Source organism: Candidatus Erwinia haradaeae (assembly GCF_900698935.1).
GTDB lineage: Bacteria > Pseudomonadota > Gammaproteobacteria > Enterobacterales > Enterobacteriaceae > Erwinia_E > Erwinia_E haradaeae_D.
The window spans coordinates 1-57,671 of sequence record NZ_LR217716.1; the positions used below are offsets into that span (position 1 = coordinate 1).

General features: G+C 30.7%; 20 protein-coding genes and 1 pseudogene (1 of these 21 running past the window's edge). 7 read left to right on the forward strand and 14 right to left on the reverse strand.

The annotated features are described in order from the left end of the window. Positions 1-2,572: 2,572 nt before the first annotated feature. Positions 2,573-3,865: an adenosylmethionine--8-amino-7-oxononanoate transaminase gene (gene bioA, locus ERCIKOCA2762_RS03380; RefSeq protein WP_157988818.1), complete on the forward strand. Its 1,293-nt coding sequence runs from the start codon at positions 2,573-2,575 to the stop codon at positions 3,863-3,865. 74 nt (positions 3,866-3,939) lie between these two features. Continuing rightward, positions 3,940-5,124 (forward strand): NupC/NupG family nucleoside CNT transporter, encoded by a 1,185-nt coding sequence (locus ERCIKOCA2762_RS03385; protein ID WP_157988819.1) that lies wholly within the window; start codon positions 3,940-3,942, stop codon positions 5,122-5,124. Positions 5,125-6,652: 1,528 nt separating this feature from the next. Here ERCIKOCA2762_RS03385 and ERCIKOCA2762_RS03530 read toward each other — a convergent pair. The 5 genes and pseudogenes from ERCIKOCA2762_RS03530 to thiE all read right to left on the reverse strand — a co-directional run bounded on the left by ERCIKOCA2762_RS03530 (position 6,653) and on the right by thiE (position 14,664). Beyond that, positions 6,653-6,781 (reverse strand): hypothetical protein, encoded by a 129-nt coding sequence (locus ERCIKOCA2762_RS03530; RefSeq protein ID WP_269472446.1) that lies wholly within the window; start codon positions 6,779-6,781, stop codon positions 6,653-6,655. A 2,067-nt stretch (positions 6,782-8,848) separates the two neighbouring features. Further along, positions 8,849-8,995, reverse strand: coding sequence for a hypothetical protein (locus tag ERCIKOCA2762_RS03575; protein ID WP_157988838.1), 147 nt, complete (start codon positions 8,993-8,995; stop codon positions 8,849-8,851). 49 nt (positions 8,996-9,044) lie between these two features. Continuing rightward, positions 9,045-9,341 (reverse strand): annotated as a pseudogene (locus tag ERCIKOCA2762_RS03580) (hypothetical protein); the annotation flags it as partial. Positions 9,342-9,844: 503 nt separating this feature from the next. After that, positions 9,845-10,075 carry a hypothetical protein gene (locus ERCIKOCA2762_RS03400; RefSeq protein WP_157988821.1) on the reverse strand — a complete coding sequence of 77 codons (231 nt, stop codon included), beginning with the start codon at positions 10,073-10,075 and terminating at the stop codon, positions 9,845-9,847. Between the two features lie 3,941 nt (positions 10,076-14,016). Next, positions 14,017-14,664 carry a thiamine phosphate synthase gene (thiE, locus tag ERCIKOCA2762_RS03405; protein ID WP_157988822.1) on the reverse strand — a complete coding sequence of 216 codons (648 nt, stop codon included), beginning with the start codon at positions 14,662-14,664 and terminating at the stop codon, positions 14,017-14,019. A 1,195-nt stretch (positions 14,665-15,859) separates the two neighbouring features. Between thiE and ERCIKOCA2762_RS03410 the strand changes: the two genes are divergently transcribed. Further along, on the forward strand, positions 15,860-16,414 hold the full coding sequence (locus ERCIKOCA2762_RS03410) for a phospholipase D family nuclease (RefSeq protein WP_157988823.1): 555 nt from the start codon (positions 15,860-15,862) through the stop codon (positions 16,412-16,414). Positions 16,415-18,364: 1,950 nt separating this feature from the next. Here the strand turns inward: ERCIKOCA2762_RS03410 and ERCIKOCA2762_RS03415 are convergent. Next, positions 18,365-18,862 carry an Hsp20 family protein gene (locus ERCIKOCA2762_RS03415; RefSeq protein WP_157988824.1) on the reverse strand — a complete coding sequence of 166 codons (498 nt, stop codon included), beginning with the start codon at positions 18,860-18,862 and terminating at the stop codon, positions 18,365-18,367. A gap of 2,279 nt (positions 18,863-21,141) precedes the next feature. On the opposite strand from ERCIKOCA2762_RS03415, the gene ERCIKOCA2762_RS03420 reads away from it, so the two are divergent. Then, entirely contained in the window at positions 21,142-21,312 is a 171-nt protein-coding gene (locus tag ERCIKOCA2762_RS03420; protein WP_157988825.1) for a hypothetical protein, read from the forward strand. Between the two features lie 3,844 nt (positions 21,313-25,156). On the opposite strand, the gene ERCIKOCA2762_RS03425 is transcribed toward ERCIKOCA2762_RS03420, so the two are convergent. Both ERCIKOCA2762_RS03425 and thiC read right to left on the reverse strand, forming a co-directional pair. Further along, positions 25,157-25,297 (reverse strand): hypothetical protein, encoded by a 141-nt coding sequence (locus ERCIKOCA2762_RS03425; RefSeq protein WP_157988826.1) that lies wholly within the window; start codon positions 25,295-25,297, stop codon positions 25,157-25,159. 2,405 nt (positions 25,298-27,702) lie between these two features. Continuing rightward, positions 27,703-29,505 (reverse strand): phosphomethylpyrimidine synthase ThiC, encoded by a 1,803-nt coding sequence (gene thiC / locus ERCIKOCA2762_RS03430; protein WP_157988827.1) that lies wholly within the window; start codon positions 29,503-29,505, stop codon positions 27,703-27,705. Positions 29,506-31,956: 2,451 nt separating this feature from the next. On the opposite strand from thiC, the gene ERCIKOCA2762_RS03535 reads away from it, so the two are divergent. The 3 genes from ERCIKOCA2762_RS03535 (at position 31,957) to gpmA (ending at position 38,418) form a co-directional block, all read left to right on the forward strand. Continuing rightward, positions 31,957-32,085 (forward strand): RepA family replication protein, encoded by a 129-nt coding sequence (locus ERCIKOCA2762_RS03535; protein WP_157988828.1) that lies wholly within the window; start codon positions 31,957-31,959, stop codon positions 32,083-32,085. Positions 32,086-32,239: 154 nt separating this feature from the next. Next, positions 32,240-32,407 (forward strand): RepA family replication protein, encoded by a 168-nt coding sequence (locus ERCIKOCA2762_RS03540; RefSeq protein WP_269472447.1) that lies wholly within the window; start codon positions 32,240-32,242, stop codon positions 32,405-32,407. Positions 32,408-37,698: 5,291 nt separating this feature from the next. Then, a complete protein-coding gene (gene gpmA / locus ERCIKOCA2762_RS03455) occupies positions 37,699-38,418 on the forward strand; it encodes a 2,3-diphosphoglycerate-dependent phosphoglycerate mutase (RefSeq protein ID WP_157988829.1) in 720 nt (239 codons plus the stop codon). Positions 38,419-44,348: 5,930 nt separating this feature from the next. Here the strand turns inward: gpmA and thiD are convergent. From thiD to ERCIKOCA2762_RS03485, 6 genes are all read right to left on the reverse strand, one after another. Further along, positions 44,349-45,155, reverse strand: a complete 807-nt coding sequence (gene thiD / locus ERCIKOCA2762_RS03460) for a bifunctional hydroxymethylpyrimidine kinase/phosphomethylpyrimidine kinase (protein WP_157988830.1) — start codon at positions 45,153-45,155, stop codon at positions 44,349-44,351. Positions 45,156-46,025: 870 nt separating this feature from the next. Beyond that, positions 46,026-47,153, reverse strand: a complete 1,128-nt coding sequence (thiH, locus tag ERCIKOCA2762_RS03465) for a 2-iminoacetate synthase ThiH (protein WP_157988831.1) — start codon at positions 47,151-47,153, stop codon at positions 46,026-46,028. Next, positions 47,150-47,941: a thiazole synthase gene (locus ERCIKOCA2762_RS03470; RefSeq protein ID WP_157988832.1), complete on the reverse strand. Its 792-nt coding sequence runs from the start codon at positions 47,939-47,941 to the stop codon at positions 47,150-47,152. The genes thiH and ERCIKOCA2762_RS03470 overlap by 4 nt, the downstream gene beginning before the upstream one ends. A 3-nt stretch (positions 47,942-47,944) precedes the next feature. Continuing rightward, positions 47,945-48,148: a sulfur carrier protein ThiS gene (gene thiS / locus ERCIKOCA2762_RS03475; protein ID WP_157988841.1), complete on the reverse strand. Its 204-nt coding sequence runs from the start codon at positions 48,146-48,148 to the stop codon at positions 47,945-47,947. Next, positions 48,144-48,947, reverse strand: a complete 804-nt coding sequence (locus tag ERCIKOCA2762_RS03480) for a HesA/MoeB/ThiF family protein (protein ID WP_157988833.1) — start codon at positions 48,945-48,947, stop codon at positions 48,144-48,146. Before ERCIKOCA2762_RS03480 ends, thiS begins: the two co-directional genes overlap by 5 nt. 8,641 nt (positions 48,948-57,588) lie before the next feature. Next, positions 57,589-57,671: the 3' portion of an Hsp20 family protein gene (locus tag ERCIKOCA2762_RS03485; protein WP_157988834.1), read on the reverse strand. The gene runs 412 nt beyond the window's last position; the window shows 83 of its 495 coding nt (coding positions 413-495); the start codon falls outside the window, past its right edge; its stop codon occupies positions 57,589-57,591.

The window sequence follows — 57,671 nt, forward strand, 5'->3', positions numbered from 1 at the left end:
TTAATATTATAATAATTCTAGATATATAATTCTAAATAAAGTAATTTTGTTAAAAAAGATACCATCAAATCTAGATGGAAAATTTATACTATCATTGCCATACTAGAAGTAAATAAAAGATAATTATATTCATAAAAATATTTTCAATATTACTGTAAAAAAATATAAGTAATATTACTACTAATTATGTAATTGAGAAAATTAAAAATGATGATATAATATCATATAAAACTAAAGATATTTTTTTAAAAATATGATATTTTATAAAGCATATCTATCACTAGATAGTTTTATATTTAATTTCTCTGAAAATATATTTAGTTTATTTTTGATTAGATGATTTAGTTATTATTAAAAATAAAGGTGCAATATAAAATCAGTGGTTACTCATAAAATCAATAAAGCGTCTTAAACCTATAGCCTATATTAATAATAACCGTCATGGTGAATATTGTCACAATAAAATTGTTTAAAATAAACAATCAGTATATGATTGATAATAGATGCAAAAAATAATATTTTAATATTATCTACTATAACCATTCAGTATTGAAAGAAAGAAAACAAAGTATCATAAATACTATGAAATTATTGCATACACTAATTTTATTACCTTCAATTATCCTATTGACTAGTTAAAAATGATATTTTTTACTGAATCTGATATGGTATATTATTATATATCTAACAAGATACTCTATAGATTAAATCTATACGGATTTCCTTTACTAAAATCAACACAATAAATAAATTATCAGCTGTAGAAATCGCTGATACTCTAAATAGTATCTATCTATAATTCAATTTATCATGTAATAAATATGACTAATAAGATATTTTGTTGTATGATTGAGGGGTTGAGATATGCACCCTCTATACGATACAAATCAAATCTAAGCTAGATATAGATCTTGTTTTCATGGACATCTCTATTTCGAGATCACAAATTTGACTGACTTACTTAAATCTATACAAGAACTTGCTAAACATATACGCATATCTGCAGAAGGAGGATTTAAACCGTAATCCATCAGTAATCTATGTATAAAAAGAAAATATTAATTACCATCTTCTACATAGTGCGCCAGGTGACACGTACTGATAATTGTATCATTCAAGATAATCGTGGAAAATTACAACATCAAAACCTACAGATCTAGAAAATATGACATATATGACATAAGAGATTATAATTTTAAATTAGGTGTAACATTAAACCACGAGAACCTAATAGCAATTATTGTAAACTAGAAAGAAAGTAATTAATATACTTAATCAACCAAGTTGCTAGATCACGAACTCAAAATCATCTCGTATCAGTATTTTTATACTATTCATTGAGCAGTAGAGGGCTAAAATTTCAGTTATAAAACAGGAAAGAGTGTCAATATTTTGTATAGAGCCAGATAGAGATATAATTAAGCTTTCAATCTCTAAAACTATTCATATCTTAATATGGAGATATGAGAATATCTCTCTTGAATGGCATGATAAAGACAAATTGTACATTCTGACTGATGTAGCAAATAATTAATATGTATCTAATAATAGTAGAATAATAGCAATTATATTTGAATATATAATATTCAGTAAGAAGGTATAGAGCTTCTCTTAAGATTAAAAATTAGATCAATCATACTATGTTTTTAAATTTTCTAGTATTGAAAAATAGGCTGCCTTTACAGAATTGTTCCGTATGTTTTGACCACATGTCTCTAGGCTTTATTTTTCATAAAAGTGCAGAAAATGTTTGTGTATCACACACCATTACATGCATAGTATATTACCAGTAAATTATGCTTATATATTGCTAATTATATCATTATAACTACCTTGCCTATCTAGCTGGTTAAATCATTCTCTCTGCTGATTATATCTTACTTATTTTTATTTATTTGAACCAACATTTAGCTACAGGAATTTATGCAAAATGTCTATTGCTAAACTAGTGAAGATAAAAGATAGTGTATCTGATCTCTTTCATAGTTTAGTAACAAAATATACTCTTTGATCATTCAACACGTTGTAGGTCCAATTTCCTTCACATGCTTTATTATTGCTTTTAACAGAAATATCTCACAATGTATATGGATTTTTCTCAAAAGCTTCTATGTAAAACCATGTTAAACTGGTGTCGTATTCTGCCTAGAAGTATCAAAAACTGATTGTAGATACACGAGTCGCTTATTTTCTATTCCTATGCTATAAAATGTGCACTGATAAGATGTGTAGTATAGATAGAATTTCCTGTCTTCCAACTAAAATTCTGTTGTCAATGAAAAGCAATATACTCATATTACATTTTTACTAGGTTCACAATATGGATAATCTGTTTTCTGAGCTTTAAAGAAGGAGTAAGCTACAATAAATATAATTCAATCATGCTGTGTTTTTCTTCATTTTCTAGAATGGAGAGATTTTCATAATACTTGTTTACATAGTATTTTAAAAAAATAGATATGTATAAGTATTGATTTTTACAGTTACACTTTTTGCAATATATTTCAATTTCATTTAACAGAGCATTATTCGATACAGGTTTGGTAAATCTTATATGTTAAAGAATACTTTCATGCAAAATGATGATTTGGATTTTGATAAACGGCATATATGGCATCCGTATACATCAATGACTCATCCATTGCCAACTTATCCAGTGGTTTCTGCTGATGGATACGAGTTAACTCTTAGAGATGGTCGTCGATTAATAGATGGCATGTCTTCTTGGTGGGCAGCGATACATGGTTACAATCATCCAATGATTAACCAAGCTATGAACGCTCAAATAAGCCGCATGTCACACGTAATGTTCGGTGGTATTATTCATCCGCCTGCAGTGGAATTATGTCGTAGATTAGTAAGCACTACGCCAGCTGGTTTAGAGTGTGTGTTTCTAGCAGATTCTGGTTCAGTTGCGGTAGAAATAGCAATTAAAATGGCACTACAATATTGGCAAGCAAGAGGGAATCCCCGTTACGAAATATTAGCTTTACGTCAAGGATATCACGGAGATACCTATGGGGCAATGGCAGTTGGTGACCCTGAAAACTCTATGCATAGTATTTATAGAAATTATCTGCCGTCTAATCGATTTCTCAACGCTCCTACGCGTCGTTTTGAAGAAAATTGGGAAAAAGGTGATGAGACGTCGTTTTTTCAATTTTTTTCTGAGCATCACATAAATATAGCAGCAGTAATTTTAGAACCAATTGTGCAAGGTGTTGGCGGAATGCGATTTTATCATCCCGAGTATCTGCGTTTAATACGGATGTTATGTGACGAATATGAGATATTATTCATTGCAGATGAAATAGCAACTGGTTTTGGACGTACTGGAAAATGGTTAGCATGTAATCATGCGAACATCACTCCAGATATACTTTGTCTTGGAAAAGCGTTAACAGGCGGTATGATGACTCTCTCCGCTACGCTAACCTTTCGTCATATAGCAGACATGATTAGTAATAGCAAAGCGGGTTGTTTTATGCATGGACCAACATTCATGGCTAATCCATTAGCTTGTGCAGCCGCTAACGCTAGTTTGTCATTACTAGAGAATAATAGTTGGTGTCAGTGTGTAGAAAAAATTTCCACACATCTTAATTCCGGATTAAGACCCTTGGTTTCTCATCCTAAAGTTCGAGATGTGCGGGTACTAGGTGCTATTGGAGTAGTAGAAATAGTGCAGCCAGTAAATGTATCACAGATACAACATTGGTTTGTTAAGCACGGTGTCTGGATTCGTCCTTTTAGGAATCTCATTTACTTGATACCACCATACATTATTTCTGAAGAAGCGCTGATGACATTAATAGATGTTGTTTCTACTTCTCTAGATCAGCCAGAGAATTTTATCTCCTCCTGATTTTTTGTTTGTAGTGCATCTATCAAAGAGATAGCAGATATCACAAACATACCCCTTGATGGTAGAATATATATATGTCCCAAATTCTACATTTTTCATTAGGACTTATTATGATTATCGTACTAGCTTTGTTGGTCGGTCGTAATCATAAAGCAATCCGCATCCCCTATATTATCCATTTACTAGTGATTGAAGTAATGCTTGCATGCTTCTTTCTGCATTCAGAAACTGGGTTACATGTGATTACAGGATTTTCGGTATTTTTTGAACAATTACTAAAATATGCGGCACATGGCACTAATTTTGTCTTTGGGAATATGAGTGACAAAGGTCTGGCATTTTTTTGGCTAAACATCTTATGTCCTATTGTATTTATCTCAGCATTGATAGGTATTTTGCAACATTTTTATATTTTACCATTTATTATTCGTTTAATCGGAACTGTCTTATCGAAGATTAATGGAATGGGTAAATTAGAATCTTTTAATGCAGTAAGTTCGCTAATGCTTGGACAATCAGAAAATTTTATTATTTATAAGGATATTCTAAGTCAAATTCCAGAATGGAGACTATATACGATGGCGGTCACGGCCATGTCTACAGTATCTATGTCCATAGTTGGTGCTTATATGACGTTATTACAGCCAAAATATGTAGTGACAGCATTAATACTCAATATTTTTAGTACTTTTGTTGTTTTATCTTTGATGAATCCATACCATGTGGATAATAAAGACGATCTCAACTTAAAAAGTGATTATAGCAGAGTAAGTTTTTTTGAAATGCTTAGCGAATACATTCTAACTGGATTCAAGGTAATTGTAATCGTTGCTGCTATGCTCATTGGTTTTATTGCGTTAATTTCTGGCATTAATGCTTTATTTGAGAGTATTTTTGGTATTAGTTTTCAAGGTATTTTAGGCTATATATTTTTCCCACTGGCGTGGGTAATTGGTATACCGAGTCATGAGGCTTTGCAGGTAGGCAGCATCATGGCAACCAAACTAGTATCTAATGAATTTGTCGCAATGATTGATTTACAAAAAATTTGCAGCACACTATCAACTCGTTCTGAAGGAATATTATCAGTTTTTTTAGTATCATTTGCTAATTTTTCATCTATTGGGATTGTTACAGGTTCTATTAAGGGGTTGAACGAACAGCAAGGTAATGTCGTTTCTCGCTTTGGTTTAAAGCTTTTATATAGTTCAACACTAGTCAGTCTATTATCGGCTACTATAGCTGGATTAACTTTATAACAATTAGCAGAGGCATCAAGATGTATAGTCATATATACTATGATTGTACATTCAATATTTATTGATATCACTCAATTTTTGAAACTATGTTTTTATAGTGTGTTATATCGTTAATAGTTAATAATTTAGTAATTGCACTTGTAGTATATAGTTGTTAGTTATGCTCTGAGTTATAGTCATGAAGCACACATTACAGTATGAGTATCATGTGATTCATATGAACTTTAAGAATGTGGTTGCTTATATAGTTAAAGAGAATCAGATATGTGCATGCTTGCCAATTAACTTTCTATTAACGGGTGTAAGCGTTCTAGATATATATCTGAAGAAGAAAAGACAATGAATATTTAACATTCCTTGATAATTGTCAATAAAAGAATCGTCTATGATAGATCTTCTATTCTGTAGTAAGAGAAGCTTGAATGTGTAATTGGAGGATGTTTATATCATATATATTAGTTATCTGTGCGTTTATCAAAACGCTTTACTGTATACCAAGAACCTTATTTCTTAGCTACTGTAGTAGAAGCTAAGCAGGAAAGATTGTACAACTCTAACAAACTAAGATACTAGAATGGAGCTTACAAAAACACAATTTCTATTTTTTATATTACAAGAGATAATGATTATTATCTGTGCTGTCTTTTCTTCTGTATCAGGCATCCTAGAAAGATAAATTAGTTCATTGTGTGTATTTACAATGCTTTGATTATTTAGTGTGGTGTTTTTCATAGCACATCATTCAAGAAAAACACAGCTGATCGTGTCAACAAGTTAAATCTTTCTGTTATATTCTCTCGGTTGTATATGGCATGCAGTTTTTTATGTTTTCTGTTCTCTATGATGCATAGCGGTGAATTGCAGTAAAATTGAAAACAGGAGAAATAGTTGAAGAATTAGAGAAGTGTACACTTTGGAGGCCCCATCATATTTCTATAAAAAATAGTTATAAAGCAACCTTCTTATGTAGTTTAAAAAGATAACAGAGTTATACTTTATAAGTACATGAAATTATATCTAAAACGTAGAGGGGCCCAAAGATGTTGTAGCATCCCTTGCTTCATTTAAGCAGATGATTATATCCCCTATGGCATAGCGCATGCAATATTTATTAGTATCTTTATTGTGTACCTAGTAAATGGTATAAGATTGTCATAATCTTCTGGTGTTATATTAACAAGTAACCATTAATATTGTGATTTTAAAGCTCACGAGGCAAAAAATCCGCAGTGATGGAGTTAGGGTGAAAAATGATACACAACATGTTGTAATCTACACTAATTGTAACATATAGCCTGTTAATTATGTTGTTATAAATAGGGTATGACATCACTACCGTTTATAAAATGGTGAACAAGTCCCATGCTTTTGCCAACAGATAAATTACTTTTATCACTTAGTACTTGATATAATCATTTTTTGAGAAAATTTTAATGTTTGCGATCAATCTTCATCATACAGACGTTACGCGGCTAAAACAGCCGAGGGGGGGCATTCTAGCACCGTAAATACGAAGAGTTTTTTAATCTTATAGCAGAATAAAGTCATTTTTGGTTAAGAGAAACAGCCAGTCAGAACTCAATAATCCAGATGCGCGACCTTCTTGCCTCACAATCGCCTTACAGCCTAAGTCTAGGATTTTGCCTGTTTCTGGCATATTTTGACTGCATTTTGTGCTATGTTACAACCAAGCAGTACCGCAACTTCCTACAAGTTAGGAGCGAGTATGAACACTCATGATAATAACAATATCTCCCTCCTGAAGACTGTTGCATCTTTATCCAATCATCTATTCTATTTTGAGTTATCATCACCGGATCAAGAACTATCCAAGGAATAGCATATTCTATTATTGTGTCTTACACAACAAACCCATCATAAGAAAAAAAATAGCAAATATAATGTAGCATTTACTACATCTATGAGTATAAAAATATTATTGAATTCGTATACTAAACTCCAATAGATAAGATCCATAACTATTATATAGGCGACAAAACACATAGTAGGATAAACATCAATAATATCACACCAAGAGGGTCTTGGTTTGTGTTTTATACCATAAAAATAGTCTAAGAATAGATCTAAAGTACTATACTAAATGCTTGGAGCGAGTCATTCGTACCATGTGTGGATAGGGAGCACCTGCAATATACTGTGGAGGTTGAATAATTTACTTGTATTTTCAGGGCTAAAAATTAAAATAACTAAATCGGCTTTTATAACCACATATGATGTAAAAGATTGCATCATATTTATGACATTTTCACTAAAGTACTTTTTTTATCGCTCTGTTTATAAAAAAAGTGTCTACGAAATTAAATTTTACATGTAATTTATGTATCATGTATTTTGCAAAAATATCTAAAGTGATGCGTGTGATAATGATATTGTTCATCATGCTATTAACTGACATATAATTAATCAGAAAGTAGAGAAGTTAGGTTACTGAATTTTTTTCAAGGATGTAGTGTTTACTATCAATTTTCCACTTATCGCATAGAGCACGTCTAATATACAAATCTTAATTGCCTATACAAGCTGTAATCCAGCTAGTTGCAGTATTCTAGCTACCTCTTGTGGAGACTGGTTCTTATATACTACGAATAACTTTAGTGCTATTGATTTCTGAGAACAGCCTCTGAGTCGAATTTTCAAGTCTGTAATAATACTGTTAACGAAAATAGACACTATATGGTCACGAAAATAGCGTGATTCTCAAGCCGATAAGGAAAATTTTTACCGGCAGGACTAATAGTCAAAAGCATACATGACTTTTAGAAGTTGTACTTCATCTATTAGAGATAAGGCATTACCCCGTCACCTACACACGGACCTAAGTGTGCAAAGAATAACACAAAATGACTTTTTCAAAAAATTTAACGAAAACATAGTAAATACTAAGTCAATATATAGTAATTTGTATGACAGTTATCGGATAATCCGGTCAGTCTATCTAATCTAATTTTATTTATCCAAAAACGAACAAGACGATTAGGGGGTTGCTACTTACAATCAAAAATGTTGTTTGTGACCAGAAAAGTCATGGCGGCCATAGTTTCAAGCATGATATATCTCCCGATATACTAACACACTGTCTAGACCATATGCTTTTTAATTCCACGTATGTTTTTATGATAGTGGCTGCATTTCCATCATAAAAAAGCTGTGATATATGGGCACTAATAGTACATAGCACCGGAAATACTCCATATCAACTTTAGTTTTATATTTGCCAGTTTCCAGTAATAAATGGCGAATACTTTTGTTTCTCATTGCTTTACATTTTTGAATGATTTCTTTCTTCTCCAGGACTGTTATACGTATACGATGATTCATCTAAAAACTATCATATATGAAGTTATCGGAGTAAAAATTAGAGAGATGAAATGGTAAGTAAAAATTAATAATATGATTAAGCGTTGATTGGTGAGAACTCGATCTTTGTATGTCAGAAACTTTAAATGTTGCCCGCCTACTAGCGACCGTAGATCTACCATCTCCTATAGACTAGGTTTTTTCATGGTTAGCGATTTTTTTAACATCCTATCTAATTTTATTACAGATCAATCAGCTAATATTATCCCAGTGTATTTTCTCCAGTGCTCAGAAAACATCTGAATTAGACCTCTTTAGATATCGATTGCGAAGATAAAAAATTTGTAAGCGAATTAGTCGACATTGCTTTTCGAGAAGATTATTTTAATCCTGTCTTTCTAGCTATCTACTTATCTCTAGTGCTCCGACGAGCCTTTGCCATTGCAATTATATCTTGTGTAACAGCAATGGCAGTATGTACAAGAATCGTATCTACTCTCATTCTTGATCTATCTAGTGCCTGACTTTGTGCATCAACACCAGCATCTCTTATAACTTAGATTTTGGCTGGTTCAATAATGATGTATAAGAAATAATGGGTTTTAAGTTCTTGCTGTGAACCTATGAGATACCCTAGATATATTACTGCTGCAAAAACCTACTTTTGTAAGCCTCAGGCATAGAACAGAGTTGGCACTACAATAAAGCAGGACTATAAATCTTTCTATTACAATGTATTTCACAGCTTGTAGTGTCTCTATTAAGTCAGGCAATAAATCCTGTATGTCTGGGTGGATGTTAAGTTTTATCCAATTTATCTCTAACGCCTCTCGTGTAGTTCTTACTGCGAATAGAGTGTCTTCACCAGTTTGCACACCGGAGGTATTCGGAAGTAGTAGGGCTTTATTTCTACAGAGTCTTACTAATTAGACGTTCTCACCATTCTCATTAAGGTTGATTGGACGTATCGCTAATGTGACTGATGTGCTTCCAGAGATAGAAACAGCTTGTAATATTACATATATATTAGCAAATGTACCAATACCAGTAAATAATCGTCACTAATAGGGATATGAGCAACGGGAAATATTATTTCACCTTTAGCGATAGCTGGAAATCAAAGAATATTGTCACCATCCCCCACCTGATACTTCTTCTAGAATTATCGTGGTACAATAGTAGAATTAAATGCAGGGGTGGTATCTAAGATAATTTTATAACATTTCTGAGCATAGAACAGCATCTATAGCTAGAAAATGCGAAGTGTCTACTTGAAGATCACTAAAAGTCATTTTCATCATATTAGTTATCTTTAATTGTATACCGGAAAGGGACAAAGGCTTTTTTGCTCTACAGACTTTGTCTATATCGTAAAAGAAGACTTCCAGTTCAGCGTCAATACTTACCACTCTAGTGAGATTCTCTCAAATAGACAAAGTTTCTCAGTAGATGATGTCAATATGCTACATATGATTTTAATCACCTCCAAGGCCTGCAGGCTATCTATGGCTCCCACTAAGGGCTTTAGTGTTCTAGAATTACGATAATTACGCTGCGCCTCATAGGTAAAAGGAAACGAAACGTGTACAAACCGCATTTCCAAGGGGGTTAATAAGAAATATTTGTTGACCATAACAACCCACTGTGCTAACGTGAATTAGTGTTGTATATATCGAACGCAGGCCGCATTAATATTGTGGCTAATAAGCATATTATCGCTGCCATCTAAACGATATCCGCATCATAAATTTTTTAATCGAGAAAAACCTCTTTAGTCTATAAAATAACGATATATAGCTTATATATGGGGATTTAATGTAGGCAGGTGACGCTTTTGTGGCTATCTCTGATTTTAATTGGTCGATTTCATTAGTTTGATGGAAGGTTGAGCACTGTAGATTAGAGATAATATGGCAGCCATTATCATCCGCTAGAATTATCACATCCATACCAGATTTGGTTAGATAGAGTGCGCTGGTCAATGGTTAATCTAAGCCTTCTAGTCACATCATGACACTGTGTAGATTATATAGTTTGTTGACTCATAGCGCCTATCTCATTTCGTAGAAATTAGTCGATATAACGTCAAAAATCCTGATCATTTAGCATGTTTCTCAACTTTTTGTTAGAAGTAGAAGTTTTCTTTATAGAGATATCATGACTATTTCTCAGTAAGTGCACGTGATATAATGAACCTCTTATTGAGGTGCTGAGGAGATGACGATCACTAAATAAATAATCAAGTGATACGTGATAGCGGCCTTATCTTTTGCATAATTTAGAGTAATATATTTTATAATGGTTGTTCTTGAAATCAAGCCCTTTTTAGATAACTGCTAGAGTGTTGTTAAAATTATAGGATTAGATGATATCATCTAGACGATGCAAGAAAGATATAACTCAGACAAGGATAGATAGCATTCCTAGAAAATATGCTTGTGCAGTTTGCTCTATCACGATGTAGACATCCTAGAAATTAATGGATGCATGGAAGAGTATTGATAGAGTGTATTTTGCATTTATTCCTCAGGCAAAACTTATCCTATATTTTAAGCATAAACGGATACAACACATAGTCTTTCAGCTTAAAAATACTCATCATCACATATTAATTATTGAAAATTCGTAATAGGTAAGTAATACCATTATAATAATCTCTGATAAAGATTGATCCATCCTTGTTAGAGGGTCCTTCTTTTTTAAACTATTATATAAGCGTTATCTATTATGATAGATAACTGCAGATGCATACGATGACGTGTTTCTGCTATGCGTCGTACTTGACGATTGTACAGTAGTTTCACAATTTTATAGTTCTCACGATTGAACGTTCACTATAGTTAGGACATATTAATGATTTTGTATAGAAAACATTCTAGATTATTCCTATAAAATAGCAGTACGTACTTTATCAATATTTTTGCGGTAGTGCAATATTATGATAAGCATGCGTGCCTCCCTAGCACTTCATCTACATTCATCCTCTAAGCGAACATGGAATAAAAAAATCTTCTTGAAATATGGATCACTATAGGTTTTTGCTAGAGGATGTGCTGTAGCTAGAGTAGCAATGTAAAACGGAAATTTATCAGTATAATCAATTCCTCTTTAATTTCTTTTTTATTGAATAAAAATAAGATGTGCTCTCGCAGACAAAATGTGCTTGCAAGCAATATCATATATCATCACTGAACTAACTGATCAACACAGTGCTAATATCAAATGGTAGATAATCTCAATTTTGTGCAATATTAATAGGGCATAACCTTTAAATATAAGAGAATGCTTCATGATAATTTTTTCACTACGCAGTAATATTCCCCTAAATTATATGCAGAGGATATGATCGGGACCCTCAATTGTATCTTGAGCACCTTCTGCTCCCTAGTCACTGGAGTGAATGATTAACAGGTGTATGATTCAGTGTATAATGCTTTATTATTAGCATTTCACACTCAATCAGAACGGAACTTGTATTCTGATGCTCATCCTATTTTACGTTAAAGCGCAACGCTGAAAAATGGTTTTTTTAAAAACTTTCATTAAAGACAATTTTTTATGATGTATAAAACATCGCTTAGTTATCATCGATCCACTTTTTGAAACGATACTAGTTAAGCGTTAACCGATTGTTAGAAGACAACAAAAAAGTATAAATACCGGTATGGATCGTCTACATATTGTTGTGGTTATTTTGAATCAGGTGATATGAAATCCCTCTAACTTCAGGTGTTCTACTATTAGACTATGGATTGTTTTAGTCTTTGATAGATAGGAGTGGCCTCGATTAGAGATGTAGCTGTTATGCAGAATGGATGCGTGAGTCTTACAAATGTAACGATTTGTAAACAAATTTATCACAGTATCTGCTCCTTATTTAGTATGTATACTAATTTTTACTCTGTTTTTACCATAGCAGAAGTCAGTATAGAATCTTTCATGTGAGTATAAAGTTTTTCTGCAATATTTCGCTCTATAATGATGAAGTCTAATTTCAAAATGATGGATATAAGAAGATATAGTTATATGTCTAGTAGAGATTGCTGGTTAAATGAATTTAAGAGTAATCATTTGAACATACACTTAAATGCAACTAAGTGATACGATGATCTTTTGATGCGTAAAAAATCGATATCATGTTACAAAGTTTATATTCTTTCCTATATATGAATGAAGGCGCTATTTATTGTTATTAATAGAATTTTGACGTGTCTTGGAGTGTGTAGTGTCCTGTCAGTTATCAATATAATATGTATGAAGTCAGTGCATGCGTTTATTGAGCTTAATAACTATTTATGACTTTGTGTACTAGCACATATGTTATAAAGAACACTGGTTTTTTCTCTTCTTCATATAGGAAATCCTTTGGTTTACCACTCATTGAGGTAAGGCTCAGTTATATTTCACACATGTACACCCGTATATCTATACGAAAATCTTCCAGATCAACTCCTCTAGAGTGTCGAAAGGTACTCGTTACTAGGAGATTTATGCATATTTATACCTGTATACCATTTTACAGTTCAATGTAGAACTAAGTAAAGATTGTGACAGAGCCCGCTCCTAAAAAAATTATCTAGTATTTTAATTTCAAGTAAATATGGTGGGAATTAAAACCATCCTTTTAGGTCTATTAACTACTATATAAGTTGTGCTCTATGTATTTCTTATGAGTCAAGTAATGTACTTATTTTTTGGCGTAATTTAATAGATGTGTGTTCTCTAAAACATTTTATATTTCATTTGTATTATGAGGCAAACCCATAATCATCTTACATAATGTAAGGTCAACATAATCACTATTCACATTTTAAAGTAGTAGGCATGTATACGAGAAGGTAGCAAAATTTTTGCTAATATATCTAAGTTATTTTTTATGGTTAGCCTTAAAGCAAATAGATTGTGCATAAATATTACAGCACAAAAAAGACTTTTTTGTCATTGCATTAAATTTATTGCTATTTTTTTAGAAAAAGCATAGAAGCTTATCTCTTAAAGCAATATTTATACTAAATATATATTAAGCTATATCCAATGATGCAGAATGCTTTCAGTACAGGCATGAATAGTTCTTTTATATTTCTATTTGTGCTATTTATAACACTATTCTATAGTGTTAATACATTAAACTAAAAAAGTTAATCTAATATAGCAATATATTGCTATATACAAAAATATATCACAACAGATTTCTTTTGATAAAGCAGAATATAAAATATTAATATAGAAATATTTTCTGATTTCTAAAAAAAATATGCATCATAATTATTCATTTTAATTATATATATTAAATAATAGTTTTAAAAAAAGAAATATTGCTATATATTTTTTTAATAAGATAGCAAAATTTATCTAAATACTTTATATTTGAAGTATGGCGAAACAATAAATTTACAAAAATAAGCATAAATTAAAATAGTTGCAATACTTAATTAAGGATAATGATGTAAATAGACCGATTATGCATTAAACTTACAAATAAAAGAACTTTTTTATTGTTCTGAGCATGGTTATCAAATTCAATAACAATCTAGTATCAATACTGTTTATATGTTATAAAAATTTTTTGAAGGTTTATCTCACATAACTGTGAAAATTTTCTATTTTCTTTTGCAGACCGGAAGTTGCTTCACGCCAATCTTTTGCAGAGGTAATAGCACTTACCACTGCTATACTCCCTACCCCACAAGCTAATACTTTATCGACTCGATCAAGAGTGATGCCACCGATCGCCACCGTAGGTATATGGGTTAACTTACTTGCTACATTCTTTAATTTCGCTAATCCCTGAGGCTGAGAAGGCATCTTCTTAGTAGTAGTAGAAAATATGTGTCCTAAGGCAATATAAGAGGGATTCCAACTTAATGCACGTAATAATTCTTCTTCATTATGCGTAGATAATCCTAAACGTAAACCAGCACGCCATATCGCATCAGGATTAGCTTTATTCATATCTTCTTGCCCTAGATGCACACCATAAGCTTTATAACGAATAGCTAATTGCCAATAGTCATTAATAAATATCTTAGCTCTATAGTTCAGGCCTAAGAGTACCGCATCTTTAATATTTGAGCCTACTTGCTCTTCTGATTTATCTTTTAAACGTAGCTGAATTGTAGTCACTCCAGATTCTAGCATCCTTGTTAACCACAACAAGGAATCAACTATAGGATATAAACCAAGTTTATTCGGAACTGGTGCAAATTGATTTTTAAATTTCATTTTCACTCCTAATAGTAAAAATGTATAAAAATATATTTTGATTGTAAAATATAAAAAAGTTTACCTTATAAAGGAATTTTTGCAAAAACGAAATTTTATATACTGTGGTGTAACCGCAAAAAATCTCTAAATTTCAATTTTAATTTAACAGATGTTATTTAATAATTATTAATCAGAATGTTGCTCTTAAATTTTATGTTGGATGATAATGTAATATCTATAATTATATATTATTAATAACTATATGAAATAGTTCAATAGTTAATTACTTTATCAAAATAAAAAACCACATGAGTGAAGTCTTAAAGATAACAATATATTTTTATATGCACATTTATTTTTATAATTATATTTTATCAATCAGTATTGAAAATACGTAATATGTGACATTAATTAAATTTTAAGATTTATTAAAAATAAATAAGTGATCAAAAATTATTTATGCGTTCAAGATATTAAATAGCATTAATATGCTGAAAATATAAAATTAAATTTCTAAAATGTAAAATACATATTTTATATCATATGCAAATTTAATAATAGCATCATAAAGTAATAAAATAAAGAATAATTTTTAGTTTGATATAAATGGAGAAGACTTCTATGCGAACACATGTGCTAATATAAACTATGATGCAATCGTTATTGCCCCTATGGATATCAATTACTTCTTCAATTATTTTTTAGAAAAAATGCTTTTATTTTTTATAGATTTCTTATATTCTATAGTCGCTGCATACTCTGAGCGCTGAGTGGATTTGTGATGATATTTTGAAAAGTTTGGTTCTTACAAAAATATTATTAGCAAGGTGCGCTTTATATTTATTAAAATTTAAAATATATTATTGATAGCGTGATTTACAAGAAAAAAAGTGATTTGTATTATATGTAATAAACTCTTTAAATACCAAAATTCATGTTATATTTGTTCTTAAATTAAACGGAAAATTATTATAAATATGTATGAAAAGTCTATACTCAGTAAAAATTATTTGTTATACATTTCACTTGAATTTTAAAAATTACTCAATTCATTATCTTTACTATTTATAGTATGTATCATATAACTCTATAAGAAATTATAGGCATAATAATCGCATGAAAAATAATAAAAATTATGAATTATACAGTTCTACAGAAAATAATGTTTTTGCTAAAATCATACAAATGCTTACTTAAGAAAGGTATTTCAACTATGAATTCAAAATTATTAAAAATAAAAATAAGTTTTATCATCATTTTATTATTTTTTATAACAACATCTTCTTTTCCGCTATTAGCTAGTACTAGTATAGAGGATATAAAAATCGGATTCTCACCAGGAGAAGGCGCTAAGCAGATTGTTTTATTAGCCATTTCAGAAGCAAAAAAATCCATTGATATTGCTGCATATTCTTTTACTAGTAAACCTATTGCATTAGCTTTACTTGACGCACAAAGTAGAGGTGTCAGTGTACGTTTGGTAGCTGATAAGAAATCCAATAGTAACAGGTATACCGCAGCAACTTATTTATCCAATCATCGGATTCCAGTAAAATTAAATGAAAAATATGCGATTATGCATAATAAGTTTATGATTATTGATGGTTATTCAGTAGAAACTGGTTCCTTTAACTATACACAGAGTGCTGCTAACCGTAATGCAGAAAATGTGATTTATTTGCGTCATCAATCAGAGATTGCTGAAAAGTACATGAAAGAATTTGATCGTTTATGGAAAGAAGCAACGTATATTAGTCCCTCGTATTAATGATTAGTTATACGTGTAAATAAATGCATTGAGGATGCATGTACGATTTTATTTAAATTTTTTAACAGCATATAATGGGATTACATCAACCATATTAAATATATTTTTATAAATGTAATAAATCTGTAATACTATCAAAATATCTATATACGTATCACCATGGATATATATAATATGATTGATATATATAAAATATATTTTTATGTGATAAATTATTATAAAAAACACAATAAAACACATCAAGAGCACAATATTTCTAATATGGTATTAAAATTTAGAAAATTGAGTGAAAACTTATAATAACTAAGTAGTGTAAACTATAAAAAAGAATGTATATTATTCGTGATGCGATTAATGAAGATTTATAGTAATGTACATTTTAGTCAACGGAACAATAGAATGAATGTGTATTAAAATATATTGAATATTTAATTTACCCATTAGTCAAGATTACTGACGTCCATGTGAGATATAACGATATAGATTCCTTATCTCTAGAGAGAATAAGGTCTATTAATCTTAAATTTAAAAGTCAATCAGTATTAGACTAATGATTAATATAACTACAAAACTAGGTGGATGTTGAATGTGATTTTCATCATACGTAATAGTCTCAGGTAAAAACATTAATATATAAAGAATGAGTTAGCGACGTGTAAGTATAGCATTGTTGTCATATTGAAAGTATTTTTTATTTTAATATTGAAAGTCAACGTGAATATTTATGATAGTAATAAATAAATATTTATTTTTATTATCCCGTTACACGATGAGACTCTCCGATCATTTCACCAAGAAAATATGCATCATTCATTAATGATAATAAATATTTTTATGCTTATTTTCTCAGATCAGAGATTTTTTATACCAGAATAACATATTCAATTCAGCAATTTATGAACTCTCACAATTTATAGCAATCATATTATTTTCTATGCTATAGCTATAGATGACCAACTGAGAGAAAAATTAAAAAATATGTTTAGTATATTAGAATATTAGAGTAACACACAGATAGGACTATGATATAGTCAGACTATAGTCTGGTATGGAGATACCTATTTTTTAAAATACTTTTTGTTTAAAAATATATTAACTTAATGCAGGTCAGAAATTCAGTACTAGTCAACAGTGATTTTGATTAGTAGTAGAAACATCTGAAAATGCACAAGATTTAAAAATATAAAAATTATACTAGGTTAGCTTGTATATTTAAATCTATAACTAAAATTTTTAAGATGCGTAATCCATCACAAAAGATCTTTATACTATTGTTTTTGAGATGATATTCTACACTGACATGTCAGTGCGGAGCACTGATAGTACTACGTTACATTCCTACAAATTTGTGAATAGAAATCTCATTGCAGCAGTTTTAACAGTTAATGCAAAATCAATTTTTATCAAAATTCTTTGAAGTAACCACAAGCCATAACAATAATTAACTTAATCAATAAAGAATAAATCGTATTATACTCTATGGAGTATTATGACTGTGATCTTAAGATAAGACACTAATTATTGGATTAAGCATAACGAAGAATCTATATGTTCCAGTGAATTTAACATAAAGTAATTTATAAATGTATTGATGTCACTATTGTGAAATATATAACTAAATCAATGATGATATCTATTAATAACGTTAGGATATATCGACTAGAAATCGCCTCTCTAAAATTAAAAGCCTCACTTTTCATATACTATGATGGTTGTAGAGCTTTTCCTTATCATCAAGATAAGATCTCATATTTTATGAACATATACAAATCTTTATTGAATAGTGAAAACATGAATATCTATAAAATTATCTGAATTAATATTGATACACGTGCTATATAATATATTAAATATACTACATTGTTTTTTTATTTTTGTCTCATTGATATAGTGGATCTTCTAAACAATTAAATATAGCACCAATTTTATTGGTGCTATATTGCAGAAATATTAAAATTTGACGTTATGCTCTAATATATTTTGTACTGTTTTATCCGAAGAAATTGCAATTTTCTTTGGTTTTTCTTGTTCTGGAATATCATAGATAAATTCTAGTTTTAATAACCCATGATCTAATATAGCACATTGTATGCTAATCCTATTTTCTAGGTTAAAACTAAGAGCAAATTCTCGTTTTTTAAAACCTTGATGTAACCATGTCATGGAATCTTTTTCTATAGTGTGTTCTGTTTTTTCCGTTTTTAAATTGCCTTTAATCGTTAACTGATTATTGAGTACAGAAATATCTAGCTCATCTTCAGTATAACCTGGAACGCTAACTATCATTTCATAATGTTCTTTATCTTTCTGGAGTAGATTATACATTGGTGAATCACTGACAGGTGCTTCACCTGTAATACGGCTAAAAAGATTATCAATTTGTGTAAAGCGATCAGCAATAAGATGATTGCTCCATGTCGGTATGATAGAAAAAGAACGATAAGCCATAGTATTATCCTATAATTTATACATAAAGTAAAAATTCAATTAGCCATTTAATTATTAATATAGGTATTATTTATGTATTTTCAAGAGTTGATCTAGAAGTAGAAGAGCATATTATCAATAATATAAATATGTAAATAGTTTTTGTCACTATTATGTTAATTTAATTAATTAAAAACGCTTTGTAGAAGATTCATAGGTTCTAAAAATTAGAATTATCTTTCAGTGTATATTTTAGCATATAGGTTATAAATATTATTTTAAGCTATATAATTACAACAGTAAGGTGTCGACAAGTCGTACCACAAGTTAGATTTAGTTATGTTAAAGGTCGGACATTAACAATGTTCTGCCATATTCTGATAGAGAATTCACATTCTATGAAGTAGTATCGGTCACAAGTATGGATTGAGATAAATATCATTTTCCCGTTCGATGTAGAATACATCTTTTAATGGTAATACATTTTAATGGCGTTGATATATATTACACTGGCACTTTTTAAAATCTGCAGTCATACGTGATGATTTAAACCAAGCCTTACAAAACATTATATATTAAAATATTATATATGATATAGTAATATTTATGTGTTTTCTAGAAAAAAATAGTGCACAATGATGACTTATTACTTTTTCTTAATACAATGTCTATATGTAGATTACCGATATTATCTTACACTATGCATGCATTAAAAAGTTATTATTCTTAAATCATTAGATACTACATTTAAAATGTAAAAGATAATTAATATGCCATATGACTGTCTAGGGTATATAGCTATTTTGTCATAGATAACATTATATAAATCATACTAGATAGTGAATAAAAAAAATTTGTGTGCCTTATCATTATCATTCAATCACACTTCTAGAAGTGTATTATAAGATCGATAAAAACACATAAATATTCATATTCTTATACCAACAAACAAATAAGATTGAACATATAATGTTTTCTTTATACCGTGGAGCTATACACGATACAAATATCTCTATCACTAGACAATTCTATTTGTAAACTATCTAAAAAACTTAACATGCTCCTATAATAATTTATCTTTTTATTGGTTTAGTTAGTTCAGAGTTAATCATACAAGTACAATATTTTATAAAGTACTGATCTATAAAATATATAAATAGTTTTAAATTCACGTATACCCAATACATAAGAGATAGCCTGATTATACATCATTTCATCATAAGATTGCATAATAGAAAATATTTAGTCTCTCATTTAAAAAATGATTACAACGTATAGCTTTCTGTGACTAACTATCAGGATATAACATAGATATAATTAAAATTAGACCTTTCAATAAAACTATAAAGCATGATGAATGCTATTCAATTATAATCTTATCTAATTGCATCGTTTTTAGTTACCTGTATTACTGATTAAAAAGTAATTTTTACCGTATTTGATGTTAACTGCTACTACGGTGATGGGAATGACCGCCTGCTATTTATACTAGATTAATTACGATAATTATCATCTGTATATATGATATTTCTATTTCTAAAATCTTTTATTTTAAGAACTATTGCAATATTGGCGAATCACTGTCGGAATATTTTAAAGAATCAATTTTAAAGGATAAAAAATAACGTTAACAGAGCGTGCTTGAGGAAAAATTTGGAAGAGTTCTTTATCTGGAATCAACCAATCGAACAAATGTTCTGCACATACAGTACGAAGCGTCTTTGTTATGATGAGCAACAATTTTTAATACAGCAGAATAATTGAATAATCGTACCATTTAATCAATATCGTGGAAACAAGTCGCAACCGATAAGGATATAAAATCGTTAATATTGCAAGATAGGCAATACGAATCAGTTATCAAATGCATAGCGCTATGGCTATTACTATCTCGTCTCTTATAAATTTATGAAGCTTTGGACCCATTGATGCACACAGCGCAATTCTATAACAGAATCAGCTTGATACAGCTCTTATTTTCAGAGGTTTGGATCCTATACAGGTTAATGAATCTTGCTAACTTGTCATACTTATACAAAAATTTACCAGATATATCCGTAGATCTTTCTAGTGTAGAAGTAAGATTTATAATTGATCATTGAGTAGGCGTGATAGAAAAAAGGGTTTATGTAACTCTTGTGTTTCAAGTAGTGGGGGCGGCGAATACTAATGGTCGTAATATTCAAGGTAATTGCGGTAAAGTATAATATAAAAACCAACAGATTTAGCAAATGCTACACAGGATATGGTTATTTTAAATAGATATAGCCTTAGTACCGCTGGGACTTATAAAAATTATTATGAACTATACGAACAACGATTCACACATTGTAGCTGATCTAGTGACTTGGCGAACCATTCAGAATCATATCGTATCAGTTTCTATTATTGCTAATACTGCTTCAGAGGCAGATTGCTGGGATAGCGATTGGTTGATAATAGACATGGAGCGGGCGCAGATATTAGTTTAAAAAAATAAAAAGCAATATACTTGGTATCTCTAAAAAGGAGATAAATTTATCCAGTGGGGCATCACCTTTATTTTTAGCTTTTTAAATTTCTCTCTTAGAATTTTATGGATCGTAATCATAGACATTTTCTTTAATATTTAAACAGCAGGATCTGATTTTACGTATCTATAGGTAATGAATTTTATTACTCTTAAATAGAGATTGTATGTATATACACATTTCATTATATTAAGATGACAGGAATTGAGTTGTATCATTATGCTTGGAAAGAGCCGTAAAGCTCTACTCAGAGAATGTTGCTAGATTAATAATACCATATTATAGTGCGTTCAAGATTAAAAATTCTGATACTACTATAGTACTCTGTATGGAGATTATCTTCTACAAAAAAGAAATATGCTCAATGAGCAGAGCGAAATAGTTATAGAAAATATAGATATAAAACACCATTACAGATATATGATCTGACGCATCATTTATATATATTTATACTCACATGAGAAATATTTCCCTTCCTGTCTGTACTCTACCATATTACTTTTCATCTCTGTCGCAACCCTTTAGTCATGATTATTTTTTTTTATTTTAAGTCAAAATATCTATAAGAAATTCATTAATACGTCCTACAACTTAGCTACTACAATTAATAAATGGTTTTATCAGATAGCAGAATGCTGTCTGGCTGATAAAACGATCAAAATAAAGTAAGAAGTTCCTGTAGCTTTCTAAAAAAAGCGGGTTTGTATTTTATATATCTTATACTTCTATACTAGGCTGCACTACCAATCTTATAGGATTAGATGAGATAACAAATAGACTTCAGTATTATGATACTAGTAAAGAAAATATAGCGTTTATTGAAACAATACTACTATATTTTTCAGGATATATATAAAGATCTCATTGCTAAAAATAAAATAAGTTAAATGATTACGCTAGATCTATCTACTATCTCATAAAATATTAACAGTGTTTTGATAAACGCTTATCTGTATCTAATTTTCATTCTTTTTTTATTACCCTATGCATGATAACTAACTTATGTTTTGTGTAAAATTGAGAGATAAGTGTTAAGATTGTGTAACCGTTCTGGTATTAATCTCTTTTTTGAATATCAGAGACATAGTCACAACAAGAATGATCTTTTGACACATAAAATTATAATGTACTTTGATAAAATATTACGGTGACATACCTGACGCAGGGGTTGATATCTTAAATACAAAACTAACCTCTCCTTATTTTATGCGTTTGATACTAAGTGTTAGCTCAGTTATATCTACTTATTAAGCGATGGAAATACTACAACGAAAAACATATTTAATCATAATTTATCCAAATAAAACTAATGATTAGAGTCATCTATGTTTTTATTGATATGAAAATATATTATGGAAGTTCGCGTATAGCGTGAATAGTTGTATCAACTTGATGTATGTTAAGCACGCACATCGCATAAGATGTGTATATCTTAAACTAATAATGAAGAAGACATATAGATGTTGTAAGAATGGTAATAACTCATTTGTTCTATATATTATGCATGAAAATAATAATATTATTGATACATAGAATGAGGATATCTGTAAGATATACGATAGTTATAATTTCATATGTATTATGATGTTTATATATTGAGGTGTTTACAAGTGTCATGTTTCGTATGTGTAAATCACTACACATTAATTGAGCAGAAAGTAACAATCTCTCTTGCCCTCATGCTACACTAGTTCAGTTTAGCATAAAAAATAATGCTAGTAAGACACGTTCTCACTAGTGGTAATCATATACTATCTTGAATTTATATGGTTTTCCCACTGTTTTGTTAGATCATAGACTATGTCAAAATAAGGGATTTACAGATAAAAAATAGTTAACATGACACCAATGTTTTTCAGTATACTTGGTTTTTCTGGAACAGGATTATGAAAATAAAAGTGTAAAATATCAGAATAGACCTATGATATCAGTAAGATCATATAGAAAAAATATCAACATGGAACGATTGTATTCCTCAATGGTTTTATGGGAGATTATTTTTTTGTTGGAATTACACCTCTATAGCAGGTATGCTATTTACTACCTAAGTATACTCAGTACGTTTGCATACTCTATAAAAATAATTATTAAATGTTATGTATGTTGGTCAGGACGATATAGTCTTATTTCAGGTAATAAATATTAGGATATTCATAAAATTGTGTCTAACTATACTTAAAACCGCATTGAGTTCCATGCTTAAACTAAATATTAGTTTTATACTCATGTACAATAAACTGATTTATACACCTATTATGCGTGATACTGCATCTTCTTTTTCATGTAAAAAGTTATATACATATTATGTATCTTCATACTAGCTTTAGAGACATCTAGAATAGGGTATTGGTTTACGTAATTGCTAATAAAAATATATGATGACTGGCATACCTTGAGCTAATATCGGAATATTTTTTATTCATTTGACTACTTATGCAAAAAAATACCAAAACTATTGCATAGAAATTCTATATACTCGCTCTCAGGCGCATGTGAGAGCTTCTCAAGCAGATAAAAGCAAGGTTGTTGCTGTCTATCCCTGCTTATTTTGTACAGGGTTACTCGTGTTTAATTACTCAATAGCAATTTAATGCTTGTAATATGAGATATTTAAATTTTTAAGTTGTGTACATCTAAAGATATGAGAATAATTTGCAGTATTCTTAAACGCAAACAACCCTGATAGGGCGATTATCTTGGCAGACTTCACTATCAGGGCTTTGCGAATCGTTAGTGCATCTATTCAAAATAATAATATCATAATTAATATTAGTAATCAAGTGCTAGATATTAGTTTTTGTTAGAAATATTTCTGATCATATAGGGCAAGGTCGTGAATCCAAGTTTTTTGGTGAAACATGAGTGTACTAAAATGTTCTAATCATGATTGTTGGATTATTTTGAATCCTTCTTTTTTACGCTTAACTATAGTATAGCAAGAATATAAATACTCGATAGACTCTATCTACCATTTTGTAATTATAGAAACAATTTGCGAGAGATCAAAAATAATATATTCTATATAGAATAAGATGTAACTACTATGATGTCTATTATTTTATATATCCTTGTGCGATCAAATATTAAGATTTAATCTTTTAAATTATACCGAAAACTCCATGAGTTTTTATTCAAAAATCTATTGTTTTGTGTACAGTACAATATATAAAAATATATATTTTTTAGTGCGATTTATGATGATCAATAGCTAAAAATATATTTTAAGCGTCAGCAAGATGTATTTACGAGATGAGCTTGCAGCATTGTAATATTTTTATGTGTCTACAGATCATAGGTCTTTAGTGAGCCAAGATACATTCTCTGCATTCCCTTTATCAGTAGAGCAACATTCAATTTTCATACCTGACTTCTTGAAACAGCAAGAGATCTTGCTCCTTAGCTGGATTAGATGTCGTAAGTCATTTATAGCCACCAAAGATAGAGTTCGCCCTCAGTCACAAAGCACTGCATTTAGATCTATGCATTCATACCTCCAAATTAGGTAATAGGCATACATCAGACTGTGGCATCATAACATATGCTACTGAAATCGTGCTGAGAAAACCAGAAAGGTTCACGTCATTATTATGAGATAAGGGTGTTCCGGGTACTTTGCCAACTGATTTATAGGTACGCTTTCTGGCGACTCCGGTAAATTTGCTAATTGCGCTGCTAATCCTGTACAAGCATTAATCTTTTTACCTTTATTTATAATTTCACCAGAATATATTTTAATTACCTGTTTAACGTACTGCAGTCAGTATATTGAATCTTTTTCTGAGAGCTGCTTGTTGTAATCACACTACTAAAAGAAGTCTGGTGGAATATCCATATCATGATTATAGAACTTTAGCCCAGCTTCTGCTAAACTATCTTCTTTTTGATCGTCAAGCATATCTAATGTCATACATGTTTCTAATCGCACTATTTTCACGGTCTTGATCATTTCTTCCAACAGAGGCATATCACGATCGTGTAGTTTTTCCAAGCAACACGATACCAAAGCGCGTTAACACAGCTTTTTTGCTGCACGAGCAGCGTCAAGAATTTGTTCTAGATGTATGAGTTGTTTATCTGTTATTCCTGTGCTTTAGTGTGCACTTTGTGGATAATATTTGCAGTTTTCTGAATAAAATCCTGTTCGAATTGATAGCCATGCATTCATTTTGAATTCGATTAGATTGACAATGTTGATGATATACTTTCTAAGATTTAAACAGTACATCACAAAGGTTGATCAAATAACGCTGTGGCCTGTTTTATTATCCAGAATGAAAAAGGTTGATATAATAGTTATTTGTGTAATATTCAAGGCAATATACATTTATCAGTACGCTGACTAGTTGAATTCTAGATAAAGAACTATTCTTGCAATTTCCAACCTACATTTAGCAATATACTAGAATTAGTATATTAGTTTTACAAAAAAGGACTTTGGCTAATAAATCTCCTTAAACTTTTTAAAATAATCTATGCTAAAAGCATATTGTTATTTTTAATCTGATAGCCTTTTTAGCACTATCATATACAATAGTTATTCATGATAGTGCACACAAACACCAGCATAGTGCGTAGAAATATTTTATACCAGTGCTGAATAAGTAGAAGCTATGATAAAATAAGCGAGGAGCCTCCACTAAAAATCATCAAATGTAACGTTGATCATATGAATTTCTTTTTTAGTATCAACAAAACAAGCGGCGGCTCTATAACTTCTCTACGGATTTCGCGTATATTGTACAGTGAGGATAGGCTACCAGCTAGCGTTAATTTTGTTACTGTTGTGACACCCCGTCAGAAAGATGTAGTTTTTAGCTATAGACCTTGCAAGAAGAAGATTCTTCCTGTCACTTACATCGTCGCGAATGCCTATTAGAGTGACCTGTAATAAACACTCAATCGCTATGGGCATTCTAGAATTATCGCCGTTTTGTTACATCTTAAAAGCTAAAAAATATAGATACAGGTGTAATTAAGTGTCTTTCTAGGGGTTCAACAAAAAATTTAACCCAAAAACTACTGTGCGAGTATTTTCAAGGAGGGGAGTGTGTGTAATACAGATTTGCATTCATACCACGTCTAGTAATCATATTGTCGTTATGGTCTTAAGCAGTAATCACCTGCGCAGCAAAAATTGCTTATATACTAATAAGTATCCTTTTATAATCCGTAAGAGAGGGAGATGTGGCGTACATCGAGAGCGCTAGGTGGCTAAGTGATTGTGTTTTTTATTTCTGAGTGTTATTGACCGATTTGATTAGTTTAGTAGCAATGGCAGCCCTACTTGATAGGTGATATGCAAGAAATGATCACCTTTTAAAGTTAGTATATTTACTACACCTAATGTGTACATAGAGTCCGGTAAGCTATTGGTTATTCAACGAATGTAGCTATAACAATACTATTGTAGATGGGCGCTCTATATTCTTTGTATTGCCTTCCTAATCTAGGATAAGCTAGCTTTTATTAGATTACAAAATTCTGAACATCTAGCATATTTGCTCCGGTTTTCCATAAAGCGCAGTGCTCCATAGAAATATATATTACTTTCTCTTACTATATTTTAGTGATCTTATTAATTCCTCATTCGTATTATTAAGGGTGGTAATTACTGAATAAATAACTCTGTGATACATGATAGCGGCCCTTTTTTATACGATCTAGAGTAATGCATTTTCAAATAACAAGGTTTAGAAAAAAAGCTTTTTACGATTGTTGCTAAAGTATTGATAAAAAGATGATGCAAGCCATAAATAACCAAAAATGGGATAGATAGAATTCCTATGAGCTGTTATTGATAGGTGTATCTAACACTCAATTGATTGCTAAGAAAGTGTTAATGTAACTATAATTTTGACGTTATTTCTAGAAAAAATTCTACCTATAATTTAATAATGTATTGGTACATCATTTAGATTAGAGATAACGCATCTCATCCAAATTGAATATTAATAATTACGTACTACTCACTAAAATCATGTGTGACTCAGTATATACAGTAATAGACCATTAAGGTCTTACATAACACGAGAGTACTAGTATAATATGTGTTAGTAAGAGTGTGTTTAAAATACCATTATTTCTAGTGTTTTAGTTAATCACCCTGGGCAGTACGCTAATAGCACATGCCTTCTATGCATAATTCATAGCCGCACCTCTTAATCCTAAGAAAGAGCGGAATGCAATCAACAAATATTCTCCTTTCACAGAGGTTGATATACCTCATCACATTTCTATCCTTAAGCATTCTCTATTTATGATAGATAACGAAAGAGTGGATGCAATGAAGTTCTTCCGTTATGCATAACACTCTTCCATCTTTTTTTAAAACATATTAATGTTTTTTAGCTCTTAATTTGGAATATGTGTGTTCGTATAGTTACGGATTTCTTGAGAAATTTGCATAGAACAAAATTTAGGACCACACATAGAACAGAAATGTGCACTTTTACTAGATGCCTGCGGTAATGTCGCATCATGATAAGTACGCGCAGTATCTGGGTCTAGCGCTAAATTAAATTGATCTTCCCAGCGAAAATCAAAACGTGCTTTTGACATAGCATTGTCACGTATTTGCGCTCCAGGGTGTCCTTTAGCTAGATCAGCGGCGTGAGCGGCAATTTTGTATGCAATTAATCCCTGCTTCACATCTTCTTTGTTCGGTAAACCTAGGTGTTCTTTAGGAGTAACATAACATAACATGGCACAACCGAACCAGCCAATGAGTGCAGCACCAATAGCAGACGTAAAATGATCGTAGCCTGGTGCAATATCAGTAGTTAATGGCCCTAAGGTATAAAAAGGTGCTTCATGACAATTTTTCAACTGCTCAGTCATGTTTCTTTTAATCATATGCATAGGGACATGACCGGGACCCTCAATCATAACTTGTACACCCTCTTCCCAAGCAATTTTAGTCAATTCTCCTAGAGTGTATAATTCAGCGAATTGCGCTTTATCATTGGCATCTTGTATCGAACCAGGACGTAGACCATCTCCTAATGATAATGCTATATCATATAAGGCGCAAAGCTTGCAAATATCTCGAAAATTTTCATAGAGAAAATTCTCTTTATTATGTGAAAGACACCACTTAGCCATAATAGATCCACCTCGCGAGACGATACCTGTTAAGCGCTGAGCAGTCATCGGAATATAACGCAACAGAACACCGGCATGAATAGTAAAATAGTCCACACCTTGTTCACCTTGTTCTACCAAGGTTGCACGGAAAACGTCCCAGGTTAAGTGTTCTGCCACACCATGTACTTTTTCCAGAGCTTGATAGATAGGCACCGTACCAATAGGGACTGGGCTGTTACGAAGAATCCATTCACGAGTCTGATGAATATAGCGACCTGTAGATAAATCCATCACAGTATCTGCCCCCCACCTAGTGGCCCACACTAACTTTTCTACTTCTTCTTCAATAGACGAGGTTACTGCAGAATTTCCAATATTAGCGTTAACCTTAACTAAAAAATTTCGCCCGATAATCATTGGTTCTAATTCTGGGTGGTTAATATTTGCAGGTATAATAGCACGTCCAGCAGACACTTCTTGCCGGATAAATTCCGGAGTAATTTTTGGTTGGAACAAACTGTTTTCGCTTACGTCATGATGTCCAATATTCTCACGTATGGCGATAAACTCCATCTCTGGAGTAATGATTCCAGCACGCGCATAATGTAACTGAGTCACCCGACGATCTTTTCGTGCGCGACGAGAACGATGTAAGGCGGCCAATGCCATGCTCTTTCCTGTATCATGAGTGCACTGTTCATTACTATTAGAAAAATTGAGGCATGTATCAAGGGGGTCAGTATCCTGTCGCTCATCAATCCACTGTTCGCGAAGTCGGTGAATCCCAGCATTTAGGTTAACAGCTATTTCTGGATCTCCATATGGTCCAGACGTATCATACACTAATACTGGTTGGTTTGCTTCTTCACGAACAGAATCATGGCTTTGTCCACTTACTCGAGTAGGGCTAAGTTGAATTTCACGTATCGGTACTTTTATGTCCAGACGAGTACCTTTCAGATATACTCTTTTAGAGTTAGGAAAAGCACTACTCGTAATGGTGTCTATGAAAGCTTGTGCCTGTGCACGATTTTCGCGGCGTGAAGTAGGAATGGGTGAAGATGATGACATGTGATCAGTTCCTCAAGAAATGATAAGGCGTGTACTTATCTAGAGTAAGCATTATGCCAAATAAAGACTTGCTTAGACTGGATAACCACTATTAAGTGGCTTTTTGTACATGCTTTTTATAAGTATTAGTAGTTCGCTCTTTATTCTATCTTACAATTGACTTTATTCTATACTTCAAGTTAGAAATTATTGATCTCTAGTACATTTATACTAAGTTTGCATTATGATCAATTTCAATATAAACATCGAGTAATTGTATGTCGACTAAATTACCGTTTAGGTGTGAATAACAAGAATTTGTAAATACGAGTAAACAAAAACTCTCGCTGATATATCTGACGTAGTCATCAGTGAGTGCGCTAATGGTACTGATCTATCGTAATATTCAATATTGTTTAAGATTTTGTTATGAACTATTAAGTTAGTGATCCTCGGGATTAGAAGTTTGTATATAATCTTTAGTTATAGCAGTGATGATTATAAATTAGTATCTTTGTACTAAAAATATTAGTACTCTGTATTTTGAGAACATCTAAAGTAGATATCGCCTTTTTAACACATGTTCACTTAAAATAGTATGCTTTAGTAACTATATTTCTATGAATATTTAAGAGATACTGATCAGTAATAATATAATATTCATTCCGTTATTAGAAAATAAGACTAGTAAGATTAAGAATACACGAGCGGTAGTCCGTGCTTAAAGAATCACATAGTCTCTAAATCTTGCTTATGAAAAGAGGTATTCTCTAGTATTTCAATTAAGATATCTTTTCTTGGTAATTTTAACTAGTAAAAGCAAAGGGGGACCTCAGTATTTTTAGGATAACATTCTCATCAAGACTATACTATTAAGTCTTTACTCAGTTATGGTATAAACTGTTTTTTAGTAAGTTAAGGTGTCAACGATTGTCACTTATAGTAAAGGGATTCCCTATATATTTTTGTTGGTTCTTTCACAACATTGTTTTATACTGTAGCTATAATTTAGCAAGGTAATTTACTATAAAATAGATTATTATTGCCATAATTGATAAAAAATATATTTTCCTTTTTCTTAAAGGCGTAAAAACCATTAACAAATAAGAATCTGGTTCTAAAGATATTTCTTTATTATGAAAATCATTAAAATAACAGCCAATAATATTTTTCATAATCTTTTTCGGTGAGATTAATAAGGTTAGTTACGACCTAACACGTTATACGACAACTGCAAACGCATTCTTTATCATGAATACTATGGTTAGATATCATTCTTTCTATAGTTTTTAGTTTTTGAAGTAGTATTGCTTGAAGTATAAAAGTATCTTTCAAGACGAATTTACAACTTAGCACAAAAAATAGACATTCAAATATCCAGTGTATATACTATATGTATTATCCTATCACCTCACTGTAATGGTAATGATATCACATTCTGTGTCTTGTTAATAAGCGCTCACAGAAGCAGTCCAACAGATATTAAAATCTGTATTAGAGATCCTCAATCCATGATTTTTTATTATCTGACTCAGAAAAATCAGCAATGCAGATGAGTGTTTGAGGATATAAAATAGAAAAATCATCACTGACCATTGAATATTAAACTATTAATGATGTAGTTGAAATGTAATAGCAAAAACCATTACGAGCGCATGTCTTTTGATATATTAGGTTAGGTTGATTTAATACTAAGAGTATAAATTCAGATAGGCCAAATCATGTTATAACCATGAAGACAATTAGAAGTCTATAGTTTTTGTAACACAGGATTGGATTAGATTAGTTCAACTAATCAAAAGGGTTAGATCATCAGCTAATGCTTCGCTTTTTGAATTAACTAATAATCTACAGGAGCGTAGTGATAGAGCAGCTCGTTGATCCTTTTTTAAACTAGATTCTACCAAAATAGAAAGTCTAGCACTGTGCATGTGCCTAGTTTTCGACTAGTTTACGCAAATGATACGGGTATTATCCTGTGCAAGACGCCCCTATAAAGTGAGCAGGTGCTTGGGAGAAGAGAGAAGGAAAGATAGATAATCTTCCTTTAGTCAGTCCAAAGTACCAGTCCAAAACGCAGAGTACCTAGATAGGGTGATCTCGGCAGACTTCACTATCAGGGTCTTATGAGCGTTCGAGAGCGTATTCAAGAGGGATGCTTTACCTAATGAATGTTAGCAATCAAATGTATGATCACACTTTTACCATCAGTTCTGCCATAAGCTCAGGGAGTGGTGGATAACCAAAGTTTATTTATTTTTTAAAACGAAATCTCAGACGTATAAAAAGTATTTTTATGTCAAAAATCCATATCCGTGCTATTGTCTGCCAAAAGCAAATGTAAAACCGCCACGAATTATTCACGTGCTACGTCAAGCAGCACGTGATAATTTGCCATTCCAATACCAAATTTTGAAATTCTCTCCTGGTCATCATGCTATCACTCACAACCCACTAGGTAATTAGTGAGCGATGAACGCACATCGTTCCCGTGCCATTGACGCTATCATGGAATGTTTAGCGGCGCATGTGAATATTGTTACTGGTAAAGTTTATATGTCGTTCGCACAAATTTCTGATGCGTGCGGACTGACGACATAGAACATAGAAGGACAACCTCTGTTACAGTCGCACCAGTCGTGCTATAAATGAGCATCTAGATGCTCTCGGGGCGGTTCTTTGTGATCAAATATAGGACAAGACGACTGGTGTTTATATTCTCAATATAATATGGGTTACTGAGTTATTTTTTGTATTGATTGGTTATGAGTACGGTAAATATTTAGCTGCACACAAACAGCAGTTATCCTGGGAGAATCAGAAAATACGAGAGGCCTGTGCAGAACCGATTACTTTGACTAAGGCACGTCGTCGTACTAAAACAGAGCATGTTCGCAAGGGACCTTCGAGTACCGTACTTTAAAATTAGCAAGAAGCAAAAAACCGTCGCGCTAGATAGATTGCAGGTATAGACGAGAGAAAAGAAAAGCTAGAAGGGGCATACTGTAAGACCTAGTAAAACTCTACTAATAAAGATAGAGTTATGGGCTAGAGTTATACTGAGCTCAACAAAATTATTATACAGCGATATTACTAAAAATGTGTAAGCACGCGAGTGTCCCGCCCGGAACAGGATAACTTTATAGAAACTTTTAGTAAAAGATATACGCACAAATTGTACGGGGTTTTTATTGTCCTTAATTAGGAATTATATCCTCTTTAGATTACAGATCTACAGCTTATTTTTCATGAAAAATTTCTCTCCCCTCTCTCTATTTATGAACATGTGAAACTTATTCATATATTAATGCAATTAGAAATAGGTAATTAAAGGTATTAGTAGAACTACACGCGAGATTACAATAAAGTATTTTCAACAGAAAAAGAATTGTTATATAAGATGCCTTATAGATCATTATCTATAACTAAAAATAGAGTTTATGCATATTAACTCTAGTCTATAATTCAGTGTAAAAACTGTTGAGTTCACGATACAATGATTAGATTTTTGCGTAAACACAATAGAAGTATTCTGTTGTATCATCTGTAATAGATGTATATTTATACAGATCCATTAATAATGATATCATATACCACTGATTCATAATATAAATATACGAACTATTCTGATTAATCAGTAAAAGATTATCACAAAATATATAAACACAAAGTTGGAATTATTGATTCTAAAAAGACAAATATTAATTTAAGAATGATATTTTATATAAAAATTATTAATACACCATATGCTTGAATAGTGCTTTGTTAGGAGTAGAAAAATAAAAAAATAGGTTAGGTAGCTTAACGCAAAAAAATTTTAGTATAAAATAATTATAAATGTATATATGTAAAAATTATTACATATATATAATAAAACTATTTTTATTAGGAAGGATATGTCTACTAAAATATGACTAGAATCAGAAATATGGATAATAATATATATTAAAAAATCATATTTTTTATGAAGAAGAGATTTCTCTTTTAAATATTGGTTTAATATTTTAAACAGTTGTATTTATTATTTTATTTTTTTAATAAAAAGAAAGAAAATAGATAGAGTAATCATTGGTACCGGATAATTATGATCTTAAATTTAAAATAGATGAATATAGTTTATAAAATAACTGATTTTAATTACTTAAAGATGATATCAGAAAAATGAAAATATTTAATAATGATAAATATTCTATATATTAAGAATAATTCTATATTATATTCAAATATAGAAATTTAATATTTAATGGTATGAACAATAATATTTTTATACAATAAATATTGTACTTTTTTAAAATTTCTAAAACTACCAATATAATATATCTTGATGTTAATAACATTAATATAAGTTCTTACTTTTTAAGTTATTGGCATGAAAAATTATATATTAAAAAATAATATTTTATATTACCTATTGTATTGCATTTTTAATGCTATCCCATCACATCTCATTTCGTAAGAAATATATAGTTATTTTTAAGAAAAATAAGTTAATTTGTGTGTTGTACACTTGTATGCTAGTTAATATTTTTCTAACCTACCTACTACCTAGTAGGTCATAATAAATCATAAAGCATAGTAGACCTACTAAGAACTTTATGCTAATACTTAGCAGTAAAATTAAAATATACTGTTGTGTATGAATCAATTTATTCTTATGTCTGGATATTCAGTATCCATATCATTTTATGTATATAATACAGAGCATTACTCCTTAATGGATATAGTGAACGTTATTTATTGTACGTCATTGATTCGCTATCAGTAGTTTTGATATTATTACCTTTCATTATTATCTAGAATATATTAATAGAAAACTTCATAAAATATTGTTTTTTGGTTAGATTAATCAGTACTATACCAGCACTTAAATCTTTAAATATGCTATATATTTTATATATATAAAGATTATTATAAATAATATTTTTAATATTAAGATTATTACTTTAAAAAGTTTATAATAAAAAAGTGATAATATCTCTAATATTTAAAATATAGAGAATACGGCAAGATGCTTAAGGTTATTACGATCATAGTATAAAAAATATTACAGATCATTTGTGATAACAGAATATACTAGGTGATTGTAAATAGATACATCAATATGTTATTAAACATATAAAATTACCTTAATTTATAAAATATGCTATTATAATATTATAAATTGTTAATTCTCCTATTATTTTTGTTAGAACACCTTTAACATTGAAGAATTCGTTGGATGGTTTTTAAAATTTTAAAATTTTTTAACAAATATTTTAAAAAATAATTTTACATTTGAGTTTAATTAATGATATATTTTATTGAATCTGTGTTACAGATATATAGAAAGCACAGAGGTAGTGATCTTTAAATATTAAATGAGTCTCGCATTTATAATCGAGTATATTATCAATTTTATTGATAACTTTTCCTCATAAAAGGCTGTATTTGCGTAGTAAACATAATTTTATTACTACTGAAATTTTTTAAAATAAATCAAGATTAATAAGATTATTATCTTTCTTTATGTTTTGTTGCGTAGCAAAATATTTTTGATTATTCAATATCTCTAATTATTTTAACTAGACATTTAAATGTTCTTAAGTTTTTACTTGCTTTTGCATATCATAGGTAAATGCTAGGGTTAATAACCCATTATCGAAGGCAGAATATTGAATATAAATGCGATCTTTTAGGTTAAAGTGAAGAGCAAATTCTATTTTTTAAAATCCTGATGCAGCCATTTCAGAAAATTTTTTCTGTCGTAGATTCTATTTCGTTTGTTTTAAAATACCCTCTAATATTTAATTAGTTATTATATAGAAATATCTAGTTCCTCTTCAGTATAACCTTGATACTAATTTTCATTTTCATAATCTTCTTTATAGTTCTGCAGTAGATGATAGACTGGAAAATAAATTATAGGCATGTCACCTATAATACGATTAAACCGATCATCCATTTTTAGTTTACATAAAACGATGAAAAATAAGATGATAATTATATTCAGATATCAAAAACAGAACGCTATTCTATAAGTTTTATTATATAATATAAAAATATTTAAATCAAGACTAATAGTTTGAACAGAAGTATTTTATGTATTTTTAAGAACCCCCTCAAAAGAGAACAAGAAAATTGTTTTGCTCTATATCAGTCAAAGACATTTTTTCGAAATATCATCAATTTTAATATATAACTATTCTCTTATTGTAGTAATGCGTTTCTAGCATCAGTAAATAAAATAAATCACTAACGTAGCGTATAATCTAATATAGAATAAGATGGCTAAAATATATTCCAAAAAATCCAGATAGAAATATGGATACTATCCATATCATATTAGAAGTAAATACAAGATAATGATATTCATAAAAATCTCTTAATATTAATGCTGTAAAACATAAACACAAAATGTAATTAATATTACTATTAATTATACATTTTAGAAAATTAAAATTTCAATACATGAATAAAAATATTTTGTTTTAAAACTGTGATATATGATAAAACATATCTACCACTAGATAGTTCTATGTTAAAGTTTTTTTGGAAATATTTTTATATACTATAACCAATTAAAATTGTATTAGATAAATCAATCGTCTTAACCGATATCCTATTTTTATAAATTAATAATCAGCGTATTGTAGGGTAGCTGTATTACACAGAGTCTTATAGTAAGATGGTTGAAAGTAAAAAATCAGTGTATAATTTATAATAAATATAAATATAATATTGCAATATGCTATATATAAAATATATCAATATATATGCCAAGATCTGTTTTGGAAGAAAGATCATAAAGTATGACAAATACTATGCCATTATAGTATACTCTAATGTTATCACCTTCAACGATCCTCGTTACTAGTTAACAATGGTAGTTTTTCTTAAATCTGATATAATCCACTATAATTCTAAACAGATGCGCTATAGACGAAATTTTTGCGGATACTCTTTCCTAAGATCCAGATAATCAATAAATGACAAGCTATAGCAATCGCTAAGACTGTAAGATATATATTATCTATCTATCATCCAATTTGTCATGCAACAGCTATTATTAATAAGACTTTTGACATGTCATGGAAGGTATAGAGGCGTAAATCTTTGATGTGCTAAAAAACTCAAATATAGGTTTGATATAGATCTGGCTATCTTGAGGTAACAAATCTTTCTGACTAATACTATTGATTGATATAAGACGTTGCTAGCAATATATCTTTATATGTAGCAAAGAGAATTTACACTTGATCCATTAGTAAGTGGTATAGAAAAAAGATAGCGATCACTATCTTCTTTACACCCCGCCATGTAGTCTGTACTTATAATTGTAATGTGTGAAATGAGTCGTGGAGCATTACAACATCAAAACCTACCAATCTAGAAAATATTACATATTTACATAAATAAGGTATTATATTTTTAAATTAGGTGTGGCATTGAACCGCGAGAGCCTTAAGAGCAATTATTCTAAACTAGACAGCAAGCAATTAGTATACTTAATTAATCCAGTGACTTGGCAACTAAATTCAAAATCATCTCGTTTCAGTTTCTGTCATTGTTACTATTATTTTAGAAATAGGCAGTTAAGGTTTTAGTCATATAAATTAAGAAAGAGTGTAAGTATTTTATTTCGTGAGTATTAAAAAAGTATGTTGAATGACCTAAACTACATAGAGTTACATAGAGATGCAAGAGAGATTTAAATCTATAAGATCATTCAGATCTGAATATTCAGATTATTGGAATATCTCTCTTATAGTATGATGACTAAAATGGTACATTATTATATAGAAAAAATTTATATGTGTTTAAAGTCCAATGATGTTAATATCATAGTCATCATATTGTAATAACCAAACTTAAAACAAATGCATAGCGCTTTCCAGAAGATTATAAAATAGATAAATTATACTATGTTTTGACAGTTTCTCATATTGAGAAATCTGATGTCTCTACAGAATTATTACATATACTTTAAAATATTTCTCTAGGCTTTATTTTCATACAAGCGCAAAAATGGTTATATATTAAATATGATTACATACATAAAATACTAATATGACCAGTAATCTATGCTGACATATTGATAGTTATATCATAATAACTACCTTGCCGATATAGGTTGTTATATTATTCTCTATGCTTATTATTTATTAACTTTTTATTTATTTTAACTATTTTAACTAATATTTTTAACCAATATTTGGCTATAGGAATTTATGAACGATGTCTATTACTAAACTAGTGTTGATACGTCACGGGGAGAGTCAATGGAATCAACAAAATCGCTTTACTGGGTGGCACGATATTGATCTAACAAAAAAAGGTAAAAGCGAAGCTAAAGATGCCGGCAAACTGCTACAAAAAGAGGGGTTTATGTTCGATTTTGCATATACTTCTGTGCTTAAACGTGCAATCCACACTTTGTGGATCATACTAGATGAAATTGATCAAGCATGGATTCCAGTCGAGAAGACATGGCGCTTAAATGAGCGCCACTATGGCGCTCTGCAAGGTATGAATAAAGATGCAATAACTCAAACATATGGTGAAAAAAAAGTTAAGCAATGGCGTCGAAGCTTATCTGCCATCCCGCCACATCTGGACTGTATTGATGAACGTTTTTCTAAAGGTGATGCGCGTTATGCTTTACTAACCCATGAACAATTACCAACCGCTGAAAGTTTAGAGATGACTATTGCTCGCGTGCTTCCTCTTTGGAATTCATCAATCCTACCGCAGATAAAATGTGGGAATAAAATACTGATTACTGCACATGGAAACTCACTTCGCGCTTTAATAACATATTTAGATAAAATACCTGAAGAAAAGATTCCTGAACTTAATATACCAACTGGCGTTCCTTTGGTTTATATGTTTGATAAAGAGTGTAATCCTATTCAGCGCTATTGGCTCAGTAGTGGTAATACCATGGTAATATCATAACTAAAGCGTATATCTGACATTAACTGAGCTATACAATTCGTATACTGCATAATCTTATTTGATGTTTGTCTAACAACGCTCATACAAATGTTTGAAAATGCTAAATCACTTTAAAAATTAATACACTCCGTATTAGGGTAAACATACGAATAAAAATCCTCTATATTTTTAAAAAATCAGAAAATTTATTTTTATTGTAATCAGTTTAACACTTGATATAGTTATGTTGGAAATAAACTGAATTAATCAGCCTACAGAATATAAATATGCTCGTGATATATTAGTAATTATTTAATATCGTTTTTATACTTTGATGTTTAGAGATTGTATTCTAGGTATAAAGGGGGATTTTGCATCATTTAAGTTTACATTACTTAAGACTATTGCAAAATATGAGATAGACCTTTTTAAGCATTCTATTTTATGATTTTTAGCATCAATTAAAAACATAAATAAGGATAACGCGCGCAGAACATACTCTTTTTTGGTTCGCCTGTATATCCATGAATCTTATCATGTACATTTAAATGAGATAAGTTAAAGATAAGCAAATGGTGAAAATCAATATATTTGCATGTGCTACAAATGATTTTTCTTTTTGACCAATCCCTCTATGATTTCTTGATCCTTTCAATCAATAGAGTCGCACTATAACTTCTGACAAAAACTCCTGAAAAATTATGTTCAGGAGTACCCCTTTGAAATTTTATTTAACGATATTACTCAGACAATCTAAAAGAACCACAATAAAGCACTAACATTTTTTATATCTTATCAAGTGAAAACTAATCATCATTGCATGCATTAAGTGTATGGATGATAATCTGATGCGGGAGACTCTCGATGCTCGAGCGGGATATTTTTTACTCTGTTCTATAAAGTTATTAAAAATAAATTAAGATGAATATATGATATTAGTAGTGGTGAGGGCGACATGGATACTACTGTGTATATAGTAGATTTTCTAAATTAAATATCTTCATGTTTTATATACATCTAGAAAAACTTACCAATACAATAATGTTGTTCAACATTTTGAATTTTTCAATTACAGTTAATTGAACCCCCAATAATTAGAAATCAACTAGCTTTCTACACCTAGATAGAAAAGAACAATAAAAACATCTTCTAACTTATATTGACTATTGACTAGACGCAAAAAACCCTGATAGGGCGATTATCTTGGCAGACTTCACTATCAGGGCTTTGCGAATCGTTAGTATACGTATTCAAAATGATATTATCATAATAAATGATAACAATCAAGTATTAGATATGACTTTTGGTAGGAATTTTATAAAAATAAGATGCACGGTAGTAAAAATGTTTTCATCATGCATGTAAAAAATGCTCTTACATCAAAAAGTTATATTTTACATCCTAGTGTGATACCACAAAATCTTAAAACTACTAGAGACTCTCTATATTATTTCTTATAATTTATACAAATGTAGAGCAGAATGAAAATATAGGTGATACTATTGTTACAAAATATGCTATAATATTCTCATGATGAGAGATCTTAATAATCATTCATAAAGAAAGATTATTTTTATTGTTCCTAAAGATGAACTATATGTACATTTTCCTTTTCTTTTAAGTTAAAATATAGAAAAATTAATAATTGATAGTTCGATTAATTATTCAAAGTAATAGCGCTTCCGTATATTTACTGATCCCTTTCAACTAGCGTATAGACGCATATTACGAGCACGGTATGATAATAAATACTACTATCATTATTTGTTTTAAATTTAAAGAGTTTATAAAGTTATTACAAAAGAAGGGCGTGCCAGCTACTGTTATACACATATTTGTAAGAGCGCTTTCCTGCGATTCCGGAACCGTCTTTATCTCTTCTAGCCACATTCTGTGCAATTAGTAATATTTTACTGATGGTACACATACTATTAGCATATTTGTAGTATGTTCTTCACGTGCGAAATCAAGTGTATTTAATCTATTTTGATAGCTCCGCATTATAACAATTGATGCTAAAATTCTGGCAAGATATTTATGTGATGATGTAAATTTCACTTAACTACTAACTCAATAAAACACACTTCTTCATCGTTCAATACGTTTCCAGTTCCGCTTTCTTTAAGCCCTTTATTCTTTCTTCATGTGGAATTATATCACGATTATATCGATTTCTCTTCACAACTCCTATATAAAACATATTAAACTAGTGTCGTATATCGCACCAGAAGCATCAAAAACTTATTGTAGATATACGAATTACTCATTTTTATACTTAGTCTATAAGGTATGCAATATAGACAGCATGTACATTTTTCTAAACACAATTCTATTTCAATTTATAACACTAGATGCATAAAATATTTTTACTAGATTAAAACATTAAGAATATATGCCCTAAGCTCTCAAGAAAAAGTGAATAATAAAAAGCTGATTTAATAACATTTTGCTCTGCTTTATCCATTTAGAATGGAGAGCTTTACATCATACTAATCCGTATCATTTTGTAGAAAAATAGATATTTATCAGTATAGATTTTACAGTAATACTGTCTGTAGTGTGTTTGAATTTTATTTAATAGAGTAGCATGCGATACAGGTTTGGTACATCTTATATTTTATAGAATAATACCATGTAAAAGAATTATTTTTTATATTTTTATAAATGGCATAAAGGGTATTCGTATACATCTATAATTCATGTATGGCTCAATGATCTAGTTGTGTCTTCTGAGGGCTATTAGCTAACTCTTAAAGATGGTTGTTGGTTCATAGATGGCATTTTTTCTTAGCGGACAGCTATATATGGTGGTCATCATTCAATGATTAACTAAGATATAAATGCTACAATGAACCACATATCACATGTAATATTCGGTGGTATGCTTTATCCTACTGTAGTGGAATAATGTCGTCTATTCGTAAGTATCACACCAGCTTGTTTTGGAGTGTGATTTTATACAGATCCTGATTTCTCTGCGGTAGCAATAGAGATCAAAATAGTACTACTATATTAGTAAAAACAGGGAATCTCCACTACGAGATATTATCTTGACGTCAATAGTATCACGGAGATGCTTGTGAGGAAATGCCAGTTGGTGATGCTGAACACTCCATGAATAGTATTGATCGAAATGATCTACCGTCTAATCGATTCTCAATACTCCTACGAATTGTTTTGGAGAACATTTGCAAAAAGGCGATACAATGTTGTTTTTCTTAATTTTTTTGAGTATGCTATAAAGATAGCAGCAGTTATTATGGCATCCGATTGAGCTGACACTGCAATATATGATTTCTGAAGAAACACTGATGACATTGATAGATGTTATTTCGATTTTCCAACATCAAAAGATAATTGCATCTCCTCTTGATTTTATGTTGATAGTACATTGATAAAAGAGATAGAAAATATTATACATTAGACCCTTTGCGATAGAATCTATATATCTAAACTACTGTATTCCGCATTAGGACTTATGATGAGTATCATACTAGATTTTTTAGTCTAACATAGCCATAAAGTAATCCGTATTCTTTGTTGTATGTATTTAGTAGTGATAGAAGTGATACTCACATTGTTGTTCTTCATACAGAAAAAAATGACATATGATTACAGAATTTTCGATGTTTTTTGAGCAATTATTAAAATATGCAGCATATGGTACTAATTTGATCTTTTGGAATATGAGTAACAAAGATCTAGTATTTTTTAGCTGAATCTATTATGTCCTATGATATTTATATCAATGATAATCAGTATCCTGCATGTTTTTATAGTTTCTATCTATTATCCGTTTTGATTAACATTATCTTATTCAAGACTCACGCAATGAATAAACTCTATTTTTTAATGTAGTAAATGCGCTAATGCTTCGAAAATTAGCAAATGTTATCTTTTATAAAGATGTTCTGAGTTAAGTTCCAGAATGGCAACTCTATACGATGGCGGTGACTACCATGTCTACAGTACCTATATTCATGGCTGGTACTTATATGACGCTATTACAGATAAAATATGCAGTAACAGTATTAATACTAAACATTATTAGTACTTTTTTGATCATTAATGAATCTATAGTATGTTGATATTTAAAACGATCTTAATTGAAGAAGCACGTATATCAGAAAAAATTTTTTGAAATTCTTCGCGAATACATGCTAACTAGATTTAAAGTTATTGTAATTTTTACGGCTATGTGCATTTTTTTATTGCGTTAATCTCTGGTATAAACACTTTATTTGGAAGTATTTTTTCTATTAACTTTCAGGGTGCTTGAGGCTATATAGTTTTCTAACTTGCGTGGATAAGTTGTATACAAAGTAATGAGTATTTGCAGGGAGAAAACATCATGGTAGGAATAATGAGTATCTAATGAATTGGTCGTCATGATTGTTTTACGAAAAATTCGTAGCACACTATCAACTCGTTATAAAAAACCCTATTAAATTTTGGTATCCTTTGCTAATTTTGCATCTATTGGTATTATTTCAAGTCTATTAAGTTCTTGACGAACAGCAAGGTAATGTGGTCTCGCTTTAGTTGAAAACTTTGATATAGTGCAACACTAGTCAGTTTATTAGAAGCTTTCATAGCCAAATTATGTCTACGACACTTAGAAAAGGAACCAAGACTGATAATAGTATATGCTATGATTATATATCTAATATTTATGAATATCATTGAACCTTCTGAGGAGTGTTTATATAATATTTTATGTCTTGTATAATTGATAATGGTAGTAATTTCACTTTTACTATATAGTTGTTAGTTATGTGCTTTAGTTATAGTCACGAGATCTAAAGTATCGAACAAGTACAAGGTGATTTCTATGTATTTTTAATATATGGTTACTACAGGAAAGAGTATCAGATGCTTGCATGACTGCGAGTGAATTTTCTATTAATGTATCTCGGCGTAAGCACTTTAGAGCTATATCTAAAGTAAAAAAGATAATGAATGTTTTAGTGTTGCTTGAAATGATCTTACATCATGAAATAGTGTATGATTTGCATGTGACTGCATAATAAGAGAAACTTTTACTCCATGGTGAGAGGATTTTTATATAAAAATATTAGTTATTTTATCATTCATAAAAATCTTACGTTATATAAACATGGTATTTCTAAGAGAGGGTAGTAGACACTAACCGTGAAGAATTATACAGTTATCATGAACTAAGATGCAAGAATGTAACTTACCAACCCTTTTCTATAATGTATATTACGAGAAATGGTTATACATGTGTGTGTTATTTCTCCTGTTGATTATACATTCCAGATAGATAAGTTAGTTAATTGTACATGTTTATAATGCTTTAGTAATTAAATGCGATATTTTTCGTAGAACATCATGCAAGAAAATACAGTTTTGCGTAAATAAGTTAAAGTTTCCTGTTATATTCTTTTCGGTTGTGTACAGTATGAAGTTTTTCTAAATCCACCGATATTCATCATAGAAAAAATAATAGAAAAACTTCAAAAGGAGAAATCGGTCAAGAATTAGCAGAAGTGTACGCTTTAAAAAACCCCATGATACTCCCATAAAATAACATCGCTATAAAACCATCTACTTGTGAGGTTTACAAGATGATATAGTGGCATTATTCTAAGCAAGCAAGGTAGAATCTAAAAATCTAGAGAGGATCCACACATTTTTTAGTACACCCTGCTTCATAAAGAATCTAAAATAGATAATAATATGTATTATAGTACAGAGCATTTCATCTTGGTTAACGTTTTTATTGTTACCATAGTAAATGGTGTAATCACGTCAAGATTGCCTGATGTTATATGAATAGATAATCATTAATCTTGTCATTTTAAAGTTAAGTAGGTGAGCAATTATCAGCTACGGGGTTCAGGTGAAAAAGAATGATGCATATCATGTAATAAGCTGCATGAAATGTAACATAAAGCCTTTTATTCTGCTTTTATGAATAGGGTGTGATTTTACCACCATTCATAGAAATGGTGAACAGGTCCAATGCCTTTACCAACAGATAAGTTACGAGTATGACTGAGTGCTTGATGTAACCATTCTTTAGAAAACTTTAATGTTTGCGACCAATCTTCATAATAGGGACGTTTCGCGGCTAAAGCAGCCGAGAGGGTGCATCCAGTGCCATGAGTATGTAGAGTATTGACTCTTGTGGCAGAAAAACACCATTCTTGATTAGGCGTAATAAGCCAGTCAGGGCTCAATGATCCAGGCAAGTGACCTCCTTTCATCACAACCGCCTTACAGCCTAGATCTAGGATCTGACGCCCTTGCTGACACATTTGTATTTCATTCTGTGCTATGTTACAACCAAGCAGTATTGCGGCCTCCTGTAAGTTAGGAGTAAGTATTGATACTAATGGTAATAACATTTCCCTAATTAAGACTACTGCCTCTTTATCTAATAGTCTACTGCCATTTTTCGCCATCATAACCGGGTCAAGAATTATCCAAGGAATAGGGTATTCTATTAATTTCTCAGCAATAACATGAATGATTTGTGGGCGGTGAAGCATACCAATCTTTACGCTATCAATGTGTATATCACTAAGAACTGAATCTAATTGTTTTTCTAAACAAAAAGAGCTAATTTCGGAGATAAATTGCACACCCTGTGTATTTTGTGCGACAATTGCAGTAATAACTGCAGCACCATACACACCTAAGGCTGAAAAAGTTTTTAAATCTGCCTGAATGCCGGCCCCACCACTTGGATCAGTACCGGCAATACTTAATACATTATATATTTTATTAGTCATGAGTGATATTAAATACTCTTAATAGCCCCAGAGTTATATAAAAAATGTTAATGTTGTATATTTTATAGAGAGATACTTTATAAAGAGACACTGTCTATTAAAACATACCTAGATAAATAATTTCATTGTATGAATTGCATTTTTTATATTTTATTTCTATAAAAATCTATATATATTGTCGCATAATATCGTGAGTAAGCAAACTAATCCTATCTTGTATTTTATCAAATCAATATATCACAAACATAAAACAGTAACTATACTATATAATATGCTATATCTATGATTATGCAAATATTATTGAATTAGTATACCAAACTTTAACGAATAAGGCCTATAATGATAGTATCTTCTACACATAAAATAGTATGACTGCATATCAGTAGCACCAAACAAAAATGATCTTAGTTTATGTTATATACTATGCAGAGATAGTGCAGGAATAGATCTCAAACAATATACTCATCTCTTCTAACGTATGATGCATACCATGTATTGATAGAGCGTATCTGCAGTATACTATTAAGATTTAATAATTCACTTACATTTAAGTGTTAATAGTGAACTCATTTAATTGGTTTTGTAACCATATACCATGCATAATCTCGTTATACCTATGCTTTTTAAACTAAACTTCTTGTTCCTGTTTGACCGTTCTGTTTACAAATGGCACTTGTCTAAGCAATTAAATTTTTACATGTAATCTGTCTATGATATATTTGCAATCATATGTACAGTGATGAACGGTGTAATTAGATTTTCTATCATTCCATAAACTTATATAATTTGCAGTTAAAAAATAAAAGTAAAATAGATGACTAAAGTTTCTTTCAAAGCACATCATTTTTAATATCACTGTTTCCACTTATCTTATAAAGAACGTCCAAGATATGCATCCCAATCTTTCCACACAGGCTGTAATCCTGCTAGTTGCAGCACTTGAGCCACCTCTTGTGAAGAACGGTTATCATATGGCATGAATTGCTCTAATTCTATTGATTCATGAGAATAACCTCCTGGTTGAGTTTTGGAGCCTGCACTAATACTATTAACGACAATAGGTACTACGTGGTCACGAAAATACGGTGATTCTCGAGTTGATAAGGAAATTTCTACCTCTGGGGCTAAGAGTCGGAAAGCACACATAACTTGCAGAAGCTGTGCTTCATCTATTATAGATGAAGGTGTTACTCCACCACCTACACACGGACGTAAGCGGGGAAAAGATAATGCATAACGACTTTTCCAAAAATTTTGACGCAAATAAAGTAAATGCTGAGCAAGTATATAGCAATCTGTACGCCAATTATCTGACAATCCGAGTAGTATACCTAATCCAATTTTATCTATCCCAGAACGAGCAAGCCGATCAGGGGTTTCTAATCGCCATAAAAAGTTTTGTTTTTGACCAGCAAGGTGATGGCGGCTATAGCTTCGAGCATGATACGTCTCCTGATATATTAACACACCGTCCAGACCATGCTCTTTTAATTCAGCGTATTCTTTTTGCAACATTGGCTGTACTTCCATCATCAAAGAGCTACAATATGTGCGCACTAATGGCACATAGCGCCGGAAATACTCCATACCAACTTTAGTTTGGTGTTCGCCGGTTACCAGTAATAGATGGCGAATACCTTTAGCTCTAATTGCCTCACATTCTTGAATAATTTCTCTCTGCTCAAGGATTTTTCTACGTATACGATTACTCATTGAGAAACCACAATATGTGCAGTCATTAGAGCAAAAATTAGAGAGATATAGTGGTAAATAAAAATTAATAGTATTACCAAAACGTTGACGAGTAAGCACTTGAGCTTTTTGTGCCAAACACTCTAAATATTGCCCGCCTACTGGCGATAGCAGAGCCATCATCTCCTGCAGGCCGGTTTTTTCCATTATTAGCGCTTTTTCAACATCCTGTTTAGTTTTATTAGAGATCGATACGCTAATACTATCCCAGTGTATTTGTTCCCACTGATCAGCAAAAGTCTTCATTGGACCTCCTCAGATATCGATTGAGAAGATAAAAAATTCGTCAGCGGACTAGTAGGGGTTGCTTGTAGGGAAGGCGATTTTAGTCCTGCCTGTCTAGCTATCTCACCTGCCTCTAGCGCTATCCGAAAAGCGTTTGCCATTGCAATGGGATCTCGTGCAACAGCAATGGCAGTATTCACAAGAACAGCATCTGCTCCTATTTCTAAGGCTTCTAATGCCTGACTTGGTGCACCAATACCAGCATCGATTATCACTGGGACTTGTGCTTGTTCAATAATGATGTTTAAGAAATCACGGGTTTTAAGCCCCTGCTTTGAGCCTATGGGAGATCCTAAAGGCATTACTGCTGCACAACCTACTTCTGTTAGACGCTGGCATAAAACAGGGTCGGCACTACAATAAGGTAAGACTATAAACCCCTCTTTTACAAGTTGTTCCGCGGCTTTTAGTGTCTCTATTGAGTCAGGCAATAAATACTGCATATCTGGGTGAATTTCAAGTTTTATCCAATTTGTCTGTAATGCCTCTCGTGCAATTTTTGCTGCAAATAGAGCTTCTTCAGCAGTTTTAACACCGGAGGTATTCGGAAGTAGTCGGACTCCAGCTCTACGGAGTCCGACTAATAATGCGTCATCACTATCGTCATGAAGATCAACTCGGCGCATCGCTAATGTGACTAATTCGCTTCCGGAGACAGCAAGAGCTTGTAACATTAAGTCTGTGCTAGCAAATTTACCAGTACCAGTAAACAATCGTGACCGAAACTGGGTGTTAGCAATAGTAAACATTATTTAACCTCCAGCGATAGCTTGAAATAAAAGAATATTATCACCATCCTTCACCTGATAGTCTTTCCAGTTTTGTCGTGGAATAATAGTATGATTAAGTGCAAGCGCGGTACCTAAAACAACGTCGTAACATTGTTGAGAAAGAAAAGAATCTATAGTAAGTGAATGAGGAATCTCTACTTGAAGATCATTAAAAGTAATTTTAATCATATAAGTCACCTTTGGTGATATCGGGAAGGGAAGAACATTTTTTGTGCTCTACATATTTAGCGCATATCGTACAGTGCTGATTTCGGCTAAGTGTTAGTGTTTGCCACTGTAGTGATATTCCATCAAATAGACGCAGTTTCCCAGTAGAAGATGTCGATATTTTACATATAGTTTTAATAGCCTCCAGTGCCTGTAGGCTACCCATTACTCCTACTAATGGCCCTAATATTCCAGAATTACGACAATTACGCTGAACCTCATTAGTAAAAGGAAAAAGACACGCGTAACAACCGTGTTTCCAAGGGGGTTCAATAAGAAATATTTGACCACAAAAACCCACTGCACTAGCGCTGATTAGGGGTTTGCTATATCGAATACAGGCCGCATTAATGCTGTGTCTAGTAACCATATTGTCACTGCAATCTAAAACGACGTCCGCATCGCAAACTTGTTCATCTAGGCAACCCCCCTCTAGTCTATAAGATAACGAGATATAGCGTACATGGGGATTTAGTGTAGACAAGTGACATTTTGCTATCTCTGCTTTCAGTTGGCCGATTTCATTAGTTTGGTAGAGGATTTGACGCTGCAGATTCGTAATATGCAAGCGATCATCATCTGCTAGAATCAGCGTGCCTACTCCAGCTGCTGCTAGATAGAGCGCGGCTGGTGAACCTAAGCCTCCTAGACCACATAATAATACTGTAGCAGATTGTAGATTCTGTTGACCTCTAGCACCTATTTCATTTAATAGAAGCTGGCGGCTATAACGTAAAAAATCCTGATCATTCAGCATAGTTTCTCCAATTTTTGTCAAAAGTAGAGGTGTTCTTTTTTGTAGAGATGTAAATTACTTTTTCTTAGTAAGTGTTGGTAATGTAATTAACTTCTCATTGGCGCTCCTAGCAGAGTGACGATTACTGAATAAGTAACTAGGTGATGCGTGATAGCGGTCGTCTCTTTTACGTAATTTAGAGTAAGATATGTTCCAAAAGTGGCTGTTATTAGAATGAAACCGTTTTTACGATAGTTGTTAGAGTTTTTTAGCCTTGGCGGATCAGATGGTATCGCCTAGACGGTGCAAGAAAGACACAACTCACGGTAGGGTAGGCAGAATTCCTAGTCAGCATCGCTATTGAGTTTTTGCTATCATTATATAGATAGACCTAGAAATTAATTCATTAGTGGACAAGTGTTAATGCAGTGTACAATATATTATTACCCGGAAAAACTTATACCTATATTTTAATAATAAATTAGTACATCACATAGCCTGTCACCCTAACAGATACTGTTTACCACATATTAATTATTGACAATTACAATAAATTAAGGAATGCAGTCCTCAGAGGCTCTGACAAGTATTTAGCCATTCTTATCAGGTCCTCTTTCTATAAACTATTATATATAAGTGCTATCTATTATAAAATATCACTAGAGGTACATACGATTACATGTTTCTGCTATGCACAGAACTTTACCATCTTTATAGCAGTTTCACAATTATTTGACTCCTAAGATTGAGCGCTCTCTAATAGTTAGAGATTTATTGAGAATTTTCTTACAGAATGAAATTCTGGCCTATGCCTATTAGAATAGTAATATATATTTTACCAAAATTCTTGCGATAGTGTCACACTTTGATCACTACGCGAGGTAACCCTCTAGCACTGCACCTAAATGGATCCTCTAAGCGGATATAAAATCAAACAGCCTGTTTGAAACATGGATGACGAGAGGTGTGTACTCAAAGATGTTTTGTAGCTAGAGTAGTAGCGCTAGTGGAGGTCTTATCCATCTCATCAACTCCTTCTTAAGGTATTTTAATTCAATAGACTAGGGCATGTTCTCGAAGCTCAAACATGTTCGCAAAGTTATATAGTATCACATAGTATAACTGAACCAACTGATTAGTACGGTACTAACACAAAATAGAAAACGATCGCAATCTGATGCAAGATAAATAGTTAAGGGTCTTCAAGTATAATGAAGGTGCTGCATGACAATTTTCAACTACGTAATTATAGTTCTCTAAATTATATGCAGGGACATACTCAAGATCTCCATGACATCTTGCGCTCCACAGTTATTTTTAGTTAAGGGTCATGCGGTGTGTAATTCAGTGTATGATGCTTCATCATTAGCGTCTTATACTAAATCAGGATGATGGCTGTATGCTAATAATCATCCTACATAGCATATTAAGGCGCCAAGCTTGAAAATATTTTAAAAACACTCATTAGAGCAATTTGCTTTTATGATGTATCAAACATCGCCTGGTGCTGAGAGACCACTTCATAAAGCGATGTTTTGGTTAAGCGCTAACTAATTATCAGAATATAAGCCAAAAGACTAACTATCGGTATTGGAGAGTCTACATATTGTTGTGCGTATTTCTAATAAGAGGATACAAACAACCTCTAACTTTAGTTGTTCTACTACACTATATGATGTTTTCTAGTATGTGATAGATAGGAGTCGCGCCGATAGGGATGTAGCTGTTATGTATTAATAAATGCATAAGTCTGATGACTATCATACTTGGTAAGAAAATCTATCACAGTATCTGCTTCCTCTTTAGTGCGCATGCTAACTTTTCCCTTGTGCTGCCATAGAGGAAGTCAGTACAGAATATGCCATATGAGCATTGATCTTTTCTACAACATAGCATTGTATAATTACTGGTTCTCATTTTGAATGATTAATATCAGAAAGTATAATTACATGTCTGGAAGACACTTCTTATTAGATGAATGTGAGAGTAATCATTTTAGTACATATAACATGACTAATGCATACGATAAGCTTATTACGTTTTAAAAGTCGATATTGCGTTACAAAGTTTATCTTCTTCTTTATATATTAATAAAGGCACTATTCATTACTATGAATAGAATTGCGAAATATATCACGGTATTGAGCATCCTATCAGTTATCCATGGATTATTCGCTAAGTCGATGCATCTACTTGCTGAGATTAATAACTATATATTGCTTTGTATACTAGCTAGATATGCTGTAAGACTACACTAATGTTTCTTTTCTTCATAGATGGAATATTTTGGTTTTCAACTACTTAAAGTAAGGATGAGTTGTATGTCACGCATGTATGTCCGCACATATATAGATATCTTCCAGAAGGACCCCCCTAGAGTGTTGCAATGTGCTACTGGTTAATATATTTATAAGTGTTTATAACTATGTGTTGTTTTTACGGTGCAGAGTAGAACCGAGTAAAGATCATAATAGGATTGGTGCTGAATAAACATCCAGTATTTTTTATTCAAAGTGAATGTAGTTATATATAATAGCCACCTCAAGTCTATTAACCACCATATGAGTGATTCTCTAATGTATGGCTTAGTCGTTCAGTGATGAACTAATGTTTTTGTCTTAATTGAACCAATGTCTATGTTCTAGAATGTGTTATGTTTTTAATTTATATATGAAGGAGACCCATAAGCATCTCGCATAATCTACGGCTAATGAAAGAACTATTTACATTAAAATAATCAGAATTTATGCAAGAAGATGGGAAATATGGTCTAATATATCTCAGTTATGAATAAGATAATGGCGTGTATCTATTACAGTAGTGAGTATTTATTGAGTTTTTCTATTAAATATTAGCCAGCCTTCCTGGGAATTTTCAGTTTGTGGACTTTCTTTATCGATAGAGGGTGTAATTAAGAAGGGCCATTATAGAAAAAGCAAATACCTATACCATCATAGGAGTCATGCCATCTATGTGATGGTCAGTACAAAAACAACTAGATGGCGCATAAATATCATGGTAAAAGTAAACTTCTCTATCATGCAATTAATTTTTTTGCAATTTTGCTAGAAAAACCTCAGAAGCTGTATCTTTAGATAGTGCTTGCACTAAATATACACAAAGCGATGCGCAATGATTAAGCATGCTTTTATAAAAAGAAAAGGTGTGAATAATTCTCATTAATTATAGTAAAATAATTCTGTTATATTTCTATTTATTCTTTTTCATAAATCTGTTTCATAGTTTAAAGATAATAAAAATGCAAAAAGTGAATCCAGCATAAAATATATATTTTTATTTTAAAATTAAGAAAAAATAAATCACCTTGATAAAGAAGAATCACAAATATTACTATGGAAAATATTTTCCTGATTGCTAAACAAAATATCTATTTTCTTAGAAAGATAGTAAAAAAATTATTGTTTCGTGATCTTTTTTAGTGAGATCGATGGAGTGTTATGACAATTTAATGCTTTAGATTAATATTCAAAAAGTTTTTTTGAATCCTAGAGTCAAAAAAGTCGTATTTTTTGTTATGTAAAGGACGAAATTATTTGAAATTTTTGGGTATCTTTTAAGGCTGGCTCACGGTGCAGTGCTCAAATATACAGATTAAAAATAGTGAGTGCATCCTATGGGTTGTCTAGCTCTATTGCTATGATTACACCATATGGTGCCTCTAACTGATAAATTATCGTGTAAGTATGACCAAAAAGATTATTGGAGCAAAAGATGCTCAGTAAATGATATGTGTCAACAGTATGATCAATGAGAAAGCGCATGCTTACTTCATGATAGAGAACTAAGAGTGACGATTGACCATTGAGTCCAATACGAACAGCAGATATATAATATATGATAGTTTCTATCGCAATATATATAAACTAGCAAAATTACAATCAAAAACACATCACGATCACTGAGGTATCAATGAAGTGAATAGGTGCACCTGATACAATGCTCAAGCATCTAAAGAAATATAAGTATAGTAATATTTATCTATAAAAAAGCAGTGGTGATCCTGGGAAAGTTAGAAACTACAAGAGGAAACCATAGAAAAATTACTTTAATTGCAGCACGTTGTCGTGTCAAAATAGAGCATAGTCGCAGAGCTTGCTAACATCATACTTAACAATCAGCACGGAGCAAACAACACTGCTACGCTAGAAAGGTAGCAGGTCTGAATGAGAGATACAAATCAAGGGAACATCTTATAAGATATAGTTCAGCCCTGCCGCAAAGAAGAGTGGGGGAACTATGGAGTGTGCTGAGTTAAAAAAATTATTAAAAACAATACTACATAGTGCGTAAGCACGTAAGTGTTTTAGTCGGAAGAGGGTCGCTTAATACAGGCCTTTAAAAAATCTATAGGTACGCGTTGTGTAATTTTTACACTTATCCTAAATTAAGCAATTACAATTGCCACATCTAAAATAGGGATATTCAGATTATTTTCCGTGAAAATTTTTCTACTTTTCTGTTGAATCAATCCATTGTTAAACTTATCTAAATATTAATTTAATTAGAAATAGGGAATCTAGAATCCTATTCAAACTTAATTTAACATTACTATATATTTTATATGGACAAAGAGATAATTATTGCAAGAAGCGCGTGCGTAGATAACGCTCTATGTTAAATATAGAGTGTATCTTTAACATCTATTCACAAAAAATATGATATGAGATACAATCTTTGATGTATAAGTCAAAAGACTAACATACTAAAAATACAAATTTCGACATCTTCTTTTTTTTTACATCAAAACAGTATAATGTAGTAAAATACTTGATCGGTTCAGTGCATTCACATCATTAATTGAAAAATACACGTTGAATTAAAATTAAAAAATAGTGTAAATACGAATTAAGATAACTAGTTAATATGAAAGAGATATAATCTTAGTCTTATTTATATTAAATATTTTAATGATCAATGTTATATTGGTGCTTCACTATTACTTTAAAATTAGGATATATATGTAACAATCCGTAACATATTTGCATTATTATAAAAATATTTACATTTAATATTTATTAAATTACAGTATGTCATATATACATATTAATCATTAATTAAATCATATTATCCATAATACTTTATTAGATATCTAAAACATATAAAAATAATCTATAATAATAGGGTTATAAAACATGGATAACTCATAAATTAAAATTTATAAATAGAAGAACTGTGTGGTATGGTTATAAATATTAAACAAGAATCTTATGTTAAAATTGTTAATGTATTGTGCAATACATTATTTATTAAAATAACCTTTTATAAAGTTGATCTAATATTTTTACGAAAAAACTTCTATATTTTTTGTAAAAAGTAAAGTAACGCGACACAAATCTTTTACAAAGGTAAGAGTGCTTACCACTATATATTCCCTCCTTAAAAACAGACTCATACTTTATCGACTTGACTAGGAGTCATACCACCGATTGCCATCGTAGGTATATTGGTTAACCTGCTTGCTATATAGCTTTAATTTCTTCCATCCCTGCAGCTAAGAAGTCATCTTCTTAATTTTTAATCTTAATCGCAATCGCAGTACAACATATGTATTATACAGAAATATTAGAAGAATTCCAATTTAACGCACACAATAATTGTTATTCAATGTGATGAGAAGATGACCCCTAGACGCAAAAACCAACAGGTCAGATAAGATCGGGATTAGCTTTATGCATATCCTCTGCCCTAGAGGACACCATAATCTTTATAACGAATAGCTAATTGTCAATAGTCATTAATAAATATTCTAGCTTTATAATTTATACCTAAGCACAGAACAGATTTGATATCTGAGGCTATTTGTTCTTTTAATGTACCTTTAAACACCGCTCAATGGTAGTTATTCCATAATATGGCATCCTTTTTAACTAAAAAAAGGAATAGACTATAGGATATCAAAACATTGATGCGGGACTGATGCAGATTTATGCTTAAATTTCATTTTTGCTCCTATAGCAAAAAATTTTATAAAAATATATTTTTGATATGAAAATATAAAATCAGGTTTGTTATATAAAAAGGAACTGTTGACAAAAACGATATTTTGTATGTTGTTATGCAATCATAATAAAAAATCTTTAACTCTTCATTGAAGATATTGTGGCATCTTGAGAAAATAGAATTTTATTCTGATTATTGATGATAATGTGAATCACTATATAAAAATAGCTTGATATTAAAACGATATATAAACATGAAGAAAGAAATAATTATGCTATAATAGCATATTAATAATGCTATGTCATTTATGGATTCATGTATTTATTTTTTAGAATCGAAGAAATATTAAATAACAAAGAACACTATTAGTTACTATAACAATATATTTATTATTTCAGGATAAAATTATATGTAAAGATTAAATAATGTTAGCGCTTACAATTTAACATTATATGTTAACATTATATGATCAATATCATTGATATATAAAAACTATAAATAAAAATAATATGTATGCGTGTTTCATACATAATAATTATACTGTTACATAAAGTATTTTTATGAAATTATTATGTTTTTATTTATACATTTGTTTGTATACATGATAATTTAATGAGTATTTAAAATCAGTAATATACTACATGCATCCAATTTAAGATTCACTTAAAAATAAAATTGAGTGATCAATAATGATTGATGTAGTGTTGATATTAAAAACATTGATATTCTAAAAATGTAGAATTAACTTCTACAATTTAAATGTATTATTATATATTTCTTAGTGAAATACGTAAGATGGATACTAACACTAATAAAAAATTAATATAGCGTTTATTAGAATTCATATTTATCAGTTAGTGTAGTAGTAATTAGCACTAATAGTGTAAACATATAAAAATATTATAGTATTAGAGATCATTGTGCTTTCTTTTTTAAAATATTAATATTAAGTTTTAATAATAATTAAAATATCCATATTTCTCTCTGATATCTTATTAAAATATATATAAGTGTTTAATTGTATAAATTTATATTTAATAGTGTGAAGTCTGCAGAATTATTTTCTAGTTGTAGCTAACAACAGCTTTCTATCTGAAAGCATGCGCTCATATAAAATATGATGTAATCTTTATGGCTCATTGTATATCGATTGTTTTTCAATATCGATATAACATATGTTAACTGACATTCGATAATCTATTGAACCGAATATTTTTATTTTTGATATATTTATGTTATATTTTATTCTATAATTATTGCATTCTCTCAGCTCTGAGGTGATTATGACTAAATTTTAAAATATTTTGCGTCGATATTATTCTTAGAGAGGTACAATTCATTTAAAAATATATTAAAGAGTGTTAATAAACTCTATCGCGTTATTTTAAGAAAAAAGTGATTGATGTTTAATGTAATAAATTCTTAAATACCAACATTAATATTCTGTTTATCTTTAATTAGACGGAAGGTATTATAAATATGTATAGCAAAAGTTTATGTTCAGTAAAAGTTATTATGGCATATATGACTACTTCAAGTTTAAAAATTACTCATTAATTTATAACAGTTATAACCTTTATATATATCAATACCAGAATTAACGAAAACGTATCACATTAAAACATGATGAAAATCATGAATGATGAAGTGATACAGAAAATAATAACTGCTGAAAAAATCACCTCACTTCTTACTTAAGTTTAATACCTTTAAACATCAATTTAAAATTAATACGAATAAAACTAAACTTTTCCATAGTTTTACTATGTTTTATATTTTGATAGTAATCTCTCTATTGCCGCTACTCATCCGTACTAGTATAGAGAAGAGAATTAAGCAGATTTGCGCCATGCAGAAGGGGCCAAGTAGATTGTTTGATTAGCAATTTTCGGAAGCAAGAAAGTCATATTGATATCGCTGCGTATTCGTTTACTAGTAAATTTCTTGCATGAGTTTTACTTAACGGCACCAAATAGATATGTCAATGTACGTTTAGAAGCTGAGAAGCACTCCAAGAGCCATTCAGTATACTGCAGCAGCTGATTTTATCTAATCATTGAGAGTCCAGATAAAATTAAATAAAATATACGATTATGCTTTCACAGAACAAAACTTATAGTGTTATGTTTAGTGCTCACACACCACTTTAACATTTTATAAAAATAATAGTAGAGAACCGACTGGTGATTATAGTAAATACAGAATAAATCGTATTTTTAAATCTGCGAGGCTAAGTTGGAATCCTAGAATGAGAAAATAAGACTTAAGCTTCAGTATGACTAAGAAGAGATGTATTTTACACAATTCATTTAATCATAATAGTTGATCAATATATTGATATCAGTGTTGTATAACACGTAACCAAGTAAATAACTTAATCTGAGCATAATGTGCTATGGTATTATAGATTAGAAATCGTCTTTAACATAACTCACTTCACTTCTTGTATATTATGATGATTGTAGAGTTTCTCCTGCTCTGTAAGATTTGATCTAATTGTTATTAAAGATTAATTTTACGAATCTATAACAGTTACAACATGCATATCCATAAAATTATCTGCGTTAATATTGATAGGAATATTTTATGATATATTAAATGAATTGCGTTAGTTTCTTTATTTTAATCTCAATGAGATTGCATAATTTTCTAAATAATTAAATACAGCACCAAAAAATGGTGCTGTATTTAATCAATATTATCATTTTACATTATGCTCTAAAATGTTCTGTGCTTTTGTGTCCGAAGAGATTGAAACCTTCTGTGGTTTTTCTTTTTCTGGAA

Coding starts and splice junctions, on each gene's coding strand:
- bioA (WP_157988818.1), top strand. CDS start 2,573: ATGCAAAATGATGATTTGGATTTTGATAAACGGCATATATGGCATCCG.
- ERCIKOCA2762_RS03530 (WP_269472446.1), bottom strand. CDS start 6,781: ATGCCAGAAACAGGCAAAATCCTAGACTTAGGCTGTAAGGCGATTGTG.
- ERCIKOCA2762_RS03415 (WP_157988824.1), bottom strand. CDS start 18,862: ATGGCTTATCGTTCTTTTTCTATCATACCGACATGGAGCAATCATCTT.
- thiD (WP_157988830.1), bottom strand. CDS start 45,155: ATGACTAATAAAATATATAATGTATTAAGTATTGCCGGTACTGATCCA.
- ERCIKOCA2762_RS03535 (WP_157988828.1), top strand. CDS start 31,957: ATGAACGCACATCGTTCCCGTGCCATTGACGCTATCATGGAATGTTTA.
- ERCIKOCA2762_RS03470 (WP_157988832.1), bottom strand. CDS start 47,941: ATGTTTACTATTGCTAACACCCAGTTTCGGTCACGATTGTTTACTGGT.
- gpmA (WP_157988829.1), top strand. CDS start 37,699: ATGTCTATTACTAAACTAGTGTTGATACGTCACGGGGAGAGTCAATGG.
- ERCIKOCA2762_RS03425 (WP_157988826.1), bottom strand. CDS start 25,297: ATGATCAAGACCGTGAAAATAGTGCGATTAGAAACATGTATGACATTA.
- thiH (WP_157988831.1), bottom strand. CDS start 47,153: ATGAAGACTTTTGCTGATCAGTGGGAACAAATACACTGGGATAGTATT.
- ERCIKOCA2762_RS03385 (WP_157988819.1), top strand. CDS start 3,940: ATGTCCCAAATTCTACATTTTTCATTAGGACTTATTATGATTATCGTA.
- ERCIKOCA2762_RS03480 (WP_157988833.1), bottom strand. CDS start 48,947: ATGCTGAATGATCAGGATTTTTTACGTTATAGCCGCCAGCTTCTATTA.
- ERCIKOCA2762_RS03420 (WP_157988825.1), top strand. CDS start 21,142: ATGAACTATACGAACAACGATTCACACATTGTAGCTGATCTAGTGACT.
- ERCIKOCA2762_RS03400 (WP_157988821.1), bottom strand. CDS start 10,075: ATGGTCAACAAATATTTCTTATTAACCCCCTTGGAAATGCGGTTTGTA.
- ERCIKOCA2762_RS03410 (WP_157988823.1), top strand. CDS start 15,860: ATGAATTCAAAATTATTAAAAATAAAAATAAGTTTTATCATCATTTTA.
- thiC (WP_157988827.1), bottom strand. CDS start 29,505: ATGTCATCATCTTCACCCATTCCTACTTCACGCCGCGAAAATCGTGCA.
- thiE (WP_157988822.1), bottom strand. CDS start 14,664: ATGAAATTTAAAAATCAATTTGCACCAGTTCCGAATAAACTTGGTTTA.